Genomic DNA, 57671 nt, shown 5'->3' with positions numbered 1-57671 from the left:
CTCATAGTCCGGCGCAAGCAATACACGCCATCCCGGCGGTAGTGCCAAGTAAGGGACAATGTTCGGACAGCGCTCGAGCAAGTGGACGACATGAAGCGGCTGATAAAAGTCAGCGTCCGTTGAGTGCTCGCCGCCGTAAATATACCAACCGCACGTACCGTTTTCCGGGGATAGCCGAGCCGCATGAAGCGGCACATTTTCAAGGGATCCAAGCGCGATCCCCACCTTCTGGCTCACCTCGGGCGGCATGTATTCTGCACCGAATCGCTGGCAAACGTTTCTTTGGTCACTGGACATGGTCGCGCGGAATATGCTTGGCTCGACGTGATTGTCGCCGATCCTTCGGGGTTTGTTGGACGGTCTCATGTTGGCCGCCACCGGAAGTTCGCCACCGGCCGCAGGCTGGCGTTCCCTCGTTGCCTCGTTCAAGTCGCAGCCTTTAGCCGACGCCAGTCATGCTCTTCGGCTCTGGGCGGTTATCTGGCGCGTAGTGCCACAATTATTGTCGCAACGACGACAGATTTATTGCGAACTACGCGACGAGAGGCGCAGCGCGGAGGTTCAATGAAGTTGGGGCCGTGGCGAGATGGGTGAGACAGAATATTTTCAATTCTCCCTACAAATAGGGGCCTGTTGGCCGATATCTATAAAGGTACGGCTACCCGGCAGTGTCCGCCTGCATCAGGGCGGTTATTTCAACGCAAATCGGAAATATGGTCCAAGCAAAACTTTCGTCCCTCGTGAAATTCGTTGCGGGAACAATCTTCGGCGGAGTCGTCGCTACATTGGGCGCAATGTACACAGCGGCCGACACCGACAAGACGCAAAATCAGACACGCCAGATAGACGTCCAGCAAATCCCGCAGTTCTCCTGGGGATCGCAGTCGCCGGTGCCTAACGTCCAGTTCACCTATCTCAACACCCAGACGAATACGAAGATTGAGCAGATTGTCGGTACGGACGTTGAGCTCTACAACTACACAGATCGTGACGCGCCGGAGACGCAGATTGCGATCACGGTTCACAACGCGGATGGCTCGCTTCCTGTATTTGTCGGTGCGCGCGCGAGAGATGGCGGGATCGAGGACTTTCCTGTCGAGCAAAATATCAAACCTGTCGTACATGATCATACCCTCGCGTTCTCCTTCAAAGTGCCGACGGTACTTCGAACAGATACCGGCATGGGCAATCACTCCTTCCAGCTTTACTTTGCCGGAAAAGTAGCCCCTGTCCTTACCGTTTCGGCTGGTGCGCCCGGATTCGGATGGCGCGCCTGGGATGGGTCCCACTACCAGGAAATCCAGCTAGCGAAGCTCTCGCCATGGCAACGTTTCGGCCCGCAGTTCAGCGGCGCCGCACTGATTGTCGGGGCGCTGATCACGTTGACTTTCTTGCTCGTCCAGATACCAGCGGCGCGCAGCCGCGAAAAGAACCGGATGATCGGAATGACGGATGTGGTTGATGCAACTCTGGAAAGCGCGAACCTCAAAGACATTACTGACGTCGAGCGGCGCAAGCTGGCCGCAGACGTCGCGTTCAATTGTTGGACGTCGATCTACGAATCGATGAAAGGCTTGGACAAGACGGTTGCCGCAAAGCCGGAGCGCGTTGTCTAAATCTATTTAGTAAAGCGATCAGTACCTTGCGAACTGATCATGACGCCACGTTCCCTGCCAAGTGAGGGGTCACCGCTACTGTTGTCCCGCTCACACGTCTTCTAGTCGACTAAACAACTGTTTGTGCTCAGCGTAGGTGGCGGCAAATCGTGACATATGGTCATCTGCCTCATACTGCATCGTTCCGGCGGCAGGCTTGTGTACTGAACGCACCAGTGCCTGTCGCCCCTAAACGAGCTTTATCCGTACGCGTTCCCACGCGCGGTGGCTGGCGTGCCTCGCTCGTGGAAGATGCAATGAAAACCGTCGCGGCACCCTAGTCGCGCTCTTTATTGAAGAATATTGATAGTTTGAGAATATACGAGCGGGAACACATGGCAGTAGTCGCCGGGTATCAAAATACCACGCTAAACCAGATTGACGTCGCCCTTACCAGTGGGCATTGCGGTCCCTATCAAATTCCCGTTTGGCCACGTCGATAACCCGCTGAGCATCAAACTTGAATACATGAGCCGGGTTTTCTGCGTCAAGCCCCGGATGCGGCGAGTACATCCAGAACGCACGTCGCCAACCACTGCGGTCATCATCGCCGCCGGGCAATGCCTTCAGTAACTGCGCCACCTCCGGCAGCACTTTGCCATGCGCGTCAAACTGGAAATCGGGGTGCCGGAACGTGCGATGTGGGACATCCCATATGCCTAGCAGTGCGCCACTCGCACGGAGGCGCGCTGCATATCGAGCCGAATTCTTGTCAGGCGAGATGCCAGCCATCTCCGCTACGCGCTTGCCATCGGGCCAACCCATCGCCAGTAGTTCATTGCGAAATTTGATCGCTGCCTGGTGCGGATCGGACGCCGCAGGTAATGACGGCGTTGGATCACTGAAATCGCCTTGCATCACAACGCACGCGTGTTAAATACCAGTTCATCTTCCCACACCGACGTCTCATCCGCGTCGGGCGACCAGGAAAAGCACGCGTGCTGGCAGCCTTGCGCATCGACATAGACGTACCACTTCACCGGGCTGTCAGGTTGCCGGTGGCTTCTTAGCGCCTTGACTTCCGTTAGCGTAGGTTGCCCGTCTGGACGGCCATTAGCAAGCCCCAGATGAAACACGCGGCAGCGGCTGGAATCGACGTCCGTCACGATTTCGATGAGTTCTTCGGGCGATGATACCAGCGTGCTTCGAATGGCCTGATCCGGATGGTCGGTTCCCCAGAGAAGGTCGACGAAAAAAATCGGTGATTCTGCGGAAAGGCCAACGCACCGCCACGAGCGGTGGGGGGCGGAGAGTCTCTGTTTCGCCGGATTGGATTCGGCCCACTGGGCATGGGTCAACAGCATCTTAAGCTCACGTAAATTCAGTTTGTAGATTATATCCCGTGGACCAAGAGTCTCGACATAGTCACGCTTCGCTATATGAAGCAACGCGACTATGAGACGCTACGACAGCATCTCGCGACCAACATCAAGGCGTTCCGGCGTGAGCACGCGCTTTCCCAGGAGGGCTTGAGCTTTCAAGCTGACCTGGACCGCACCTACGTCAGCCAGATCGAGCGCTCGCTTGGCAACCCTTCACTGCTGGTCCTTTCCGCACTGGCCCATGCACTGGGCAAAGATGTCGGCGAGTTGCTCTCTCCTCCACCATCGCGACATCGCGGAAAATCCACGGTTTAACAAAACCACGTCCCTGGTTTTCACCGTGAAAGGCGGCCGGCCGTAACCTCATTCTCGTGAACGTGTGAACGGCGCGTCTGGGTGCGACGCCTCGTCTGGGGACGACCGCGTGAAGCTGCCCTGCATGATTTGACGCAGTTCGGAGAGGTCGGTCCGGGAATAGCCTGCGGTGGTCACCACGGACCCGTGGCCGAGCAGTGCGGCCGCCATCGGCAGCGGGACCCTTTTATCGATCACCAGTGTTTTGCCCACAAGATGCCTGAGCCAGTGAGGTGAGGCGCTTTCGAGTACCAGACGCGCAGCCGCGTCGGTCGCGGGCATCGCGGAGGCCGTCTCCCGGAATGCGGCCTTGACCTCCCGGTAGAGCCCCGATGCACCCAGACCGGCGCCGCGCTTTCCCCGGATCAGGGCCGCGACCTCGCCCGGCGACGGCGTTGGCGTGAGTCCGCATGCGACACGATACTGTTTCAGGAATATCGTGCAGATGTCGGGTAGTGGAATGGCGCGCTGCTTCCGCCCTTTACCCATGACCGTCAGCGTCCAGCCGCCAGGGTCCGCGCTCAGACGCGGATAGCCATCCCGACTCGCCAGTTCATCCAGCCGGACGCCGGTAAAGCGGTAGGTCGCCAGGATCGCAGCGCGACGCGCGATGTCGGGCCGGCGACCGGTGCCGCCTATCCGTTCACTTAACCAGCGGTCGATGGCGTCGACCGCAGCCGCCGGGAGGATACGTTCGGGGCGGAATCCTGCCCGGGCGGCAGCGGTATCGCCCAGCCTGGCGCACGGGTTCGACGTCAGATAGCCCGTGGACGACAGAAAACCATAAAGACTCCGCAGCACCGCCATCGCGCGTTGCTGGCCCGCTTCGCTGCGTTCGGTTCCCTCGTGTTCCGTTGGTGCTTCGCCCCGCTTGCGGCGTGCGTCCCGGTAATCGAGCAGGGTATGGCGCGCCAGCGCAGACAGCGGGCCGGCCACGCCATGCGCTTCGCACCAGCGGATCAGCGCACGTATTTCCGACGTGTAGGCACGGAGGGTGTGGGGCGAGCCACCGGCACGCTCCTGCAGGAATCGCTGGACCGCTGCGCCGTCGCCGGAAACGGCGAGCGTGTTGGTCGCCGGATCGCTGTTGTAAAACCGGCCGGTGCCCGAGAGCCAGGGTTCGTCGCCAACCGGTCGTCGCGGCGGATGCAGGTCGGGGCGGATGGTGGCCGCTCCAGCCTGCTTCGGGCCGGGCTCCCTGCGAGCTGGGGGATGCGCCGGACGAAAGCGGACCCTGAGTGTGCGCAGCAGCCGCCCGACGACAGCTTCGGCAGTGGGTGCATGCTCCGCGCCCAGCGTGCGGCTCTGACCCAGGTCCCAGAACCGGACCGCCATGCCGCCGGCCAGCAGCAGCGCGAAGACTTCTGGCTGGGCGACTTTGGCCGCCGGCATGGAGCCGTACTGCTGGAGAAGCCTTGCGGGCGTCCATGTCTCGTAGACGGGCAGTTTCAATACGGAGGACAGATACGCGATGGCGCCTTCAATGTCGCAAGGCAGCAGTTGCGGCGGGTCCACCGAAACGTCGAGGTAGTCCGAGGGGCGTAGCATGGCGCGTCATCCATCTGGCAGGCTGCCGGGTTAGCCGGCAGGAGGGTCCTGCGTGCCGACGGACGGGCTGCCGCCAGGGTTGAGCGTGGCGACCCCTGCGCCAGCGCGTGCCAGCTTCTCGTATTTCGCGGTGACCTGGGCCAGTTGTCGGCGTAACGATTCCAGTTCCGGCTGCACGGCAGCCTGTCTGTCGGCCAGCGACTGGCGAAGCTGGTCGGTCGCAATGAACAGCTGGCGGGAAAGACCCGCATATTCCCGTCTGACAGTGGCCAGTTCCTCGTCGTACTTTTGCCGGGCGGCCTCGCTGGCACGGAGCGATTCGGCGAGCCTGGCTTCGGCAAGGCGTGCCCTTTCTGACTCCTCGGAGATGCGTCCGCGCGTCTCAGCCAGTTCCGCCTCCCGTTGGCCGATCCGCACGTCGAGCTCGCGCGCCTGTTTTTGCCAGTCCTGGAGCTCGGCGCGCAGCATGGCCGTCAGGGCGTTGGCGTTATCGCGTTCGGTCGCTGCGCGGGCCACTGCTTCGGTTGCGCTCGCCTGTGCGTCGGCAAATTGGCCACGCGCGGCTTCCAGCGCCATCAACCACAGCCCGCGCATCGAGTCGGCAACCGGCGCGGGGAGGCCGCTCACCGTGTAGCGTGCCGTGGACTCGCTGATCACTTCGGCCTCGACCGCGCGGACCTGCCGCCCAATCCAGGCTGGATCCCCGCCCCCGAGTTCCTCGCGAATACGCCGGGTGGTCACGATCCGGCGGAAGAGTGCTGGCGTGACGGGCGCAGCCACCCCGGCCCCGTCCAGCATCTGCCGGACGACGGCGCGGACTGTCTCGAGGGTATTCAGTGGTGTGCGTCCCATTTTTTCATTATGGCGGGAAATCGCCGGGTTGACGGGATTTCCCGATTTCATGGCGCACTTTGCGGTATTCAAGGGAAAAACGTCAGGGAAAGAAAATCGTGCAATGGATAAGTTTTGTTATCGTGCGAATCGAGGCCTCGCAGTGCGCCTCCGCGCACGCGGCTTGCCGTCACACCTGCCTCCGGGTGGAGTGGCCTGCCGGCCACTGGTCGCTGTGCGGCCCGATAGATAAAGAAGTCATATAAGGAAATTTAAACCCCCACCGCCCGGAATGGTCTGAGCATTAGAGTAGTTGACTGATGACTCGCGCGATTCTGCCAGTATCGAAATGAGGATGATTAGGAATGCAGGGTATCGTCGTGGCACAACGTGCTGTGAGGGGATAAGCGTGCTGGGTGGTGACCGGCTCTCCTTGTTTGGTGCCGAGATTTGCCATAGAAAATTATAAGTCCCTGTTAGTCACCGTCTGATAGTTACCGTCCGATCGCGGTCGGCACAGGGAGGCGATTCCCTGACGGCCAGCTTTGACCCGGAAGCGGCATGAACTAAAGTTAGCTCAAAAAGCGGTCAGGTACTCCGCCCCAGGCACAACGTGCCTCGAGATATCCACGGCTGACAATATGGAGTACTTACGAGAATTCAGACGGGGATGCGGTGCGGGATGAGGATTACACCGCCTCCTTGGGGACCAGAGCCGGCGTGTGTCTGGCAGTTCCTTTTGACGGACGCCGATGCATCGCTGGTGTTTGCCAGCGCGCCCGCATCCGGCGTCGCATCTTTCACCAGACAGGAGGGCTCATGAAGCCAAACGGAGGTATTGCCAAAGCGAGCAAGCATCACGGACGGCACAAGAATGCCAGGCCCCGCAAGCATGACAAGCTTGACAAGCATGAAGGGAGGAACAAGCACGTGAACGACGCCTCGCTCGCGTTCGAGCAGATCCGGCGCAGTCTGGGTAGTTCGCAGACTAACGACGCCTTGCTGCCCTCACTGAGGTGGCCGGAGCAGAGGTTCCACGGTGTGGCGGCACCGCTGTCGGGTGTCGGGAAGCGGCGAACCAAACTGCTGGACGGTGGCCGGGATGTGTCCCGCGCTCCGCCCTCGTCGTCGCGAACCGGTCTGGTCGACAACCCGCTCATGCAGCCCATTCCGTGGCCACATCCTGACGACAGCGCGCGTCCCTTTGGGAGCCGCCGCTCGGTCTCGGCGGAGCAGGGGCTCTGGACGCGTCCTGACCATGAAACCTGGCAGATCAATGTCAGATGGACAACCGGACTATCTGCCGTTGTGAATACATGTCGCGTTACCGTACGGGATTGGCACACCCAGCGGTTTCTAACGTCCGCAGATCTGGATCCGGATAGGCAGCATAGTGCGGTAGCATGCCTTGAGCGCCTTTCCAGGCGGAAGGGAATGCCTCATGCACTGGTCATGGACTTTCAGCCGGACATGCTTGCCGTGGTCGAGCGGTGGGCCTTCGCCCACGGTGTGATGCTCGTCATTTGCCAGTGGCGCAGACCGTGGGGTGAGGGCAGCGTCCAGCTGTCTTAGCCGGAGAACAGGCCGCGTTCCATGACATTGGCGTGCCGCCGTTCCCGGCGGCGGTGTGGGGTCGAGCAATGCCCTGTGCTTTGTGAAACCTCGGCGCGGCTTGCCCCCATTGCACGGCATAACGACAGGCCCGATGCATCGTCATTGATTTGGAGTACGAACATCGTGATTGGTCTTTCGCGTTCCACGCGCCGTCGTCTGCTGACGCGACAGAATGAGGGGATGGTGCATGGCGATCGTTACCTGTCCCCCCTCAGGGGACTGGAGCTGCCACGCTCCGGGCTGATCCACCGTTTCGCATGCGCAAAGTTTGGCAACAGGACTGTTGAGCTGCGGTCCGACACCGAGCTCGCCGTGTTCATGGAGCAGTATTTCCGTCCTCATGTCATCGATATCCGTGAACACGTCCCGTCGGTCACGTCGCATACGAGGGCGATTGCTCTCCGTCATGGTTTGCATCATCCAGGTGGGACGAGCAACCCGGAAGTGCTGCTGACCGACCTGGTCGTGACCCTGCAGGAAGAGGGTGCAGTATGGGAAGAAGCCATTCTGACGCGTCATTCAGATGGCGCATCGACGCCAGCCCTCGAGAACGAGTGCAGGCTGCTTGAGCTTTACTGGAGGGAGTGCGGCACCGAATTTTCCGTATGTCGCCGTGATGGGGTCAACGCCCCCCTCGCAGCCAATCTTTGCTGGCTCTTTCCTTCGGCCGAGCAGATCACGCGATCGGGGCTGACCGATGTGCAGCAACAGGCTCAGCGGGTGCTGCTCGACGAACTGGTTCACCACGATCACGTGACCCTTCGCGAGGCGTGCCGCTCGGCCAGCCGACGGGGATCGCTGCCCGCGGGCGCAGCGATCTGTGCGCTCCGGCAACTGCTCGCCATGCAGGCACTGGTGGTGGACCTGTCCGCGCCCGACCTCTTTTGTCTGCCACCCGCTGCCTTCACGGTAACCGCGGCGCGCACGCTGGACTGATTCTTTCGCGGAGCGCGATGTGCCGGTGCGGATTCAATGCAGGATTCCATTTGCCGTACGCAGTCTCTGGCGCGCGGCGGACTCCGGGCTCGTTTACCGGGTGGTGTACTCCGACACCGAGCGCACCGAGCTTTGCCCCATCACGGGAAGGCACCTCCGATTTTCCGGATACAGGACAGCGGATCTGCGGGTCTTCACCCAAGATTGTTATCGCGGCGCAGAGCGGATGCTTCCGGTTCTGGAGGACCCGTTCGCTGACGAGAAGAGGACGCGCAGCGCGCTCGTCGGGCACGACAGCAAATCGTCGGAAGTCTGGAAGCGAATCCGTCCCCTCGTCCAGCCCGGAAGCACGTTCGATCCATCGGCGATCCGACCACTGCTTGACCGCGCGACGCGCGGCCGGCTTATCCGTGAGGCGGCGGAACGCGAGAGCGTCCAGGTAAAAACCATCCGTAGAGACCTGCTCAGATTCTTCCAGCGTGGCATGACGGAGCGGGCAGTGCGCAGCGATCTTCCCAACTGCGGACGACCACGAAACGGTGGCGCCTATCGTAGCGAGCCGGGCGGGAAGCACATCAGGCGTAACTACACATGCCGGCCAGGCCGCCGGTCAAAATCGCAGCGTCTGCACCCGGAGCGACAATACATGCTCCCTGGCAAGCAACTGACCTGTCTGCTGTGGCAGGCCGTGGATCTGCTGCTGACCGAAAGCGAAGCCCGGTGGCTTGAAGCGCTCGGCGCCCGAATGGGAACCGGGAAGAGTGAAGACGAGAAGGCCGACGCGATTGCGCGACGGGTGGCACATGAGCTGGCACAGACGAAACGTCACGGGCAGACAAGACGCTCAAGGCGCAGGAGGAGATCGCGCCCAACCTACGAGAATGTCTGCGATGCACTCAACGGGCTGACTCGTACAGAACACGAAGTGAGAGATGAGCAGGGCCACCTGAAAGAACTAGAACTGGGGGAGGTCGGCATCATTACGCCCAGACAGGTCGCGTACTTCTGTCAGTCAGAGCCGGATGCTCGCGCACTGATGGTCGCCCGCCGGCATGGATATCCAGGACCATTGCTGCTGCACGGGCGCGCTGACAGGCGGACGAAGGGGCCGGGCGACAGGTTTCTGCTCGACGCGACGGTAGCTGATATCTACCTGCTCTCACGCCTGGACCGGACCGTGGTGGTGGGGCGACCGACGATCTATTTCCTCATTGACTGGTTCAGCCAGATGATCGTCGCAGTACGCGTGAGCTTTGAGCGTCCAAGCTACGCCGCCGCCGCGTCGGTGATCGAAGCGGCGGTTATGTCGAAACACGATTTGTGTGCGCGTTACGGCTTTCTCATCACATTCGAGGACTGGCCATGCCATTTCCTGTCCGCGTCAATTGGTGCAGACCGCGGAAGTGAGTTCATGGCTGCGGAACCCCGGCAGCGCCTTGCGAGGCTGGGCATATCGATAAGTAATTGCCGTCCGTATACTCCGACGTGGCGCGCGGTTGCCGAGCGGCGCTGGGGAAGTGTGCCGCTGATCTGGCAACGTCAGCTCGTCGGAGTGGTCGAGTGCGACTGGCATGAGCATGGACGACCGCGGCGCTATCCGTGGGACGCGATCTACACATTGAGCGAGTTCATGACGCACGTCCTGCGCGCCATTCATGTCTATCACAGGACTCCGCTCTCCGGTGACTTTGCCCACCCTGAACTGGTGTTCGCGCGAGAGGCGAACACGCCGCTGAACCGTTGGCGATGGGGAATCGAGAACCTTTCCGGGGCGCTCCATGAGCATTCCGTCAGGGACATTCAGCTGGCAACCTGGCACGGAGATACAGGGCTGCTTACCGAACGTGGCGTCAAGGTCCATGGCCGCTTCTATGCGTCGAAGGAAACGGAAGACGCCTATCTGGGCCGTCTTGGCGGCAAGGACAGGCATGTGCCTGTCCAGAGCGACCCCGATGAGGTCGGCGGGATATGGGTCGAACTGAATGGCTTCCCCATCTTCTGCCCGGCGGTGGATACCGGGGTCTCGCTGCACGGCGTCTCATGGGCAGAGCACCAACAGTATGCGGATCAGCTGCACGAGAACAACCGCGAGGAACGCTTCATGCAGCAGGCAGGGCGGATCAGGCAGATGAACGACGCCCGCGTCGACACGGAAATCGCAAAAAAACGGACGCGCGCCGCGCTCAAGGACGCGGGCAAGCCGCATCCGACCTCAACGGGCATGAGCGACGCGCGGAATCAGGAAAACGCGCTGAACCGGATGGTGGACGCGCGTACGCCATCGCAAAGTGGTCCTTCGAGGGCTCATAACTCCACCCCCACTGACAGTCCCGCTTCCGCCCAGCCGCAGCAGGAACGAAGCGGCTCACTCAGGGCAAAGCGGGAAACCGCGGCCCTCAAACTTTTGGGCGCGCGGCGTGGAGTCCTGCAGGACACCGACGCAAATGACGAAGGAGTTTCCAATGAAACGTCACAATGACCACCGCTCGCCGGAAGCGGGACGTACCGTTGCCGCGCGTGGCCGGAGACATGCATCTCAGGAGATTTTCAACGACCCCATTTTTGCGCTCACTCGGCGGTATGTAGATGCAGAGTATCACGACGGCGCCCTCGAATTACCCGAGTACGCCGAAAACCCCCTTATCCTTGCGCTGCCGCCTTTCACGAACCTTGATGCAACGCTTGATGGCCTTGAGCGGCACTTCGCTCTTTCCTGCCCCGAGACATGCGGTACCTGGTCTAAAGAGCGTCGCCTCATGTCTATCAGCCGCATCGATCGTTTGCTGATCACCCTTCCTGTGCACATCACCCTGCTCGAATGGCTGCACACCGCTTTGCGAAATCACTATGAGCGGTACAACCCGAGAATTGACTATCACAAAAGCATGGAAGATGCCTACAGAAAGGTTCAAGCTGGAGAACCAGGAGTCATTGCCGATCTGGTGGAGGGGCACGCCGCTTGCCGTGCGCTGATCGGGATGTCGGGGACTGGCAAGTCCACTGCGATGAAGCTGGTGCTGAGCCTATTCCCACCTGTCATCCGTCACAAGGATGTGCGGAACCCGGAGTGCTGGTTCAGGCAACTGGTCTGGATCTACGTCACGTGCCCAGCGAATGGCAGTGTCAAGACATTTCTCAAAGATATACTGGGATGGGTTGATGATCATCTCGACACTCACTATCTGAAGGAGATGAAAGCGAACGCGAACACTGGCGACTACACCGCGAAAGTTGTTTACGTCTTGATGAAGCACTTCACCGGCGTGCTCGTCATTGACGAATTCCAGAATCTCCTGAGAGCGGCAGCCAACACCGAGTTGCTGGATACGGTGGTGAATCTGCTGAATAGCCGATGCTGCTGCATGATGGTCATGGGCACACCGGAAATCGAGATGATCATCGAAACCCGGTTGCGTCTGGCCAGACGCGTGTCAAATGACGGCTACGAGATACTGGAACCGTTCAGCAACGGAGAGATCTATGAGAGGTTCGTCGACAGAGTCCTGGTGCTGAATTTCCTGAAAAAGCCAGTCCGAGATCTCAGGCGCGTAAGAGCCGTCATTCTCGGCCTCAGTGCCGGATTGCCGGCCCTGATCAAACTGCTACCCAGGCTCGCGCAGTACATGGCGATTGAGACGGGTGACGAACAGATCACGCCAAAGCTGCTGGCGCAGGTACAGGACGAGTTGCTTGCACCGCTATCCGGGATCGTCAAGGCTTTGCGCAAGCAGGACTCCACTGAGCTGGGCCGTTATGTCGACGTGCTAAGCGGTGAGGCTGCCCAAGCGCATCGGCGTGCGGTGAGCCGGTCGAGCAGCACCGGTGAGAAGGACTTCCATGACCGGGTCCACCAGCAGACCTTTGCATCTGCGGTTTCTGCTCTTCTCGCGCTCGCCTTCACCCAGAGCGACGCCGATCTGTGGGTCAACCAGGTTCTTCACGATATGCCGGCGCTGACGTCGTATGGGGTGGTACTTGAGGTGCTCCAGAGGGTCGAGAAGTCCCGCTCTTCGTCCGCACCTCCGAAGGCGGCCTGACCCCTTTGGTCTACGCGTCGTGCTCGTATTTAGGTTAGTGCTGGCGGATTGAGAATCGGAAAACTGGAGTAAGCGTGCAGGAAATCCTGCGATGAACCATGGCTACCGATCTTTTTCCTCCCGAGTCCGATGAGCCACTGTTCGGGATGGTGTCGCGCTATGCGGCCGAACTTGGCGTGCGTAACTGGCCGTGCTTTCTTGCGCATCTGTTCGGATATCGGGCGCATTTTTCGCCGGCTCTTGCCTACAACCTTTCTCGTGTAGCCGAGAATACAGCCCTGACATGGGGCATTTCGCCCGAACACATCGCAGAGCGGCACACACTATTCCCCTTTTACGCCGCGTTTGTCACGCATGCCCAGTCGAAGACGATGCTTGACAAGCTCATCCTACGGCAGTCGCGTGTATTGGCCACGTTCATGCCCAAGCTGATCCACCAGCCGCGAGTCGTCCGGATCTGCGATGCCTGTGTTGACGAGGACAGGAGCGACGGTATCCCATTACATTTCAGGCGCGCCCATCAATTGCCGGGTGTCATTGTGTGCCCGAGACATGGCGCGTGGCTCCGCAGTCTGGAATATGCTTCCAGTTCACAGACGCCTTGGCCTTCCGTTCAGGAAGCACTGGCGCATGGTCAGATCACTTCGCCCACAGCGACGCGAGGGCAAATAGGCAATCTCAGCCAGGTTGCGCTGGCTGCACAGTATTTGCTGGAGTCCAGGGTCATGGTCGACGGTGAGCAGTTGCGCCAGTCATGTTGGAAAGTACTCCACAATGCCGGGTTTGCCCATGGACGGGATGCGCTTTCAATCGGGAAGATTCTCGAGGCATTCATTGCGTTTTACGGTAATCGCTATCTGGAGATGGTCGATCTCTGCCCAGCCACCAGGCAGAACTGGGTGGTCGCGCGACTCGCCGGGCGACAGCGTGCTTGCTGTGCGTTGCCCAATGTCCTGCTGGCAGTTTTCTGCGGGAGCCTGGCGAGCCAGATGTCTGCTGACGGCTGGCCATTCTGTCCGAACGCTCTCGCGGCCCATGGCTCATGCCATAAGGTCGAGGCTCGTGAAGCGCACAACGGCAGGTACTATGCACATTGCCGGTGCGGCCACTCGTTTGCGTATCGCGCGGTGGACGGCGGAGATCCCGTCGGTGCGGAGGTCACGGTCTATGGACAAGGTTATGCTGAACGCGCGAACGCCCTGTTCCGCGCGGGGCGATCTGTTGCCCATATCGCGCGCGACCTTCAGCTGTCGGAAACCACAGCCCGAAGGATGGTCAGGCGCCAGGTGAGCGATGCGTTGCCGTACCGGACAGATTCGGCCGCGCAGCTTCGCGCGCGATGGTGTCGGGTCGTGAAGAAATACGGCGCCGTCAGGCTGGCGGCGGTCGCCGAGCCTGGGCTATGGAAGGCAGTGCGACGTTATTCTCCCGAGGTACTGAAGGAGCATCGGCTCACGCGAGCTGCGAGCGTAAAGCGCTGATACGCAGAGCGGCGCAGATCAATGGCCGGAAAATACCCGGGCACGCATCTGTCGAATACGTCATCTGCTTGACGGAGAGGGCATGGCAGTTGATCTTGATCCTCCGTACGAAGACGAGGCGCTGTACAGCGTTATTGCCCGCTACTTCCGGAGCGTGCGGGTCAGCCATTATTCCGCGGCCTTACGATCGATTTTTGGCTCTGCCAGCCATTTATCTCCGGGGGGCCCGCACAACCTCGATTACCTTGCAGCGCAATGCAGGCACGTGTGGCCGTGGAGCGCCGCCGAGATAGCTGACCGTCTGACTGTCTATCCTTACTTCGCGGCGTTGCTGACCAATGAAATCGCCGAAAGGCTTCTCAAACAGATGCGCGAGGGCACAGGAGACAATCGGGTCGGACAGGCGCTCATGGTCGGGGTACGGTTGCGCTATTGTCCGGAATGTCTGGCGGATGACTGTCAGGCGGGACGCCCTGGTTACTGGAGACGCCAGCATTTGCTGCCCGGTGTTCTGATGTGCAGCAAGCATAAACAGTGGCTTGTCGAGGTAAGTCCAGATCGGTCGCGGCATCATTACTTGGTTATTCCTAATTCAAACGGCAGCTTGGCCCAACCGGTCGAGTTGAGCCTGACATCTGGTCAAGCCGATGCATGTATGCGCGTCTCGCAAATGTCACAATACCTGCTTCACAACGCGGTCTCGGTTCTCCCTGAGCGTCTGGCGAGTCACTTCAGGGAAAGCGCGCGCGCAGCGGGATTCGCACATGGACCGGATCGAATTCGTACAGCTGACCTGACCCATGCTTTGGTAAAACATTTCGGGAAATCCTTCCTGATACACATCGATGCATTCCCTAAATGCTCTTCGAACTGGGTTGCATCCGCCCTTCGCGGCACACTGCCGATGGGGCATGCGCACAAAACCGTTCTACTTGCGGAGTTCCTGTCAAGTCTGCAGAGGAGCACTTGCCACGAGGCATGGCCGGTCTGCCCGCATGCACGCCCCGGATCTGAGCACTCGGTCAATCTGAGAACGCGCGTTGAGGAAGGTTACATTGCCAAATGCAGTTGCGGCCTTTCATTCAAGTATTCCGGCGTTCTTGAAGGTATTCCCCAGCACGTGAAGCCGACACGGTTCGCTTTTCTAACGGATGACGTTGCGCGACTACGTAGTGATGGATGGACGTATAAGGCTATAGCCACACGCTTTCACATCGCTCAGGGGACGGCAAGAAAGCTTTGCACAGGGCCGGCTAGCGACGACGGACCGTCGCCGTCACCCGAGACCAGAGCAAACCGGATTGCGCAATGGGGTTATGCCGTTCGGGAATTTGGCTCGGTGAGGGCTGCGGGACGTGTCAGGGAGGCGCTGTACCTATGGATGCGCCGGTATGCGCGAGAGTTTCTATGAGGTTCGGCCAGTGCTGTAGGCGCGTCTGGTCGCTTGACGTGATGTCCCATTTGACAACGGCAATCCCAACACACGATGGTCACCATGCAGAGTCGCTCAATAACGCAAGCTCATCTCCACGCCCATACAAGAGGCACGCGGCAGTGGCAAGGTCGCCGCCAATGGTATTTGCGGTCAATTGGTCGTTCCGAGCTGGCAAACAGTGTATTTGATTATTTGCAATTTATTGACGGAATTCAAAAATTCGGACTGTAGGTTTGATCGCCTGACGCCGCATTGTCTTCGCACAAAACCCATACCTTATCTGACGTGGTACTCGTAGCGATCGCACATGCTGTCGCTAGCAAACCGTACTATGAAAGTGCCACTACCGTCGGGCGTGTTGCTGGTGGCGAACTGGCCGACGGCGCGAAGTCCGATAGCGGATGTTTGCGCTCCAAATTTTTGTTGACGTTTTCGAAAATTTGCACAAAAATCCGGTTGACGTTATTTCCGATTTGCACATTCACGAAACGGCGCCTACATGTCCCTTCCTCTTCCCGAAGTGTTTCATCCGGCGCTGAGCGCCGATCGTTTGTCCGTCATTGCATCCATTCTCATCGCGGAGCACTTCTCGACTGCCACGGCGCTGCAAAGCGATTTCGACGACGGTTACACGCGGGGCTGCACGCGCTTCGGTCGCCAGCGCAACCGGCTCAAATCGGTGGCGTTGTCGGGCGAACACGACTGGCTGGAGCTGCGTCACGGCGGGAACGACCTGGTCTTCACGATCGGCGGCATTCCTTGCCGTTTCGCTGCAGATGATCCGGCCAATCCCACCAAGCCGGCGGTTCTCGACGCCACGCCGTTCCAGCAAGATTTTTTCGGGGCGGTCGAGAGTGGCGTTCCCTGCAAGTTCTGCTTTGTGCTCGATGGCGGCTACGCGGAGGCGGACGACCCGCGCGTCGTGTTCCTGGGCGAAGACTCTGCTCGTGTCGTCAAATGCAAGTGGGTGTCCGACACCGCCCGCGCATTGCATGCCGTCGCCGCCGACACTCCGCCGCCGAGGGAGATGGGCAAGCCGCGCGTCGCGCCCAAACGCCCCGACGCGGGCGACGAAGGCGCAGCTGTCACGTCATGATGTTCATTGGGTCCAACCTGCGCACGGCGCGTCTATTCCACGGCTTGTCCCTGCAAGAGCTGGGCGAGCGGATTGACCGCTCGAAGCAGTTTCTTAGCCGCATCGAGGCGGGCGTTGATGCGCCGACGCCTGCGCTCGTTGAAGCCGTCTGCTCCGAGCTGAAAGTCCTCCCCGAGTTTTTCACGGAGCCGGACCCGATGCCCATCGCCGACGAGCAATGCCATTTTCGCAAGCAGCTCACGACGAAAGTCGCGCTGCGGCAAGTGGCCCGAGCGAAGGGAGAACTTTTGAAGCGGATGGTCAATGCGCTTGAAGAGTATCTTGATTTGCCGCAATACAACTTTGACGAGGGTGACGGTTCGTCGGCTGAGACGATTGAGCGCGCGGCTGAACAGGCTCGCGCTCATTGGGAGCTCGGGCTGGGTCCGATCCAGAATATGACCCGCGTGGCGGAAAATGCGGGAGCGGTCGTGGTTCCGCTAAACGGATTGGCGTCCGAGATTGATGCGATCTCGTTCGCCACCCGCAGGCCGGTTATTGGCGTGAATCCTGAGGGCCGTTCGGCTTGTCGAACGCGTTTTGGCATAGCGCATGAAGTGGGACACTTCTTCTTGCATAGCGGTGTGCAGACGGGCGACAAAATGACGGAATCCCAGGCAAACCGTTTTGCGAGTGCTTTTCTCATGCCCAGTCGGTATTTTGCGCCCGAGTGCCGCGCTGCGCTGCGAGGAAGCCGCTTGAGTTGGGCAGCCTTGTCCGAGATCAAAAAGAGGTGGGGAGTCTCGAAGGCCGCCACGCTTTACCGGGGGAGGCAATTGGGAGTCTTCTCCGACGAGCAATACAAGAGCGGAGTGATCGGCTTGACCCGTCACGGCGAAGCGAGAGTTGAGGTGGAGGACGCGCAGATCGAGCCCGAGCAGCCCGAGCTGGTTGTGGATAGCGTTCAGGTTTTGCAAGAGTCATTCGGCATCTCACAGGCAGACATCGCGCATCAAATGCGCGTCCAACCCTCGCTTCTCAGAGAACTGCTTTCGAACCAAGCGGAAGACGTTGAAATTTCGGCCGGGAACGTTGTGCGGTTTCCTCGCAGCAATAACCAACGTCCGGGGCGGGTCACGGATCATTGAGCGGTCGCTCGGTCGGAGGCGAGACGCGGAACGTTTTGACGGAAGCGAGAAAGCAAGGGCCCGTCGCATTGATATACCTGTGAGCCGCAGTTCGATGCGGCTAGAAATGGCGTTAAGCCGTCGAAAATAAATTCAAGATCGGATTGATAACATGAAACGCATCAGTGCGGCGGGGGAGATCGAGATAGATATTGCGTCAGTGGGAAAGGGGAAGTTACCGCTTACCATTACACCTTGCATAATAGATAAAACGAGCGTCGGTGAGAGATGGATAGCAAACGACGAAGGAACTCTTGCAGCCATGGTGGGTATCGTGGCGATGGGGCAGGCGTCGCACGCTGCGGAAATTCTTGCCGAGCTAGTGCAACCCACACCGGCGTTCACACAGGCAGATCTGGTGGCCGAAGCGAAAATAACGCTCACCGTCCAAGAAAAAAAGCAGGAGCCCAGAATCGGGTATCCCAGATGGCAGCGAGATGGTTTCATATTTGAAGTCATTTCATGGATTGCTGCGCGCCAGTCTCATGGGGAACACGCGTTCCTCAAGGATCCTCACGTTAGTTCGACCTCGCAAGGGGTCGATGGCTTGATGTTGGAACTCTCTATTGACAGGTCCAAAATCGAGCGGTCGACAGTCTTTGAGGACAAGTGCAGTGACAATCCAAACCACATATTCGACTACAAGGTCATTCCCGCATTCAAGGACAGACACGAAAACAGAAGGAACGCCGAAATCATATCTACCGCGTCGGTTCTGCTGCGTACCGCTGGAATCGGCAATAGCAATGCGGCGCGCATGTCTGCTGCTGTTACAGAGCGGTCTATCAGGCGCTATCGTGCCGCACTTGCTGTCACTGACACACACGATACCGATAAAGAGAGAAGAGAACTATTTGCGAAATACGTTGAACTCGAAGGGCTGACAAAGGACCAGCGACTCGGCGCGTGTTTCGTGGTTCCCCCCAAGCTTCGGGACTGGTTTGACAAGCTTGCCCTTATGGCAGTCAACTACCTCGACGGACTTACTGAGGACGATGATGTTTGATGCGGTGACCGCAGAGCTTTTGCGTAGTGCCCCGGAAGTACCCGGACTTGATTCCGACGATCTGCCCGCGTTGCTAACAAAACACTACACCGAACTAGCCGCCGCGAGACTGCGCGGTGCCGGGGAGTCCGACACCGACGATATAACTGGTCAATGGAGTCTTGATCGAATCGCAGATACCTACGAGCTGATTGCTTCTCTGGATGAGCGTCGAGAGGCCCGTTTGCCATCAGCTTTCGTGGCGGCGACGGCCCAACAGATCGTTGCCCGTAAAGAGCTCGCTGTCTCCCCGCAGGACGAGGGGCGTGCGAATATTGATCGCGATCATGTTGATCCCGCTGTCGCGGCGACAGTCCTCTTTCTTATAGCTGAGCAATATGCAGACGCCAACGAAGCTGCCATGGCGGTCCGTATTGAAAGCGATGCGCAGCTATACGAAGCGACGATTTTAACGGAGAACATTGTTGATCTTTCTAAGGGTCAGCTTGCGTCGATCATGGGGAGAGCAGAACGATGGCGCAAGGCAAACGCTCAGCAACTGACTATCGAAGAACGGGCTTTGGCCGCCCTTCTTGAGACCCTCGTAGCCGGGATAGAACTGCTCGCGGCTCAGCTTCTCCAGATGGAGGCGCCTGGCGTAGCGGGCCGCTTTGGCGGTTCGCAGGATGCGTTCAGACGGGTTCTTGTTCTTGCGACTGCCGGACACGGCAGGGGGACTCTCGCGAATCGAAAAGCGGTGCCGGCTTATTCCGGTCCTCACCATCTCGCGTCGCTGCTGCTCGCGGCATCCGATAGCTTGCTTAAGTCCAGTCTCCTTCTTGTTCCACCTCCAACTGGCGCTGATCCGGTGATATGGATGAACTGGCTCCGTTTCCGGGCGGAAAAATTCCCGTATCTCTGGCCCAACCATCGGACAGCAATTGAAAAGGGCTTCCACGAAACTGGGGTGTCGTCTGTAGTCGTACTGCCGACCGGAGCAGGAAAGACCACTGTATCTTCACTGAAGATTGCAGGCGTTTTGGCTCAAAAGAAGAAAGTCGTCTTTCTCGCGCCAACACACGCGCTGGTTGATCAACTGACAGAAGACCTGCAGGAAATGTTCCCGAGCGAACTCTTCGGCTCGAACGTGTCCAGTGATTTCGATCTCTTGTTCATGGAGGAAGCGATATTTCAGGACATCGAGGTGATGACACCTGAACGGTGCCTCACCATGTTGTCCTTTGCCCCTGAGGCTTTTGAAGAGGTCGGACTTCTCGTGTTCGACGAGTGCCACCTTCTTAATGCGCAAGGGAAATTGCGGCGGGCGCTCGATGGGATGTTGTGTATCCTCGGCTTCTGCCATATTGTGCCCAGCGCTGACCTCCTGTTGTTGTCCGCCATGCTGAACAACGGTGAAGAACTCGCCCGCTGGCTCAGGCAACTCACGGGAAGAACGAGCGTTGCGGTCGATCTGGTGTGGAAGCCAAGCCGTCAGGCCAGAGGCGTTATCATCTACAACGAAAGTGAACTGGCCGAGTCAATTGCCAACGCGGAACAGGTGCAGAGGCGGGAGAATCGCGAAAAAAAAGTCGTGCAAAGAGCATTCGGGTTACAGCGGCCAGCGAACTGGTCGCCGTTCCTTCGGCGATATGGGGCCTACAGCATAACTGGCTGACGGAGGGCGCGGCGCTGTGTTCAATTACTCCGTTGCTCAAAAACTCGGTACGGCTTGCCGGGACGTTAAGGAGTTCCGGTTCGATACGCCTGACACCCAATGCCAACGCCGTAGCTACACGGCTGGCTGCCGCGGCAGCGGGCAACGGACTGAAGACAATTGTGTTCGTCAATGCGAAGCTGGACGCGGTGAGAGTGGCCCAGGAGATATCAGCATCGCTTGACCTGTCGGTCGAATTCACGGAAGTTGAAAGGAGTCGTTGGGAAGCGCTTGAAGTCGAACTGGGTGGGCAACGGCATTCATTTTTGTCAGGCCCCTCTGCGGCGGTCCCGCACAACTCCGCGATGTTGAGACTTGAGCGAGATGTCGCAGAACGAATGTTCAAACGGCCCAATGGAGCGAGGGTGATCGTTGCGACGCCGACGCTCGCGCAGGGTTTAAATCTTCCGGCTCAACTCGCAGTACTTGCTGGGGACAAAAGAGCTGATTTGGTGAACGGAGGTCGGGAAGATCTCAAGGCTCATGAAATTCTCAATGCTGCGGCACGTGCGGGGCGGGCGGGCCATTTGGCAAACGGTTTGGTTTTGATGATCCCCGAGCCTATCATCAGCTTCACTCCCAATGAACCTCTTGACGCAGACGTAATCGAAAAGCTCAAAGCGGTGCTTCCCGAGGATGATCATTGTGTAACGGTTACGGACCCGCTGGAGTTTGTGCTCGACCGACTTACGGTAGGTGCCGTCAATGATCCGGACGTGCGGTACGTGATCAATCGGATGTCTGCACTTCGTGACGCTGACGGTGCGGAAGAGCCTTCGCAACTGTTTGATTTGCGGAAATCGTTCGGCGCATATAGTGCATCGAATCGTTCGGCGGAAAAGGATTTTGACCATAAGGTCGCTGCCCTTAAGAAGGCCGTTGCCGATCAGTCAGTTGGCGAAGTCGAAGAAACTATCGCGATCCTTGCCACGCGGAGTGGGCTGTCCGTTCCGGTGTTGGTCTCGCTGCGAGACAGGATTAGCAATGAAATCGGCACGCTACCTGAAAGCATTGAGGACTGGCTCACTTGGGTTATCGGCTGGCTGATTGAGGATGACGATGCACGAGCTACCCTGCTTCAAGACATCGCCGGAAGCATACTTTCGGCGTGCGGAAAAAAGAAGGATGCCGAAGTAGGCAAGGTGGAGTTGCAGCACATTCTCTTGGGGTTGCTAGCTTGGGTGAAGGGGGAGCCATTCAATATGATTGAAGAGGTTCTGGGTGGTGAACCAAACGCTGCTGCATTCACCAAGCGGACTTGCCCTCGTGCGCGCGAGCTGGCCAGCAGCATTGTTCCCAGAGGCATTTCGTTCATAACCGGTCTTGTCGCGCAAATCGTGATTGAGATAGCTCCTTTTGAAGCGCAACCGAGCCTGGATAAGCAAGTCATCGAGTGCCTTGGCAGTGCTGTTCGCAAAGGCTTCGATACGGTCGGCAAGTTATTCTTTGCAGCTGAGAACCCGACCATATTGAGTCGTGTGCAGGTGCACCGTGTGTGGAGGGAGCAGCGCACACCAAATCTGGAATGAAACCGAACTGATCCATCGCCGGCAAGATCTGGGCCGCTCTCGCTACTCACGGAAGAGGCGTGTACCGAAAACGGACTGACGTTATATTTTGGTACGGGTGCAGCGGGAGCCATTTCGAATCGCATGACAACGAACACTGACGCCGAGCCTCAAGTGTGAAGAGACGTGCAGACAATAGTTGCTGTGCGTCGGAACTACCCCGATGCGTCGCCGCCGCAGCCGCGATGCGGCCCTAATATGAACCACGCCGCTTTGCGCCGCCAGGTAACTAAAGTCGATACTTTGCGTGCGTTCCTTTGCCTCATTGGCCGGGAAAACTTGCAAAAGTCGGCACTCGAGTTCCCAGAGATCGGGCCCACGAGGCGGCGAGAGCCCCGAGAAATATGGCGGTTAAAGTCGCATCTAATTTGTGCGTCCATACCACCGCGCACGCACTATCGCTTTTCCGGATAGGCCCTATCCGGGCTTTCCCGTTGCTCCAGACCGCGGCCGATGCGAGACTTTGACGCTGATCAAATCCGCGCAACGCGGAGCTTGATGCGAAGTCACAAAAAGGACGCGGCAGCCCCGCCGCGCCGACTATAGCGGGAGACACGCGATGAATCGCACCTCGGTCGTCAACGTACAGACCTTCATCAACGAGCAGCCGTTCGGCCGGTTTCAGTGGCTCATCTTCCTCATGTGTTTCGTGATCGTCCTGCTGGACGGTTTCGACACCGCGGCCATCGGCTTTATTGCACCCGCGCTGCTCACCGAGTGGCACCTGACCAAACCGGACCTCGCGCCCGTGCTGAGCGCCGCGCTGTTCGGCCTCGCGTGCGGCGCGCTCGTTTCGGGTCCGCTGTCGGACCGCCTGGGGCGCCGGGCGCTGCTGCTCGGTTCGGTTTGCGTATTCGGCCTCGTCTGTCTTGCCTCGGCGTTTTCGTCCGGCATCGGACAACTCACGGTGCTGCGCTTCATCACCGGCGTCGGCCTGGGGGCGGCCATGCCGAATGCGGTCACGATGATGGGCGAGTTTTGTCCCGATCGTCGGCGTGCCACCGTCATCAACCTGATGTTTTGCGGCTTCCCGCTTGGCGCCGCGCTGGGCGGCTTTCTCGCCGCATGGATGATTCCGCAATTCGGCTGGCGCAGTGTGCTTGTGCTGGGCGGCGTAGCGCCGCTGCTGCTCGCGGTTGCGCTCATGCTCAAGATGCCGGAGTCGGTGCGCTTCATGGTGGCGAACCGGCGTCCTGCCGAACGCATTCGGGCAGCGCTGGCCCGCATTTCGCCGGATGCGCTGCACGCCTCGTCGTTCGTGATGACCGAAGCGGCGCCACAAACGGGCGGCAAGGGTCTGGGCGTCGTGCTCTCGCGCTCGTACCTGCTTGGGTCCGTGATGCTGTGGCTCGCCTACTTCATGGGCCTCGTCATCTTCTACGCGTCGATCAACTGGATGCCGATCCTGCTCAAGGACGCCGGCCTCACGCCCAGGAGCGCGACGCTCATTTCCGCGCTATTCCCGCTGGGCGGGGTGGGCGCGGTGCTGCTCGGCGTGTTGATGGACCGCTTCAATCCGAACCGGATGGTTGCCGCCTGTTACGCGCTCACGGCTGTGAGCGTGTATTGCATCGGCCAGGCCGTGGGCAATATCGGGCTGCTCGTGCTGGTCGTGTTCGTAGCCGGCGTGCTGATGAACACGGCGCAATCGTCTATGCCCGCGCTCGCCGCCGCCTTCTATCCCACCGAAGGACGCGGCACCGGCGTGGCCTGGATGCTGGGCGTGGGCCGCTTCGGCGGCATTGCGGGCTCGTTCCTCGTGGCCGAACTCACGCGCCGGCACTTCACGTTCGCCGGGGTGTTCGCCACCATCGCAGCGGCCGGCCTGCTGGCATGTGCAGCATTGCTGATCAAACAGATGGCGCGGCCGCATGCCATCGAAGCGGCTCCGCGCGAAGTGGAGTCGTTGGGGCATTGAGGCCGACAACGGCGCGTGTCCTGCGCCGGTTCGGCAAGAGGTGAGAGTTTTCGGGAGCGTGCGGTGCGCGCCCTGAAATGCGTTCACCTCAACGGCATGCCGCAATGAAAACCCCTGGAAATTCAGGGGTTAACGTACTCTCTCCCATACCATTCACGCGCGCCTGCACGTCCTGAATCCCATTGAATGGTGAGGCTTTTCGGGACCCGCGAATCGGGCCTCATTGCGATGTGCGCGCGAGCCTGAGTGCAGTTCTGAACGCGCACCACCGCGCCACTCCATCCACCCGCGCCGGCATCCCGGTGCACAATGCGCGTCATCGTCCGAACCGAAGCGCGTTGCGCATCCGTACCGCCATGACGCCCAAGAACCTGTTGAAGCGGCTCGACCTCACCACGCTGCAACTCTTCATTGCCGTGTATGAGGAAGGCACCCTCACACGTGCAGCGGACCGCGAAGCCATCGCGGTCTCCGCCGCCAGCAAGCGGCTGCTCGAACTGGAACAGGCGGTCGGCTCGACGCTGTTCCAGCGCACCGCGCGCGGCATGACGCTCACGCCCGCCGGCGAGACGCTGCTGCACCACGCGCGTCTCGTCATGAGAGGCATCGAGAACATCGGCATCGAACTGGCCGGCTATGCGAGCGGCGTGCGCGGCTACGTGCGGATGATGGCCAACCTCTCCGCCATCGTCGAATTCCTTCCCGAAGATCTGCGCGCCTTTCTGGCGCTCAACGAGCAGGTCAAGATCGATCTGGAGGAGCGCCCCAGTGCCGGCGTTGTAGAAGCAGTGGCCGACAGTCTGGTCGATCTCGGCATTTGCGCGGGCGAGACCGATGCGCGCGGACTTCACACCACGCACTACCGCCACGACGAACTTTGCGTGGTGATGCGGCAAGACCATCCGCTTGCGGGACTGGAACGCATTGCATTCGCCGATACGCTCGACAGCGACCACGTCGGCCTGCATTCCGCGAGTTCCATCAACGCGCGCACGCATGCCGCGGCGCGTGCGTGCGGCAAGCCGCTGAAGCTGCGCATTCACGTGCCGGGCTTCGATGCAGTCTGCCGGATGGTGCAGGCCGGCATGGGCGTGGGCGTGTTGCCGGCGAACGTGTACGGCATCATGGGCCGGCCGCTGGGTCTCGCGGCCGTCATGCTCAGCGACGAATGGGCAAAGCGCGAACTCGTTCTCGTGGTGCGCGACGAAGCGGGGCTTTCGCCCGTGGCCCGCGCGCTGTACGACCATCTGCGCACCGTGGAGGCCAACGCAGGTCCGAACGCCCACTGAGCGTTCACTGAGCGTTCGTCAAACGCGAAAGCCCGTTGCCGAATTGCGGTTGGACACACCCGCGCCGCGCTTCTAGTCTCTCTCCCAACATCGATGAAACACGGGAGACAGCAACATGGCCGGTCCGTTGCACGGCATACGCGTGGTCGAAATCGGCACGCTCATCGCGGCACCGTTCGCCGCGCGCCTCTTCGCCGAATTCGGCGCGGAGGTCGTCAAGATAGAAGCCCCGGATGGCGGCGACCCGCTGCGCAAGTGGCGCAAGCTGCACGAGGGCACCTCGCTCTGGTGGTACCTGCAGTCACGCAACAAGAAGTCGATCTGCGTGAACCTGAAGTCCGACGACGGCGTCGAGGTGGTCAAGCGCCTGCTTGCCGAAGCGGACATCCTTGTGGAAAACCTGCGTCCTGGCGCGCTCGAAAAGCTCGGGCTCGGCTGGGACGTGCTGCACGCGCTCAACCCGCGGCTCACCATGGTGCGCATCTCGGGCTACGGTCAGACAGGCCCCTACCGCGACCGTCCTGGATTCGGCGCCATCGGCGAGGCGATGGGCGGCATCCGCTACACCACCGGCGACGCGGACGGCGCACCGGCCCGCGCGGGCGTGAGCCTGGGCGATTCGCTCGCGTCGTTGCATGGCGTGATCGGCGCCCTGATGTCGGTGCTGCGCGTGAAGACAGGGCAGGGCGACGGTCAGGTGGTGGACGTGTCGCTTGTGGAAAGCGTGTTCAATCTGATGGAAAGCCTCGTGCCCGAATACGATCTGCTCGGGCACGTGCGCGAGCGCAGCGGCGGCGCACTGCCCGGCATCGCACCGTCGAACACGTATCGCACCGAAGACGGCGCATTCGTCGTGATCGCCGGCAACAGCGATCCCATCTTCAAGCGGCTGATGAGCGCCATCGGTCGACCCGATCTCGCCGACGACCCCGCACTCGCCCGCAACGACGGACGCGTGGCACGCAGCGCCGAACTGGATGCCGCGATCGTCGCGTGGACTTCGCATCACTCGATTGCCGACGTGCTCGCCGTGCTGGAACGCGCCGAGGTACCGGCGGGCCGCATCTATTCCGTGGCCGATATTGTTAGCGATCCGCACTATCAGGCGCGCGGCATGTTGCTGGACACGACGCTGCCGGGCGGCGCCACGGTGAGAATGCCCGGCATCGTGCCGAAGCTCTCCGACACGCCGGGCGAAGTGCGCTGGAGCGGACCGTCGCTTGGCGAGCACACCCAGAGCGTGCTGGCGGGCCTCGGTTTCGCGCAGGAAGACATCGAGCGGCTGCGCCGCGAAGGAGCCGTGCAATGAACGCCCACGAAAGCGCGCAATACGACACGCTGATCGTGCAGGAAGTCGCACCGCGCGACGGTCTGCAGATCGAGCCCACATGGGTTGAAACAGCCGACAAGATTGCGCTCATCGACGCGCTTTCCACCGCAGGCTTCACGCGCATCGAGGCGGGCTCGTTCGTATCGCCCAAGGCCGTGCCGACACTGCGTGACGGCGAGGCCGTGTTTCAGGGCATCCGGCGGCATAGCGGCGTGATTTTCGTGGCGCTGGTGCCGAACCTCAAGGGCGCCGAACGTGCGCTGGCATCAGGCGCCGACGAACTCAATCTCGTCATGTCCGCAAGCCAGACGCACAACCGCGCCAACATGCGCATGAGCTGCGAAGCGTCGCTCGAAGCATTCGGCGACATCGTGGCGCTCGCAAAGCGCTCCGGCGTGCGTCTGAACGCGACCGTGGCCACGGCTTTCGGCTGTCCGTTCGAGGGTTCGATAGACGAAGCGCGCGTGTTCGCGATTGTCGATGCGTATCGCGAGATGGGCATCGAAGGCGTGACGCTGGCCGACACCACCGGCATGGCGAACCCGCGCCAGGTCGCGCGCATGGTGCGACGCGCGCTCGACCGGTTGCCTCCCCACGCGCTGACGCTGCACTTCCACAACACGCGCGGGTTGGGTCTCGCCAATGTGCTCGCGGCCTACGAGGCGGGCGCGCGCCGCTTCGATGCCGCGCTCGGCGGCCTGGGCGGTTGTCCGTTTGCACCGGGTGCGTCGGGCAACATCTGCACCGAAGACCTCGTGAACATGTGCGAGCAGATGGGCATTCCAACCGGCATCGATCTTCCGAAGCTGATCGCCCTGTCTCGCACCTTGCCTGCGCTGCTCGGGCATGACGTGCCGGGCCAGGTCGCAAAGGCCGGCCGCAACTGCGACCTGCATCCCGTTCCACACGCCGTGCCCGCTTGAAGAAGGCCGCAGCGGGAGACCACGACGCATCACACGCTTTCCGATAACGACACGCATAGCCGCCCCGCATCGCGGGGTACGGCAAGGAGACACCATGAATCATTCCAGCCCGGTTGCCGCGCACAGCGTCGACCACCACGCAAAAGCCATAGCAGACATCGTCAGAAAGGCGGCATGGCGGCTGATGCCGCTCATCATGCTCTGCTACCTGTTCGCATTCTTCGACCGCATCAACATCAGCTTTGCGAAGTTCCAGCTGCAGACGGACCTCGCTTTGTCCGACACCGCGTATGGGCTCGGCGCAAGTCTCTTCGTGATCGGCTACGTGCTCTTCGAGGTGCCGAGCAACATGCTGCTCTACAAGGTGGGCGCGCGCCGATGGATTGCCCGCATCATGATTTCGTGGGGGCTTGCGACGGCGGCCATGGTGTTCGTGAGCAACGAGTGGCAGTTCTACGGTTTGCGGTTCGTTATCGGCGCCATGGAAGCGGGCTTCGCGCCCGGCGTGCTGTATTACCTGACGCTGTGGTTTCCGGCAAGCCATCGCGGGCGCATCACCTCGCTGCTGTTTCTCGCTTCCGCGTTTTCGGGACTGGTGGGCGCGCCGCTATCGGGGCTCGTGCTGGGTCACATGGACGGTGTGCTCAACGTACGCGGCTGGCATTGGCTCTTTCTGCTGGGTGGCTTGCCTTGCATCGCGCTGGGCCTTCTCGTGCTGCGCGTGCTGAAGGATCGTATCGATGATGCAAGCTGGCTCTCGCCCGCCGAAAAGACACAACTCGCCGAGGCCATTGCGCAGCAGCGGCAGCCCGGCAGCGGCGGTCATTCGCTGCTGGGGGCTATCCGCACGCCGGGCTTTCTCACGCTGGCCGTCGTCTATTTCCTGATTCAGGTGGCGTCGTATGGGCTCAACTTCTGGGCGCCGCATCTGATTCGCAGCGCGGGCACGCACAACCCCACGCTCATCGGTCTGCTGACGGCGGTGCCGTACATTTGCGGCGCGGCGTGCATGGTGATCGTGGGGCGTCTTTCGGACGTGAGCGGCGAACGCCACAAGTTCGTGGCGGCGTTGCTTGCCATGTCGGCGGTGGGATTTTTCGCGGCGGGCTTCTTCGATCACCAGACTGCGTTGCTCGTCGCGGCGCTTGCTGTGCTGGGCGCGGGTGTGATCGCTTCCATTCCCGCGTTCTGGGCCTTGCCGCCCAGGCTCGTGACGGGCGCGGGCGCCGCAGGCGGCATTGCGCTCATCAACACGCTGGGGCAGTTGGGCGGCATCGTGAGTCCGGTGATGGTGGGCCGCGTGCGCGATCTCACCGGCAGCACCACACCGGCGCTCTATGTGATCGGCGCAATGAGCCTTGTCTGCGCGGGCATCGTGCTGTACGGCCTGCCGCACACGCTGCGTCGCACGGACCACGCTGACCGTACCGACCGCGCCCTGAACGAAGGAACCGAAGAGCACGCACACACCGCCATGGCGTCACCCAGCACGGCGAGAAGAACCTGAGAGAGAACCAAAGGTGAGCGTTTTCGGGAGGCGCGCTGTGTGTGCCGCGCTTCCTGGCTTCGCCCTGTGCGAATTGCGTCGATCAGCGTGCGCCACAGGCGGCGGCATGCAGACGCGTGCGCTTCCGAAGCGCGTCATCGTTCAGGGCGTCGTGACGCCGGAGCGAACGCGATGGCGTCCTGAAGCGTGATCGAAACGGGTGTGGCCGTTCGGCCGGCACCCGTTCTCTTTGTGCGTCGACAGCCAGGTCAATGGCAACCGATGGCGCACACCATGGCCGAAACCGCGGCGACTGCCCCAATGCCCGCGCCCAGCGCGAGGTTGCCCACGGTGCTCGCACAGGCTTGCAGCTGCGTGAGGCCCGCGAACGTCAGAACAATGACGAGTCGGCGCATGACATCTCCATGAGGCGTGTTGCGAAAGCGCGTGGATGCCCGCATTGCGGGTGAACGGGCAAAGCCGCGCTTCAGCAGAGTAGGCCCGCCGCGCGGCGCACCGTCAGCCGAAAAGAGCGGCGAATCGGTACAGCCTTACGCGTTCTTTCCCCCGTAAATTTCGTGGGTGACGCCGAAGCCCTGTTGGCGGCAAAGGTGAAGGTTTTCGGGACCGGTGAGCCGTTCCAGGAGGTGAGCGCCGCACAGCCTTGCGCGGCGGGCCTGAGCCGTGTTCAAACCGGGTCGCCCGGACGCTAGAGGTGAGAGTTTTCGGGATTCCGGATTTTCGGACCTGGATGCCTTGCGCCGGACACGCGTGCAAACCGTATGTAGCGCACCGAAGGCGCCCCCTTCATCGGCCGCCCTTGCCCTGGTACTTCGCCTGTGCCGCCAGCTTGCCCGCCTTCGCCAGCGCTTCCACGATGTCGTCGAATGCGCGCTTGCGAGTCGCCGGGTCTGGCGCGCGCAGGGCATACGACGGGTGCCACGTCGCGATCACGAGCTTCCCGTCGTGTTCCATCACGCGGCCGAACGCATCCTGCAGCCGCATGTGTGCGTTCTGCATCAGCGCGGAGAGGGCCGTTGCGCCAAGCGCCACCAGCACGGCCGGCTTCACGTCGGCGAGTTCTCTTTCCAGCCAGTAGTGACACGCCTCCACTTCGCGCTGCGCCGGCGTCTTGTGCATGCGCCGCTTGCCGCGCAGTTCCCATTTGAAATGCTTCACTGCGTTGGTGACATAGACGGCGTCGCGCGCCACGCCGGCCGCCTGTAGCGCGTCGTCCAGCAGCGCGCCGGCCGGGCCCACGAAGGGCATGCCCTGCTGGTCTTCCTTGTCGCCGGGCTGCTCGCCCACCAGCATGATGGGCGCGTGAGCGGGCCCGGCGCCCGGCACGGGCTGCGTGGCGTCGTGCCAGAGCGCGCAGCGGCGGCATGCGTCGAGCGTATCGGGCTGCTGCTCGCGATCCACTTGCACGCCGCTGCGCGCAGCACGTTGCGCGGGCTTGGGTCCATCGTTGCCGGAGGCCATGTTTCAGGGCCTGGCCAGGCGGCCCAAGCCGCTCGTACCGCTCGCGAGGTTGCCCCCGCCGCCGCGACCTATGAGCGCATCCACGGCACAAACGCCCCTCGTTCGCGAACCGGCCTGCGGCCGTTTGCGGCTCATTGTGCCGACGCCGTCGAAACGCCCAGCTTCTGCGCGAGATCCTGCGCCATCTTGTAGTGTCGCTCGATGGTCGGCAGCGCCTTTTGTGCCGCGCGCTTCAGGTCCGCGTTCTGGCCGTTCGCGATTTCGTCCTTGAAGGCCGCAATGGTTTGCTTGTGTCCTTCCAGGCCCACCTTCTCCACGTATGCCTTGTCGAACTCCGCGCCCTTCAGCGGTTTCAGGCTGTCGAGAATGGACGTATCGCTGTTGTCCTTCGGAACCTGCACGCCATGCGGTGCCGCCATCTTCAGCTGCACGGTGAGCTTCGTATGGTCGAGGCGCATGTGGCGTGCGAACGACTTCACGTCCTTGTTCTGGCTTTGGTCCGAAGCGAGCTTGGCTGCGTCGATTTCAGTCGAACTGGACAGGGTGGCCGCCTGCACGAAGCGCTGGTCTGGTTCGGGCAGCGGATTGGCGGCCGTGGTGGATGCCGCCTGGGTGGTCTGCGACCAGGCCGGCGTGGCGTCGAGCAGCACGGGGGCAGCGCATATAGCGGCGACGGCGGCGAGAGCGAGGTGACGCTTCATGAGTCCTCCTGCGGTAAGCGTTAAGAGTCGAGAGAGGTGATCGGACGGCCGGCACGGCAGCGTGTCGAAAACGGCAGGCGAGCCGCAGACACGCAGCCGCCGCGCGGCGCTTCGATATGAGCAACAGCAAGCGTCGTACCGCACGGGCCCTCTCTTCGCGCGGGCGCGCCGCTTGCGCAACCAGGCCGACGCGATCGGAGCGGCGCGCGGTGCCGCCTGCCGCACAAGCAACCGGACGCCGTCCGGCAGGAGACCCAAGGTGAACGACCCCGGGGCAAGAGAGGCAAGAGAGGCAGGAGACACGAGGGATACCCGGCAGCCAGGGCACGCCAGAGCCGCAGGCGAGGACGTCGTTCTGTGGCGGGCGTTTCGTCCGGCCATGGCGAGCCATCGCCGCGTGCTCGTCGTGGACGACTACCGCGAGGCGGCAGACGCGCTGCAAATGCTGCTCGATGCGGACGGCTTCGAATGCCGCGCCGTGACGGACCCCTTGAGCGTCTGCGATATCGCAGCGAACTGGCAGCCGTTCGCCGTCGTGCTGGACATCGCGATGCCGGGCCTCGACGGCCTGGAACTCGCGCGCCGGCTGCGGGCGCACCCTGAAACGGGGCACATGCTGCTGATCGCCTTCAGTGCGTTCGCATCGAGCGAAGATCGCTTCCGCGCCCGCGCTGCCGGCTTCGACGCGCATTGCGCGAAGCCCCTTACGCCGGGCCTTCTGCTGCGCGTGCTGGAATGCGCCACAGCACCGCCCGGTGACGGCAACGGCATGCAGGATGGCGTGCCTGCGCCATGACGTGCGTCCCGGTCCTGAGAATCTTTGCAGCGCCTTTGAAAAAGTGACGCAAGCGCCCGCCACGCGCCATTCAGGCGCTTGCGGGCACGTCAACGCGACGCATGCCGCAACCGTCGATACCAGTTCATCAACGGCGTCGCCGATATGCCGTGCACGATCACCGAAGCCACGATGGTGGCGATCACGAACGGCACGAGCGGCAGAATGGTTTTGACCGGCCCTTGCTCCAGCGAATACGCAAGGTAATAGAACGACCCCACGCCGCGTATGCCGAACCAGCCCATCAAGCGGCGTTGCGCGGGCGTGGCCTTGGCGCCTGCGAGCGAGAGCGTGACCGCGAGCGGTCGCACCACGAAAAACAGCGCCGCCACCACGGCGAGGCACGGCCACGTGAAGAGCGGCTCGCGCAGGTTGGCCACCACGTTGCCCACCACCGTCATCACGAAGACTTCCGCGATGCGCTCCATTTCGATCGTGAAGCCCAGCACCGATTCGGCCATGTACGCATGCGCTTTCTGCGGGTCCGATGCCGTGGCATCCACGTCGTCCGAATCCACTGCGCCGATCACTTCGCGCGGCGGCCGCTCGCCGCTGGCACGGTGCTCGACGCGCCGCATGGTCACGCCTGCCGCGAACACGGCGATGAAGCCATACGTATGCGCAAGCTGCGCGGCGCCGTAAGCGAGTTCGATCAGCCCCAGCGCGAAGAAGCCTTCCAGGCCCAGCGCTTTGGCGTAGCGCGTGCGCAGCCACGCCACCGTATGCATGGTCGCCCACGCCAGCACACCGCCTATCAGTACCGCGCCGGCCACGCCCCACAACGCTTCGCCCACCAGCAACGGCATGGAAGGCAGCGCATGCCGCTGCACGCCGCCGGCTTCGCACAGCGCGAGAGCGGCCAGTGCAAACGGCAGCGCGACGCCGTCGTTCACGCCGCCTTCGCCCGAGAGCGAGAAGCGCACGCGGTCCAGGTCGCCTGGGTTGTGCACTTGCACGTCGTGCGCGAGCACGGGGTCGGTGGGGGCCAGCATGGCGCCCAGCAGCAGCGCCGGTCCCCATGCCAGGTTCAGCACCTGTACGCCGAACCACGCGAGCAGCGGCACCGTGACGATCATCGCGATCAGCCCGAGCCGCAACGGCAGGACCCACATGGCGCTGTTGAACGGCACGCGCAATCTCAGGCCGATAGCGAACAGCGACACGAGCAACGCGATCTCCGTGAGCACGCGCAGCACATGCGCGTCGCGCACGATATCGAGTTGCAGCAGATTGATGCCGGGTGGGCCGAGCAGAAAGCCGATCAGCAGGTAGACCATCGCCGCGCTGACAGGCAGACGTTTGAGCGTGGACGTCGCGATGCCCATGAACACGAGCACGCCGCCCACAATCAGAAACCAGACTGTTTCGTGCATATGCGGGGTAAGCGCGCGGCGCGGGCCGCACGCACGTAAAAAAGCGCCGGTCGGCTGCACACGACCCCACGTGCGCAGCCCGGCCGGCGCCCGCCACCGGTTACAGCTTCACCCCGCCTGCTTCCGGTGCGTCCGACGAACCCGGTCCGAGATCGCCCGTGCCGAGGGCGTCCGAGCCTACACCTCCGTAGCCGCCATAACCGCTCCAGTACGGTTCGCGACCGTAGAACTGATGTACCGAGCTCGCCCAGCTGCGGTCAGCCATGGAAGGCCAGTGGTCCTTGTCGAAGCCAGGCGCGTTCTTCACGCGCTCTGCGGGCATGGCGAGCTGGAAGCACTTGCTGTCCGTGTCGAGCGTCAACGCGTTCCACGGAATGGCGAGCAGCTTGTCGCCGATGCCGAGAAAACCCCCACTCGACATCACCGCATAGGCAATGCGCCCGTTGCGCACGTCCAGCATGATGTCCTTCACCTTGCCCACATCTTCGCCATCCGAACTAATGACCTTGTTGCCTTCCAGCGTGTCGGCGGCCATGACTTCCGGGCCCGGGCCTTCCGCCGTTTCGCTGCCCTTGCCGACAATGCGTGCGCCCGGTCCGTCGTGGGTTCCGCGTGGATTGAGTGTGCTCATGATGTCCTCCTTACGTTGCGGGTCCGTGCCTGTGCTGCTGCCATGCCGCACCGCACTGGACCTCGTGCCTTCGTACTCGCTGGGCGGCGGCTTCAATGCAGCCGCGCAATCTCTTTCGATACCGACGCCGGGCTGTCGTAGTTGCGATCCGGCAGACGGCTGATCAGGTCCATCACGTCCTGCCCTGCGCCGTGGTGCCGGGCCGTCTCGACGAGCTTCTCGCGCGTGGTGGGGTAGTCGACGCCGCCAAGCGCTTTCTGTACCGCGATCGGGCTGGGCCGTCCGGGATGGCGATGATCCTGCGATTGAGCCGGGTGTTGGGACATGCTTGCCTCCTTGTGTCGAGTTGACGGACTCACCCGTTATCCAGCAACGGGCGTGCCTTGCACGAGGACCTCGCGCGCACCGAGGCCGCCATTGAAGGGGCCACCGAAGAGACGACTGATGCGGCCACAGAAGCGCACCCATGCCGGTACAAAACCGCCTTCCCATTGCAATGCTTTCAGGAGCCGCGCTTGCTCGCCTCACCACGAAACCTGCACCCGAAACATGAACCACCCCGCACTCACGAGGAGGAACGATCATGAAAGCAGTGGTATTTCACGGCATAGGCGACATCCGGCTGGATACCGTGCCGGACCCCGGCATGCAGCAGCCCACGGACGCCATCGTGCGGCTCACGTCGAGCGCCATCTGCGGCACGGACTTGCACATGGTGCGCGGCACTTTCAGCGGCATGCAGCCGGGCACGATCCTCGGCCACGAGGGCGTAGGCATCGTGGAGGAAGTGGGCAGCGGCGCGCGCAACCTGCGCAGGGGTGACCGCGTGCTGATTCCGTCCACCATCTCGTGCGGCTATTGCTCGTACTGCCGCTCGGGCTACACGGCGCAGTGCGACAACGCGAATCCGAACGGACGCCTCGCGGGCACCGCGTTTTTCGGCGGCCCGAAAACCACGGGTCCGTTCCAGGGGCTGCAGGCGCAATACGCGCGCACGCCGCTCGCGCACGCGAGCCTGATCCGCCTGCCCGACGACATCGACGACGACCGCGCCATTCTCATGTCCGACATCTTCCCCACCGGCTACTTCGGCGCGGAACTGGCGGGCGTGCGTCCCGGCGATACGGTCGCGGTATTCGGCGCGGGCCCTGTAGGCCAGTTCGCGATTGCGAGCGCGAGGCTGATGGGCGCGGGCCGCGTGATCGCGGTGGACCGCATCGAATCGCGGCTCGACATGGCGCGGGCGCAAGGCGCGGAAGTGATCAACTTCGACAACGAGAACCCCGTGGAGATGATTCGCGAACTGACGGGCGGCATCGGCGTGGACCGCGTGATCGACGCGGTAGGCGTGGATGCCGAACGCGCGCAGAAGGGGCCCGCGGCCGAAGCGCAACGCGACCGTGCGCTGGAGTTCGACGAGGAAGTGCACGAGATCGCGCCGCAGCGTGCGTCCGCCCGGCGTGAGAACGGTGAGGAAGGCGAGAAGCGCCAATGGCAGCCGGGCAGCGGACCGTCGCAGGTGCTGGTGTGGGCGGTGTCGTCTGTGGCGAAGGCGGGTACGGTGGCCATCATCGGCGTGTATCCGCCTTCGGACCGCTTCTTTCCTGTCGGCGAGGCGATGAACCGCAATCTCACGGTGCGCATGGGCAACTGCAACCATCGTACGGTGACGCCGCATCTCGTGGAACTGGTGCGCAACGGCAGCATCGATCCCGTGAGCGTGCTCACGCAGCGCGAGCCGATACTGAAGGCCATCGACGCCTATCGCGCCTTCGACGTGCGCGAGCCCGGCTGGATCAAGGTGAAGCTGGAGCCGTGACAGCCCGGGCAAGCGCAGGCGGGCAGGCCGCGTAACGCGTACTGCCCGTTTGCAAATCCTTCCGTGCGCCTCGCCGGGCAAGTGCGAGAAAAAGTGCGAGAAAAATCGACCGGTTGGCGCGGCAAGCCACAGGGAATTCTGGAGTCGCGCGGAACTTCGGTTCGTCTTCGCGCCGCACAACAACCGTGGGCCGAATCTTGCTCCGCCATCGGGAATTGCTGCAATGAAGAGGCGGCACGCGGCGGCACGCCGCGATGCGCGCTGCCCCGTCGAGCCGAACGCAGCAAGCGAGGTGCAAGCTTGAGGGCGCTGCGGCATGAAGGAGCGAGTGAAGCAAACGGGCAACACGGCAGGGGCATGCGACGGCGGTGCGCAGCGGCTGCGCTGCATCGCTTTCGTGCGTGGCTTCGCAGCGGTGCGCCTCGTGCGTCGCAAGCCACGCAGACTGCCGGCGACGCTCGCAACGGCTGCGGCGGCCACAACGCCCGCTGCTGCCGCCGCAATCAGCGCACTGTGCATGACGGCCGCACGCGATGCGCGAGCGGCCCCGCTCAACTATTTTCTGCACGCGGCAGGCCCGGCGGCGCGACCGACGATGTACCTCGGCTGGGCGCTGGCGGCGCTCGTCACCGCGGTGATGGTCATTGTGGCCGCGCTGCTCGTCGTCGGCGTTGCAAAACGCCGCGCGCCCGCCGCGAACAACCGCTTGCCACCCGACGCGGGCGGCATGCAATGGATCTACATCGGCACCGGCATCTCGGCTGTGGCGCTGTTCGGCGCGCTCGTCTACATGCTCGTGACGCTCGATTCCGTGGCCGCGCCGTCGCGCCCGCCCGCGCTCACCGTCTCGGTCACCGCCTACGACTGGTGGTGGAAGGTCGACTACCGCGATCCCGCCCACCCGGCGCGCGACTTCGCGACGGCGAACGAAATCCACATACCGGTGGGCGAGCCCGTGAAGATCGAGCTACGCAGCGCCGACGTGATCCACGCGTTCTGGGTGCCGCAACTCGCAGGCAAGACCCAAACGATTCCGGGCCGTCTCAACGAGCAGTGGATCGAAGCCGATGCGCCCGGCGTTTATCGCGGCCAGTGCTCGCAGTTCTGCGGCGCGCAGCACGCGCACATGGCGTTCGAAGTGGTGGCCGAAGATCGCGCGGCGTTCGACGCCTGGTGGTCCGCACAAGCCGCGCCGCACGCCGCGGCAACGAGCACGGCGGCCCGCGCGGGCGCGCGCCTCTTCGAGGCTCGCTGTGCCGGCTGCCATACGGTGCGCGGTACGCCCTCAGCGGGCGCGCAGGCGCCGGACCTGACGCACCTCGGGTCGCGGCGGCTCATCGCCGCGGGTGCGTTGAGCAACACGCCCGAGCATCAACTGGACTGGATACGCCACGCGCAGCGCATCAAGCCGGATGGGCTCATGCCTTCCATCGCGCTCAATGCGCAGGAGGCCGAGGCGCTCTCGGCGTATCTCGCCACGCTGCAATGACGAACGACGCAGGTAACCCGGCACCCAACTGACGCAAAACCGAAGCAACACGAAACACAAACCGAAGCACAAACCGAAGCACCCCGAAGGAGCCGCAACACGATGCCCAACCCGCCCGATCACGCGTCTCGCGCCACGGTGTTCGCCGCCACGTCGGCGCCCGTGCTCGAGCGTCCGCTGCTGCGCGGACGCATCGAGGCGGGCAGCGCAGGCGAGAAGCGTCTGCTTGAACTCTGGGAAACGCGGCCCGGCTGGCGCGGCTGGCTTTCCACCGTCGATCACAAGACCATCGGTCTGCGTTACATCGTGACGGCGTTCGTGTTCCTGCTGCTGGGCGGCGTGGAGGCGCTCGTCATGCGCGTTCAACTGGCGCAGCCCAACATGCACGTGCTCACGCCGGAGCAATACAACCAGCTTTTCACGATGCATGGCGTGACGATGATCTTTCTCTACGCGTCGCCCGTGCTCTCCGGTTTCTCCAACTACCTGTGGCCGCTCGTACTGGGCGCGCGCGACATGGCGTTTCCGCGGCTCAACGCGCTCTCCTACTGGCTGTATCTCTTCGCGGGCCTCTTCCTCTATTCGAGCTTCCCGTTGGGCCAGGCTCCGGACGCCGGCTGGTTCAACTACGTGCCGCTCTCCGGGCTCGAATACGCAAGCGGCCCGAACATCGACGTCTACGCGCTTGGCATGGTGCTGCTCGGCATCTCCACGACGGTGGGCGCCGCGAACTTCGTGGTCACGCTCATGCGAATGCGCGCGCACGGCATGTCGCTCAACCGCATACCGGTGCTCGTGTGGGGCACGTTGACGGCGTCGGCGGGCAATCTGCTCGCGGTGCCGTCGGTGAGCCTCGCGTTCTTCATGCTCTGGATGGACCGCCGCATCGGCACGCACTTCTTCGACGTGTTGAACGGCGGCCACGCGCTCTTGTGGCAACACCTGTTCTGGGTGTTCGCGCATCCCTGGGTTTATGTGGTGGTGCTGCCCGCCATGGGCATCGTCTCGGACGCGCTGCCCGTGTTCTGTCGCCGCCCGCTCGTGGGCTACACGCCGGTCGCGCTTTCCACCGTCATCACGATGGTGATCGGCTTCGTCGTGTGGATTCACCACATGTTCGCCACGGGCATCGCGCCGCTCGCGCTGTCGTTCTTCGGCACGGCGAGCATGGTGATCTCCATTCCGAGCGCGGTGGCGACCTTCGCATGGATCGCGACCCTCTGGACCGGCCGCCCGGTGTTTCGCGTGCCGTTCCTGTATTTCGCGGGCTTCGTGTTCCTGTTCGTGGTGGGCGGCGTATCGGGCGTGCTCACCGCGGCCGTGCCGCTCGACTGGCAACTCACGGACACCTACTTCGTGGTTGCGCATCTGCACTACGTGCTGCTGGGCATCAACGTGTTTCCGGTGATCGGCGGCCTCTATTTCTGGTTTCCGAAATTCACGGGCCGCATGATGAGCGAGCGGCTGGGGCGCTGGGGTTTCTGGACGCTCTTCGCGGGCTTCAACATCGCGTTCTTCCCGATGCATCTGGCGGGGCTGCTTGGCATGCCCCGGCGCATCTATACCTACGCGCCGGACATGGGCTGGAACACCGTGAACCTCATCACGTCGCTGGGCGCGTTCCTGTTCGCAGCGGGCGTGCTGCTTTTTCTCATCGACGTATTCGTGAGCCTGCGTCACGGCCAGCGCGCGGGCAACAACCCCTGGGACGCGCCCACGCTCGAATGGAGCGTGACCTCGCCGCCGCCGCCGTACAACTTCGCGGTGCTGCCCTTCGTGGCGAGCCGGCATCCGCTGTGGGAAAGCCGCATGGACGAACCGGACACGCGTCACGCACGCTCGCAACTCGAAACCGGCTACGTGCTCTCCGAGGGACGCGAGGCGCTGGGCACGACAGCGCTCGACGCCCAGCCCGACGTGATCCTTAAGATGCCCGAAGACTCGTACGCGCCGTTTGCGTTAGGCGTGTTCGTCGCGCTCGTATTCGCGGGCATGGGGTTCCGCGCGTGGGTGTTCACGGGGCTGATGGCGCTGGGCTGTGCGGTCTCCATCGTCGTGTGGCTGTGGCCGCGCCGGCAACTCGTGCAGCGCGAGCCGTATCGCGTCATGGGCGCAGGCAGCGGCGGGAGCGCGATATGAGCGACACGCTGCAAGACGCGCACACGCACGCGCCCGAGCCTCCCGTGCCGCTCACGTTGCCCGTGGGCAGTGCCGGCACGCGCGCGAGCGGCTGGTGGGGCTGCCTCACGATGATCGTGACCGAGGCGTCGCTCTTCGGCTATCTGATCTTTTCGTATCTCTATCTCGCGGTGCTGGACAAAGGACCGTGGCCGCCCGAGGGGTTGCCGAAGCTCGGCCTCGGCAGCCTGAACACGGTCATCCTGCTCGCGAGCAGCGGCGTGGTGTGGTTCGCCGAGCGCTGCGTGCGGCGCCGACGTCCGCGAACGGGCAGCGTGCTGCTCGGCGTGGCGGTGGTGCTGGGTCTCGTCTTCACGGGCATTCAGTTGAAGGAGTGGCACGACCATCCGTACGGACTCACCACGCACCTTTACGGCTCGCTCTATTTCACGCTCACGGGCTTTCATATGGCACACGTGGTGGTGGGCATCGTGGTGCTGGCATTCCTGCTGCTGTGGACCGCGCGCGGCTATTTCGACGACGCGCGTTGCGCGCCGCTCACTATCGGTTCGCTGTATTGGCACTTCGTGGATGCCGTGTGGCTCTTCATCTTCAGCACGATCTATCTCACGCCATATCTGTTCAGGGGGGCGACATGAACGGTCCACAAGCATTTCATTTACGCATTGACGCGCCGCACGCGGCGGCCGGTGCATCCACGGAGGAGGGACGGTGATGTCGGACAAGACCGGTTCTTACGGCTCCAGCCTGTTTCCGCCGCGGCAGAACGGCAAGGCGAGACCTGGGGCTGCGCAGACGCAGGCGCAGGGCAGCGGCATGACAGGCGGCGAACGGCACGAGCCTCGCCGCGGCGCACCGCGTGAACAGCGCGGCACCGGCCTGCTCGCGTGGCTGGTCGGCATCTTCGCAGCGCCACTGGCGTGGGTGGGACAGACCTGCATTTCCGAGGCGCTCGCGGCGCAGGGCTGCGATCCCTACACGGGCGGGCTGGGCGTGGCGTCGTCGATGCGGTGGGCGTCGGCCGCGGTCGTGGTGCTGAGCGTGGTGTGTTTCGTCCTCGGCGCAGTGGGCACCTTCGTGGCGTGGCGAAACTGGCGGCGCAACAACGACGCCGTGCGATATGCGACAGCGCCGTCGACACCGACGAGCGGCAGCGACGCGGGCCGCGTCATGCCGCCGCGTTGGGCCGAGCGCGACTGGTTCCTTGCACGCGTGGGCGCGCTGTCGAGCACGCTGTTCCTGTTCGCGCTGATAGCGACAGACGTTGCCGTTGTGGTGGTTGCGCCATGCAGGACGTGGTAGAGCGAGCGCGTAATCACAACCCCGGCAACCCCGGCGAGGGCACGCGGCGCCGTGCGGGCGTGGACGGCACATGCGGCGTGCGGCAGCGTTCGCGCGGTGGGTGCTCGTCGAAGGGTGCCGGATTGCCGTGCGTGACCGTGGATGCACTGCGCCACAGCGGCAGTGCGATGGCGCGGGCGGCTGCGGTTGTGGCGATCGGATTCACGACGACCGTAGCGCCCCATGCCGATGCCGCGCAGAACACTTCAACTCATGCATCCGCAGTCCCGACAGCCATTTCAACCGCTTCAGCCGCTTCAACCGCTGCACCCGCCACCGCATCTCTCCCAGCGTCCACGCCAGCCGACGACGCCAACACCAGACTGATCGCCCGCGGTGCCTATCTCGCCAAAGCCGCGGACTGCGCCGGCTGCCACACCGCGCCGCCGGGCAAAGCGCCCGCACAGCACGGCCACGCGCCCGCGCAGCCCATCCCGTTCGCAGGCGGCCTCGGCATGGCCTCGCCGTTCGGCACGATCTACTCGTCCAACATCACGCCGGACCCGAACGCGGGCATTGGCCGCTACACCTACGACGACTTCGCCCGCGCCGTGCGCGAAGGCGTGGCGCCGCGCGGCAAGCGGCTCTATCCCGCCATGCCGTTCCCCTCGTTCTCGGGCATCAACGATGAGGACATGCACGCGCTCTACGCCTACTTCATGCACGGCGTGCAGCCCGTTTCCCTACCCGCGCCCGCAACGCGCCTGCCGTTTCCGTTCAATCAACGCTGGGCGCTCGGTTTGTGGTCGTGGGCCTTTGCGCCGCGTTCGCGCTTCGCGCCGCAACCGCAACGCGATGCGCTCGTGAACCGTGGCGCGTATCTCGTGCAGACGCTCGGTCACTGCGGCGCGTGCCACACGCCGCGCGGACCGGCTTACGAGGAACGCGGCTACAACGAAGGCGATCCGCTGTACCTCACGGGTGGCACCAACGACCACTGGTTCGCGCCGAACCTCACGGGCGACCCGGGCTCCGGGCTGGGCCGCGTGAGCCGCGGGCAGATCGCGGCGTTTCTGAAAGCAGGCCACGGCGGTGGGCTATCGCCCTTCGGCAGCATGGTGCAGGTGGTGGAAGACAGCACGCAGTACCTCGACGACGAAGACCTCGACGCGATTGCCGCGTATCTGAAGAGCCTGCCCGCACGGCAGTCTTATGGCCGCTACAGCCCGCAGTCGATCGCCGCGCAGCAGTCGGTGCGCGCACTGAAGACGGGCGAGATCGAGCGGCCCGGCGCAGGCCTCTATCAGTCGTACTGCGCGCGCTGCCACCAGGCGGACGGCATGGGCGTGGCGAACAAGTATCCGCGGCTTGCGGGCAACCCGGTCGTGTTGTCGCCGCAGGTGACGTCGCTCGTGCGGCTGCTCGTGGAAGGCGGACGCAGCCCGGACACGCAAGAGGGTCCGCAGCCGCACCGCATGCCGTCGTTCGCCGGACACCTCACGAGCACGGAGATGGCCCGCGTGCTCACGTTCGTGCGCACCGCGTGGGGTAACGACGCACCGCCCGTAACGCCGCACGACGTACGTTCCGTGCGGGCGGCGATTCATAAGTAACGTCCAGCCCCATCGCTTAAACCACGTGCGACCCCATCTCCCGTGCCGCTTCGATGCACGCCCGGAAATAGCGCGCCGTCGCACCCAGGCCGTCTTCGAGCGACGTCGATGGCTGCCAGCCGAGCTTCGCAGCAGCAAGCGAGATGTCGGGTTGCCGATGCCACGGGTCGTCGGCCGGCAGCGGACGGTAGACGATCTTCGACGTGGACCCTGTCGCCGCGATCACGCGTCTGGCCAGCAGCAGCATCGTGATCTCTTCGGGATTACCGAGGTTCACCGGGCCGCACAGGTCGTCGGGTGCATTCATGAACCGGATGAACGCGTCCACCATGTCGTCCACGTAGCAGAGCGAGCGCGTCTGCGATCCGTCGCCGTACACCGTGAGCGGAACGCCGGCCAGCGCCTGCATCATGAAGTTCGAGACCACGCGGCCATCCGCGGGATGCATGCGCGGCCCGTACGTGTTGAAGATGCGCGCCACGCGAATGGAGAGCCCGTGCTGGCGGTGATAGTCGAAAAAGAGCGTCTCCGCGCAGCGCTTGCCTTCGTCGTAGCACGAGCGCGGTCCGATGGGATTCACGTGGCCCCAGTAGTCTTCCGTCTGCGGATGCACGCGTGCGTCGCCGTACACCTCGCTCGTGGAGGCCTGAAAAATCTTCGCCTTCACGCGCTTGGCGAGCCCCAGCATGTTGATGGAGCCGTGCACGCTGGTCTTGGTGGTCTGCACCGGGTCGTGCTGGTAATGCACCGGCGAGGCCGGGCACGCCAGGTTGTAGATCTCGTCCACCTCCACGTAGAGCGGGAACGTGATGTCGTGGCGCATCAATTCGAAATTCGGGCAGTCCAGCAGATGCGCCACGTTTTCGCGCGTGCCCGTGTAGAAGTTGTCGACGCAGAGCACGTCGTGGCCTTGCGTCACAAGCTTTTCGCACAAATGCGAGCCGAGAAACCCGGCCCCGCCCGTGACCAGAATGCGTTTGCGCAGCGGATCTTTCATCGACATGCTCCTTGCTCGCGGCATGCGCCGCGTGTGTGCCTTCTCTCGCTAAAGCGAGCCGCTTCTACGCCGCCACGGCGCGCAGCGCCTCGTCCCAGTCGCGCGCGAAGCGTTCAATGGAAAAGCGCTCCAGCGCCGTGTGACGCGCGCCGTCGCCCAGCCGCTTCGCTTCGGCCGGGTCGTGCAGCAGCACGCGCATGGCCTGCACGAGCTGCGCGGGGTCGGTGTGCACGAAGCCGTTCTCCCCGTTGCGAATCACGCTCGCAAGTTCCGTGGTGGCAAGGCCGATCACGGGCATGCCGATCGTCATGGCCTCCACGACGGAAAGGCCCAGGCTCGTCCATCGAATGGGGTTGAAGAAGAAGCGATAGGGCGCAATGGTGGCCGCCAGATCGAGGTTGCCGATCTCGCCCAGGCCGCCCAGTTCGTCGGACTGCATGCCCACCAGGTCGAGCGGCACCTCCTCGCGCAACGCGGCGTACACGTCTGCGCCGAGGCGCCGCCCGCGCTTCGCGAGGTGGTTCACCACCACGATGCCGCGCGCCCGCTCGCCGCTGTAGCGCACGTGCGGCGGCACCACAACGCCGTGCTCGATCACGCGCGCGGGCGTTCTGCCGCTGTCCCACATGAGCCGGTTGAAGTGCGTGACGTGCACGAGCAGCGTGCCCGGATCGTCCACCCAATGCGGCTGCTGGAACGGATTCGTCTGCGGCGGATCGTGTTCCAGATAGATGCGCGGCAGCGCCTGCTGCTCGCCCGAAAGCAGCGCGTGCCGATCGTTTTGCCAGTGCAGCCGATGCTGGTAGAGCACCACGTCGAAGCGATGGGCCGCCACTTCGCCGGCCGGCACCTCGTGCACGTTCGGCCCCCAGGGCAGCACGCCCACGCGGCCCGCGTAGCCGGGCGGGTTGCCCGGCTTCGTCACGAGATAGAAGTCGTGCGGCGCCTGCGTGAGGTAGTAGAGGTAGTTGCCGTGCACGTGCCAAGTCAGCACGCGCAGCCTTCTTTCGGCGCGGTGAACGCTGTTATCGGACATGGCGGGCTTCCTTCGTGGGGGCGGGCGACGCCGCTGAAACGAGCGCGGTGGACGTTGCGCGCAGCGAGCCCGCGTGCAGCCGCTCGGTCGCCGGCGTGGATGCATCGCATGCCGGGGCGCAGGTGGCGGGAGTCGCTGCGTTCGCTGCATCGTCGCCCGCATCCTGCGCGTCAGCGGCGTCGGGCCATGCGTCGCCCGCCAGCGCCAGCGCCTGTGCCGCTCGCGCAAGCTGCTCGCGCGCCGCATCCACCACGTTCTCCACCGAAACATTGAGCGCACACGGATGACCGTACGGGCAGTCGCGATACATGCAGGGCCGGCAGGCAGGCCAGTCCGCGAGCACGCGATGGCGTTCGCTGTCGAGCGGCGCCCAGCGCCGCGTATCGCTGCCCGACGCCACGACCACGCTCGCGGTCTTCATCGCCGCGGCCACGTGCGAGATGCCCGTGTCGTTGCACACCACGAGTCGCGCGCGCGACACCAGCACAGCGAGACCACCGAGCGACGTTTTGCCCGCCAGATGCAGCGCGGGTGCCGTCATCGCGCCGAGCACGGCGCCCGTGAGCGGCAATTCGGCTTCGCTGCCCGTGATGGCCACCTGGCAGCCGGCGTCGGCCAGCGCATCGGCCACCGCGGCGAAGCGTACGGCGGGCCAGCGCCGTGACGGCAACTGTGCGCCGGGATGAATCAGCACGAGCCGCTCGGGCTCGATGTGGCAGCTTGCGGCCAGCGCCGCGTATTCGTCGCGGTCGGCGTGCGTCACGGGAATGGAGAGCGCGGCGTCGTCGGCGGGCAGGCCGAGCGCGTGCATGAGCGCGAGATAACGCAGCGGCTCCGGCAACTGCTCGGGCCACGGAATGAAGCAGCCGGCCAGCTGATGCGTTTCTTCGGGCGGCACGAAGCCCGCGCACACGGCAGCGCCCAGATTGAACACGACGCCGTTCGAGCGGCTGCCGCTGCCGTGCAACTGGATGGCCAGATCGAAGTGGCGCGCGCGCATCTGCGCGTAGAAGACGGGCAGCGCGGTGCTGGTCTGCTCCTGTTCGACGAACCCGGGCGCGCCCGGAAACGGCACGAATTCATCGACGAGTTCCGCGTAGCGCGAGGCAAACGCGCGCGCCCACGGCAGGCCGATCAGCGTGATCTGCGCAGAAGGCCACGCGCGCCGCATGGCGCGCAGCGCGGGCACGGCGCACAGCATGTCGCCCAGTTGCAGCGCGCGAAACACCACCACGCGGCGCGGTGCAACAGCACGCAGCGCGAGCGTTCTGGAGGCTTGCGCGCTGGAGCGATGAGAGCCAGGCGGAGTCAGAGAAACCATACGCGGTACCTGAACGCGCCATACAAGCGCCAATAGAGGGAGAGGAACGGAATGAGCACGGACGTCCACGCCATTTCAACGATGTGGCGCCAGCGGTGGCTCGTGCCGTTCATCCGACGCACGAAGAACGCGAGCGTGAACGCGAACCACACGGCGGCGCCGCAAGCCGCCAATTCCACGACGCCTGCCAGCGCGCCCGCCAGGGCGAGCCATGCGCCCGCGGCAATCGCGTAGTAATGCAGCGGCGGCCAGCGGCGAATGCGCTGCCGGTATAGCTGCGGATGCTTGCTGTACAGCAGCGCTTCGAACTGCGCCTTGCGCTGCTGCGCGATGCTCACGCCCCAGGGCGCGGGCCGCACGGGATGCACGACCACGGCGCCGCGCGCATGCTCCACGCGACCGCCCGCGCGCATGATCGAAAACTGCAGGTCCGAGTCTTCGCGCCAGGCCTGCGTGAAACGTTCGTCGAAGCCGCCGGCTTGATGAAGGAACGCACGCGTAACGAACGCGTTGGCCGTGGCGAACTCGGCCACGGTGAGGCCGGCTGCGTCCGCTTCGTAGTCGGTGGGGCGCGTGGGCAGCGGCACCACGATGTCGCCGCAGGCAGCCGCCGCGCCGCTCGCCGACATGGCTTCGCGGCCCGCCGAAAGCCAGTGCGGGTCGGGCACGGTGTCGTCGTCGGTGAAGGCGATGAGCGGGGCGTGCGCCGCGCGCCAGCCCGCGTTGCGGGCGCCCGCCGGGCCCTGGGTTCGCGTGACCGGCACGTAGCGCACCACGAGGCCGCGTGCACGTGCCGCGTCGGCGGTGCGTTCGACGAGCGCGCGCGTGTCGTCGTCCGGCCCATCGTCGCAGACGATGACCTCGTAGCGCGTGGGATCGTAGTCTTGCGCCACGAGCGCGTGGAGGCAGTTTTCGAGCAACGCCGCGCGCCTGTAGGTGGGCACGACCACCGAGAGGTCGGGCCGCGCGGGCATGGCCTGCTCGGCGGGGCGCAGGGGTTCTGCGGTGGCGGCGGGCGTTGGGGCTGCAAGCATCTCGGCTGCAAGCGTCCCGGCCGCGTCATGCGACGTTGCCGTGGGCGCCGTCTCGGCTGTGGCTCCAGCTTTGGCACGAACGCCGGGCTGAACCTCGGGCTGAACCTCGGCCTCCACCGCTCGCAACTGAACCGGCGCGACGCCGCCGCGTGCGGGCGGCGTCATCGTTGGCCTCCGTTCTTGGTAACAAGGAACGGACCGATCACAAGCGCATCCAGCGGCGACGTCCAGAACGATTCGACCGCATCGCGCGGCGAATTCACCATCGGCTCGCCGCGCGTGTTGAACGACGTGTTGACGAGCACCGGCACGCCGGTGCGCTGACGGAACGCGTCGAGCAGGTCGTAGTAGAGCGGATGCTGGCGGTGGTTGATGGTCTGCACGCGGGCCGTGCCGTCCACGTGGCGCACGGCGGGAATGCGGTCGGCGCGGTCGGGCCGGATGTCGAACACGAACAGCATGAACGGCGCCACGCGCGCGCCCACGAACCAGTCCGCCGCGTGCTCTTCCATCACGACGGGCGCCACGGGGCGGAAATCTTCGCGGTCTTTGATCTCGTTGAGTTTGGCCTGCATGCCGGGGTCGAGCGGCGAAGCCAGAATGGAGCGTGCGCCCAGCGCACGCGGCCCGAATTCCGTGCGGCCCTGATACCAGCCGATCACGTTGCCGTCCGCGAGTAGTGCGGCGGTTTCACCCGCGATGTCATCGAGGCGGCGAAACGGCAGCTTGCTCCAGCGCAGAAACTGTTCGATCTCGTCGTCGGGCCAGGCCGGCCCCAGGTACGCGTGATCCATGCGCCAGTGGCGGCGTTCGCTGCCCGCGTTGCCCACGCTCGCCTGTGCCCCACGCTCGCGCCAGTCGGTCCAGAGCGCCGCACCTAGCGCCGTGCCGGCGTCGCCCGCCGCGGGCTGCACCCAGACTTCCTTGAACGGACCCTGGTCGCGCACCTTCGAATTCATCACGCAGTTGAGCGCCACGCCGCCCGCCATGCAGAGATTCGGCAAACCGGTCTGCTGATGCAGCCAGTTCGCAAGCTGCAACACGGTCTCTTCGAGCACGCGCTGCAACGAGCACGCAATGTCGAAGTGGCGTTGCTCGAGCGGGCCGCCGCGCTCGCGCGCTGGGCCGAAGCGGTCGACGAGGCGCGGCGCGTCCACGGTGTACGTGCCGTCGCTGCGGTAACGCACCATGCCGCGGAAATAGGCCACATAGGCGGGCTTTCCGTAAGCGGCGAGCGCCATCACCTTGTACTCGTCCGACGAGTGCAGGAAGCCGAGCCAACTCGTGACCGCTTCATAGAGCAGCCCCAGCGAGTGAGGCAACTCCACCTGCCGCAGACGCGTGTATTCGCCGTCCACGAATTTGCCGAGACTCGTGGTGACGCCTTCGCCGCGGCCGTCCATGGTGAGCACGGCGGAGTCTTCGAACGGCGCGGCGAGGAATGCGCTTGCCTCGTGCGCGAGGTGGTGCTCTACGAAGTGCCACTGGAAGCCGTTCTCGCGGTCCACGCCCTTGAAGCGCTTCATGAGGTGATGCGGCGCGCCGTCGAGCAATTGCGCCTTCGCGTTCACGATGTAGCTCAGAAACAGCGGGTCCCACGGGGACTCCGACGGGTTCGTGAGCTTGCGCTTCGTGGGGTGAAACGGCAGCTCGATGGTGAGCGCCTCTTGCTTCGGCATGCCGGGAAAGAGCGACGGGTCGTACGAGTACGCCACGTGATCGACGTCGGCGAGCGTGATGCCGGCTTCCTTGAGGCAGAAGTCGATGGCGTCGTAGGGCAATTGCCACGTCGAGAAAGGCACCGGGCGCTTGGCATGCTTCACGTGGGTGAAGCGCTCGTCCTCGGCGGCGGCGAGCACGACGCCGTCGCGCAGCAACGCAGCGGCGCTGTCGTGATAGACGGCATTGATTCCGAGTGTGTACATGGCGCGAGTCCGGACGTTCAGGAGGTTTTCGGGAACCGGGCCAGCACGGCGGCTTCGCCGGGCCAGCGGGTGGCTTTGACGGGCAGCGGCCCGGTGGTGTCGCGCGGCGCGGGGCGCGAAGCCGAAGCCAGCGACGGAGGGGACGGCGGCGACGGAGGGGAGAGACGCGGCGCCGCGAGCTGCAACGCCGCTTCGGCCACTTCGGCGGCGGGCACGCCGAGCAGGCACGCATGGTGTCCCTCGGGGCAGACGCTGCGATAACACCAGCGGCACGCCACGTCATGGAACAGCACGCGGCTCGGCGTTTGCCATGGCGTGTGCTGCGGATTCGTGAGCGCGTAGAGATCCACCACCGGCGTGCCGAGTGCCGCGGCGATATGCACAGGCCCCGTGTTGTTCGAGACCAGCACGGCGGCGCGTTCCAGCAGCGCCGCAAGCTGGCCGAGCGTGAGCAGGCCCGAGAGATCGCAGAGATAGCGGCGCACGCTTGCGCGCGTGGCGCTCGCCACGCGCTGCACCGTCTCGCGTTCTTCCACGCCGCCCGTGAGCAGAACAGGGCAGCGCAGTTGCGCCGCGATGTGCGAGGCCACTTCGCCGAAACGCTCCGGGGGATACCGACGCGAGGCGCTGCTCGCGCCCGCATGCAGCACGACGCACGGCGTGCCGGCACGCACGCCGTGCGTGGCGAGCAGGGCGTCGAGCGCGTGACGGTCTTCGTCCGCTACGGCGAAGCGCATGCGCGTGTCGGTGGCGGTGGTGGCGGCCGTTGCGCCCACGTGCTCGACCAGCGCGAGTTGCCGCTCCACTTCGTGGCGCACGTGCTGCTGGGGCTCTTTCTCCAGGGCCCAATCCGTAAGCAGGTGGTAGGGGTTTTCACGGCACCAGGCGAGCCGCCGCGGAATGCCCGCGAGGTAGCACATCAGCGCGGCCGGCAACGGGTTCTGGCTATAGACGGTGAAGATCACGGCGGCGTCGAAGCGGCCGGCTTCCAGCGCGCGGCGCATCTGCAGGTCCGTCTGCACGGCGGGCTCGGCCTGGCCGCTCACCCAGGGCGCGTCGTAGCGGATCACTTCGTCCACGTCGGGCAGATACGGCGCCATCTGCGCGCCTGCCGACGACGCCAGCAGCGTGAGCTGCCGCCCCGGCTCGGCCTCGCGCAACGCGCGCATGGCCGGGGTGGTCATGAGCACGTCGCCCAGGTTGTCGAGCCGCACACACAGAATGCGCCGCACCTCCGGCCCCCAGACGGCAGCCGGCCGTGTTGCGGGCGCGAAGGCGTGCGGCGCGGTGGGCAGCACGGAAAACGTGAACGTCTTCGCGCGGTTCATCCCACGCTCCCCAGGCTCAGCCCGCGGTCCGCTACGTCTGCAAGCGGCGCCACGCGTTCCTGGCGGGCGCGTGCTTCCACGATGGTGAGTGCGGCGCCGTAGAGGTCGCGGGTGCGGGCATGCGGCACGCGATGAGGGCCGGGCCGCCACTCGGTTTCGTGGCCGTTGTCGAGCAGGATGGAACGGCACCCCGCGCGATTGCCGGCCTCCACGTCGTCCAGGATGTCGCCCACGAACCAGCTCGAGGCAAGGTCGATGGCGTGCTCGCGCGCGGCACGCAGCAGCATGCCCGGCGCGGGCTTGCGGCAACGGCAGTGGCGCGTGTAGCGCGCGACGATGCCGTCGGGATGATGCGGGCACCAGTACGCGGCCGTGAGTTCGGCGCCGCAGGTGCCGAACATGCGGGCCAGCTGCATCTGCACGCCGCGCAGCGCCGTGAGGGCAAACATGCCGTGCGCCACGCCGGGCTGGTTGCTGACGACGATCAGCTTGAAGCCGTGCGCGGCGAGCAGCGCGAGTGCTTCGCGCGTGCCGCTGGTAAAGCGCATGTGCGACGGATCGACGTTGTACGGCACGTCTTCCAGCAGCGTGCCGTCCTTGTCGAGAAACACCGCCGCGTGGCGCGTATCGAGTCCGTTCACGCGAATGAGCCTCCGCTGGCAGCCTGGGTCATAGCCTGGGCCATCGCCCGAGTGGCCGTTTTGCGCGACGCCCCGACGTGCTCGGCTTCGCCGGGCAGTTCGGCCACGCGGCGGTACACGCGCAGCAGCGCGTCGCTCACGCCGCGCCAGGTGAATTGCGCCTTGGCGCGCGCCATGCCGGCTTCGCCCATGCGCCGCGCGAGCGCCGGGTTGCGCACGAGCGTATGGATACGTGCCGCGAGCGCGTCGGGGTCGCGTGGCGGTACGAGGAAGCCGGTTTCGCCGTCGAGCACGGTGGAGCGGATGCCGCCCACGTCCGCACCGATCACCGGCGTGCCGCAGGCCATCGCCTCCACGGGCGTAATGCCGAACGGCTCGTACCACGGCGTGGTGACGAAGACATCCGCGGCGCTATAGAAGTAGCGCAGTTGCGCGCGTCCGCGCCGGCCCACAAAGGTCGTGCAGTCTTCCACGCCGCATTGGTGCGCAATGCCGCGCAGCCGCGCGATTTCCGGCGTCGCGATTTCGTTGGGCGCATCCGCGTTGCCGCCCACTACGTAGAGGTGCGCGTCCGATTCATAACGCTGGCGCAGCACGCCCATGCCGCGCACCACGTTTTCGATGCCCTTGCGCGGCACGAGCCGTCCCAGTTGCAGCACCGTGAAGCGGTCCTGCGGCCAGCCCAGCGCTTCGCGCGCGGCACGGCGCGATACGGGCCGCAGTTCCGCGGTGTCGAAGCCGCACGGAATCACGTCGATGCGTTGCGGGTCCGCGCCGTAGAGGTCGATCAGGTCGGCCTCGTCCTGCGGGCATTCGGCGATGATCGTGTCCGCCTCGCGCACGAGTTCGTCTTCAATGGCGAAGCGCTCGTCGGGAAAGCCGTCGTCCGCGCCTTGATGCAGGCGGCGCACGCGGCCCAGCGCATGGAACGTCATGACGAGCGGTATGCCGAGCGCGGCCTTTGTCTTCAGCGCGGCGAGGCCTGACATGAAGAAATTCGCGTGCAGCACGTCGTAAGGCCGGCTCTCGCCGCGGCAGAAACCTGTGAGGAAATCGGCGAATTCGCCCATCCACGGCAGCAGTTCTTCCTTCGGCAACTGCATGGGCGGCCCGGCCGGCACGTGTACGACGCGCACGCCGTCCATATTCGAGACGAGCGGCAGCAGGGCACGGTCGCGGCGCGTGAACACGTCGACCTGGTGGCCGGCCTTGTGAAGCTGGCGGGCCACGTGCGCGACGTAGATGTTCTGACCGCCGCTATCGACACCGCCGGCTACGGCGAGCGGAGAAGCGTGTTCACTGATGAGGGCGACTTTCATCGAATCTCCTTCGCGGATGGCTCTCTTGTGTTCGAACGGGACCGGCTTTGAGCGCGCGGGCCGGGCCTTATCGAACCCTTGGACGTTGGGACGTTTGGCTCGGCGCCGCGCGTTTGGAAATCGACGGCCGTGTATGGATAGGGATTCAGCACGGCGTGTGCCCATCGCTGCATGGAGGAAGGCGTGAACGCGGTACGCCTGCATGTCACTGCGAAGTACTACGCAGGCCATCGCCGGTTTGCACCGTGTCTCTCCACCGCGCGAGTTGCGCCGCTGAGCTTCTTACACGCCGCGTGTAAATAAGGAGCGGGCGGTGTACCGGTTTTGTCCGACCGCGAAAACACGCGCGTCCGCCGTGCGCCCGCCATGCCGCGCGAGGACCGGGAGCGCTTCTTGCCCCGCCGCTTGGGTCAGGCAAAGGAGGCGTTTCATGGCTGCTACTGTGGGTGACTTCATCGTCGACCGGCTTTATCACTGGGGCGTGCGCCGCATCTACGGGTATCCCGGCGACGGCATCAACGGCGTGTTCGGCGCGTTGAATCGCGCGGGCGGGAAGATCGAATTCATTCAGGCGCGACACGAAGAAATGGCCGCATTCATGGCCTGCGCGCACGCGAAATTTACCGGCGAACTGGGCGTATGCATCGCCACGTCTGGGCCGGGCGCCGCGCACCTCATCACCGGTCTCTACGACGCGCGCATGGACCACATGCCCGTGCTCGCCCTTACCGGGCAACAGGCGCGCGCCTCGCTGGGCGGGCACTATCAGCAGGAGCTGGATCTGGTGTCGATGTTCAAGGACGTGGCGGGCTCCTACGTGCAACTCGCCACGGTGCCGGGCCAGGTGCGACACCTCGTGGACCGCGCGGTGCGCATCGCGGTGGCCGAGCGGCGCGTGACCGCGCTCGTGCTGCCGAACGATCTGCAGGAATTGCCGTACGAGCCGCCGGGCCGCAAGCACGGAACGGTACATTCGGGCGTGGGCTATTCGCGGCCCAAGGTCGTGCCGCAACAAGACGACCTGCAACGTGCGGCGGATGTGCTCAATGCCGGTAAGAAAGTCGCGATGCTGGTGGGCGCAGGCGCATTGGGCGCCACGGACGAAGTGATCGCCGTGGCGGACCGCCTGGGCGCGGGCGTGGCGAAGGCGCTGCTGGGCAAGGCCGTGTTGCCGGACGAGTTGCCGTGGGTGACGGGCCCCATCGGCCTGCTCGGCACGTTGCCGAGCTACGACATGATGACCGACTGCGACACGCTGCTGATGGTGGGTTCGGGCTTCCCGTACTCCGAGTTCTTGCCGAAAGAAGGTCAGGCGCGCGGCGTGCAGATCGACATCAAGGCCGACATGCTGAGCCTGCGTTACCCGATGGAGGTCAACCTGGTGGGCGACACGGCCGAAACGCTGCGCGCGCTGCTGCCGCTCTTGCACGAGCGCGAAGACACGACGTGGCGCAAGCGCATCGAACGCTGGACCGACTCGTGGTGGAAGACGCTGCACAAGCGCGCGCTGGAACCCGCGAAGTCGGGCCGCGGCGTGAACCCGCAGCGCGCCTTCACCGAGCTTTCGCCGCGCCTGCCCGATCAGGCCATCATCACGAGCGATTCGGGTTCCTGTGCAAACTGGTACGCGCGCGACCTCAAGATTCGCCGCGGCATGATGTGCTCGCTTTCGGGCGGCCTCGCGTCGATGGGCGCCGCCGTGCCCTACGCGATTGCGGCGAAGTTCGCGCATCCGTCGCGGCCCGTCATCGCGCTGGTGGGCGACGGCGCCATGCAGATGAACAACATGGCCGAACTCATCACGGTGGCGAAGTACTGGCAGCAGTGGGCCGACCCGCGCTGGATCTGCATGGTGCTCAACAACGAAGACCTCAACCAGGTCACGTGGGAGCAGCGCGTGATGGAAGGTGACCCGAAGTTCGACGCTTCGCAGCAGGTGCCGAACGTGCCGTATCACCGCTTCGCGGAGCTGATCGGGCTGAAAGGCATTTACGTTTCGGAGCCCGACCAGATCGCGCCCGCATGGGAAGAGGCGCTCGCGTCGAACCGGCCCGTGGTGCTCGAAGTGAAGAGCGACCCCGAGGTGCCGCCGCTGCCGCCGCACGTCACGCTGGAACAGGCGCGCCACTTCGCGCACACGCTGCTGAAGGGCGACCCGCGCGAGGCCAGCGTGATTGCAGGCACGGCGAAGCAGGTGCTGGCCTCGGTGCTGCCGGGGCACAAGGATAACGGCGACAGCTGACGCCGGCGCGGGACGACGGCATGGCGAGCGACAGTACGCGCACCCCTCCTCAGCCGGGCCCCACCCCGGGGCTCGCCGCGGCGGCACAGCGCACGCCCTCGCAGGAGCGCGACCTGCGCCGCCGCATCTTCGTGGACCTGGGGCGCGCCATCTGGCAGTACCGCAACGTCACGCTGGTTTCCGTCGCGCTCATGGTCGCGGCGAAGCTCGCCGCGGTGGGCGTGCCGCTCGTGCTCAAGCGCATCGTGGACGAGGTCAGTCACCCGTCGCCGCTTGCGCTTTTTCCCGTCTTTCTCGTGCTGGCGTACGCGATTTTGCGTTTCGTGAGCGGCGCGCTGAACGAAGTGCGCGACGTGGTGTTCAGCGTGGTGACGCAGCGCACGGTGGCGTCGTTCACGGAGCGCACCTTCGCGCATCTGCATCGGTTGGGCGCACGCTTTCATGCCACGCGCGAGACGGGCGCCGTGGTGCGCGACGTGCAGAAGGGCACGGACGGCATCGGCTATCTGCTCGGCATCGCCATCTTCACGATCGTGCCCACGCTGATCGAAATCGGCTCTGTGATCGCGATCATGATGGCGAGCTATGCCGCGACGTTCACGGCCATCATCGGTATGACGTTCGTGGTCTACGCGATCTATACGGTGATTTTCACGCGGCGGCGGCTCGTGCATCAGCGTGCCGTCAACCGGCTGGAGGCGCAGACAGACAGCCGTTTCGTGGACAGCATGCTCAACTACGACACGGTCAAATACTTCGCTACGGAAGCGCTGGAGACGCGGCGGCTCTCGGGCATTCTGGGCCACTGGATTACGGCGCGCATGGCGAACCAGCGCGCGCTTTCCACGCTGCACATCGGGCAGAGTGCGGTGATTGCGTTCGGCGTGGCTTCTGTGATGCTGCTCGCCGTGCAGTACGTGATGGTGGGGCGCATGAGCGTGGGCGACCTCGTGCTCGTGAACGCGTACATCATCCAGGTGTGTCTGCCGCTCAATTCGCTGGGCTTCGTGTTTCGCGAGACCAACGACGCGATGGTCAACGTGGAGCGCATGTTCGGCATTCTCGCGGCGCAAGGGCGCGTGGGCGAAGACCTGGACGAACCGGGCGCGCAGCCGCTTGCCATACACGCGGGCGAGATCGCCTACGACCACGTGGACTTCGGCTACGACGCGCAGCGCCAGGTGCTGCACGGCATCGATCTCCGCGTGCGGGCCGGAACGTCGATGGCGGTGGTGGGCGGCAGCGGCTCGGGCAAGTCCACGCTCGTGAAGCTGCTGTTCCGGCTGTATCAGCCTACGTCGGGCACGGTGCGTATTGACGGCCAGGATCTGCGCTACGTCACGCAGACCAGCCTGCGTGAAGCGATTGGCATCGTGCCGCAGGACACGGTGCTCTTCAACGACACGATTGCCTACAACATCGCCTACGGCCGGCCCGGCGCCACGCGCGCGGACGTGGTGCGCGCCGCGCGTGCCGCGCAGCTGGACGGCTTCATCGAACGGCTGCCCGATCACTACGACACCCAGGTGGGCGAGCGCGGCGTGCGGCTTTCGGGCGGCGAGCGCCAGCGCATTGCCATTGCGCGCGCCATTCTGAAAGACCCGCGCATCATCGTGTTCGACGAGGCCACCTCGGCGCTCGACACGCGCTCCGAACGCGCCATCCAGCTGGAATTGCAGCGCCTCGCGCAGGGGCGCACGTCCATCACGATTGCGCACCGCCTTTCCACCGTGGTGGATGCGGACACCATTCTCGTGATGGAGCACGGTCATATCGTGGAGCAGGGCACGCACGAGGCACTGCTCGCGCGCGAAGGCGTGTACATGAAGATGTGGTCGCTGCAACAGCAACAGGATGAACTGGAGCGCGCGCAACGCAGGCTCGTGGCGCAGCCCGTGGAACTGGACGAACTGGTGGCCCACGTGGCGGCGATGGTGCGCACCGACGCCGCACGCCAGCGCGCCGACTTCACGACGCTCGTGGCGGAGCCGGGCCTTTTCATTACCGGCGAGCGCGACAAGCTGGCGGGCGTGGTGGCCGAACTGTGCCGCAACGAGCTGACTCACGCGCCGCGCGGCGGCCGGGTGCAACTGCGCGCGGACCACTTCGGCAACGAGGCGTGGCTTACGGTGGTGGGTGCGGGCGATCGGCCCGCGGAGCTTTCGCAGGAGCGCGCGCGGAAGCTGGAAGCCACCATCGTCTCGGCGGGCGGCGGGTTTACGGTGATGCCGGTGCAGACGCGGCTGGCCTACGTGGTCACGTTGCCGTTGCGGCCGGTGGTGGATGTGCCAGTGGTTTCGTCGGTGTCGGCTACCTCGGTTGGTTCGGCGGCTTCGGTCGCTTCGGTTGTGCAGGGCGGTGTGCCGGCTTCGTCTGCTTCATCGGCTTCGTCAGTTTCGACAGCCGTGCCGGGCGTTCCGAGCACGGCGGCGGCACCATCCGTGCCTTCGGGATCGGCCCGGCATTTCGACGCCCAGCCCCTGGAGGGTATTGCGGTACTCGCCATCGACGACCAGGAAGAGACGCGCGACGCACTGGAGGCCATGCTTTCCTCGATGGGCGCGCGCGTGCAGACCGCGCAGGGCGGCGACGATACGCTCGCGATGCTCGAAGGCGAGGACATGGACGCATGGCCCGACGTGCTGGTCTGCGACATCGTGCTCGAACGGGAAGACGGCTTCGACGTGCTGCGCCGCGTGCGCGAACTCGAAGCGCGGCGCGGACTGCGCGCCGGTGCTCGCCTGCCAGCCATCGCGCTAACGGGCTATACGCTCACCGAAGACGGCGCGGTGGAGCCGACCGTGCCGCTTCCCGGTGCCGGGATGGCGGCGCGTACGCAGGGTACGGCGGGGCATGGCGCGGCATCGAATGGCATGGGGTCGAGTGGCATGGTGTCGAACGGCACACGGAATGGCGCATCGAATGGCACGCAGAACGGCACGCCGAATGGCTCGCAGAATGCGCCGCCGAATGGCACGCCGAACGACAACGCCGTCGCTGCCGGCTTCGCGGCGCACCTCACCAAGCCCGTGCCAGCGGATCAGCTCATCGAGGCGATACGGCGCGTCGCACACACCGCACGCCCTGTATCGCATCCCGCGTAGCGTGTCGGCTCAGCACGCATGCAACCCCATTCGAATGAGGCAAAGGGAGGCGGCATATGAATACGCTCGTGGCGTTGTTCGGCGAGGGCCGGAATCTCGACGCGTTGCAGATGGGCATGCGCTCGCTCGTCGTGTTCGTGCTGGCGCTCGTGCTCGTGCGCATTTCGGGCCGTCGCTCGTTCGGCCAGCGCTCGCCGTTCGATTACGTGGTGGGCATTCTGCTGGGCGCCATTCTGAGCCGCGCCGTGGTGGGCGCGTCGCCGTTCGTGCCCACCGCGGTGGCGTCGCTCGTGATCGTGGTGCTGCATCGCGTGCTGGCCTGGCTGTGCGTGCATTCGCGTGCGTTGGAGCGGTTGGTGGTAGGCATCGAGCGCGAGGTGTTCCACCAGGGGCGCTTCGACGAGAAGCAGATGGGCGCGGCGCTCATCACGGAAACCGATATCTACGAGAGCGTGCGGCAGTCGCTCGGCGCACGCGACCTCGCGCGCGTGGAGGCCGCGATCCTGGAACGTAACGGCCAGCTCAGCGTGATTCGAAAGGGCGAAGAGGCGTCGTAGCGCAGACCACGTGCGGCGTCAGGCGCGCCGGTGCTGGGCGGTCGAAGTGCCCGAATGGCTCGGAGCGCCCGGAGTGCCCGAAGCGCCCGAAGCACCCGAAGCGCCCGAAGCACCCG

The 57671-nt window shown here is 64.0% G+C and carries 46 protein-coding genes (1 of these 46 running past the window's edge); 27 read left to right on the top strand and 19 right to left on the bottom strand.

Annotated features, from left to right (window positions below):
- Positions 1–366, bottom strand: partial view of an immunity protein Imm33 domain-containing protein gene (locus PXJ20_RS30220; protein WP_421057466.1) — the 5' portion only. The gene continues 48 nt to the left of window position 1, outside the view; the window shows 366 of its 414 coding nt (coding positions 1–366); its start codon is at positions 364–366; its stop codon lies off the left edge, out of view.
- Positions 367–740: 374 nt separating this feature from the next.
- Between PXJ20_RS30220 and PXJ20_RS30215 the strand changes: the two genes are divergently transcribed.
- Entirely contained in the window at positions 741–1616 is an 876-nt protein-coding gene (locus PXJ20_RS30215; protein ID WP_421057465.1) for a hypothetical protein, read from the top strand.
- A gap of 429 nt (positions 1617–2045) precedes the next feature.
- Here PXJ20_RS30215 and PXJ20_RS30210 read toward each other — a convergent pair whose 3' ends face one another.
- Positions 2046–2513, bottom strand: a complete 468-nt coding sequence (locus PXJ20_RS30210) for a hypothetical protein (RefSeq protein ID WP_421031539.1) — start codon at positions 2511–2513, stop codon at positions 2046–2048.
- On the bottom strand, positions 2513–2959 hold the full coding sequence (locus PXJ20_RS30205) for a hypothetical protein (protein WP_421031538.1): 447 nt from the start codon (positions 2957–2959) through the stop codon (positions 2513–2515). Before PXJ20_RS30205 ends, PXJ20_RS30210 begins: the two co-directional genes overlap by 1 nt.
- Before the next feature lie 75 nt (positions 2960–3034).
- On the opposite strand from PXJ20_RS30205, the gene PXJ20_RS30200 reads away from it, so the two are divergent.
- Positions 3035–3292 (top strand): helix-turn-helix domain-containing protein, encoded by a 258-nt coding sequence (locus PXJ20_RS30200; protein WP_421031537.1) that lies wholly within the window; start codon positions 3035–3037, stop codon positions 3290–3292.
- A 48-nt stretch (positions 3293–3340) separates the two neighbouring features.
- Here PXJ20_RS30200 and PXJ20_RS30195 read toward each other — a convergent pair whose 3' ends face one another.
- Both PXJ20_RS30195 and PXJ20_RS30190 read right to left on the bottom strand, forming a co-directional pair.
- Positions 3341–4879: a tyrosine-type recombinase/integrase gene (locus tag PXJ20_RS30195; RefSeq protein WP_421031536.1), complete on the bottom strand. Its 1539-nt coding sequence runs from the start codon at positions 4877–4879 to the stop codon at positions 3341–3343.
- Positions 4880–4909: 30 nt separating this feature from the next.
- Positions 4910–5782, bottom strand: a complete 873-nt coding sequence (locus tag PXJ20_RS30190) for a DNA-binding protein (protein ID WP_421031535.1) — start codon at positions 5780–5782, stop codon at positions 4910–4912.
- A 1665-nt stretch (positions 5783–7447) separates the two neighbouring features.
- Here PXJ20_RS30190 and PXJ20_RS30185 point away from each other — a divergent pair.
- The 15 genes from PXJ20_RS30185 (at position 7448) to PXJ20_RS30115 (ending at position 28709) form a co-directional block, all read left to right on the top strand.
- Positions 7448–8260 (top strand): TnsA endonuclease C-terminal domain-containing protein, encoded by an 813-nt coding sequence (locus tag PXJ20_RS30185; RefSeq protein ID WP_421031534.1) that lies wholly within the window; start codon positions 7448–7450, stop codon positions 8258–8260.
- 19 nt (positions 8261–8279) lie between these two features.
- On the top strand, positions 8280–10739 hold the full coding sequence (locus PXJ20_RS30180; protein WP_421031533.1) for an integrase catalytic domain-containing protein: 2460 nt from the start codon (positions 8280–8282) through the stop codon (positions 10737–10739).
- Positions 10723–12297: an ATP-binding protein gene (locus PXJ20_RS30175; protein WP_421031532.1), complete on the top strand. Its 1575-nt coding sequence runs from the start codon at positions 10723–10725 to the stop codon at positions 12295–12297. The genes PXJ20_RS30180 and PXJ20_RS30175 overlap by 17 nt, the downstream gene beginning before the upstream one ends.
- Positions 12298–12395: 98 nt before the next feature.
- A complete protein-coding gene (locus tag PXJ20_RS30170; protein ID WP_421031531.1) occupies positions 12396–13778 on the top strand; it encodes a TnsD family Tn7-like transposition protein in 1383 nt (460 codons plus the stop codon).
- Between the two features lie 82 nt (positions 13779–13860).
- On the top strand, positions 13861–15189 hold the full coding sequence (locus tag PXJ20_RS30165) for a TniQ family protein (RefSeq protein WP_421031530.1): 1329 nt from the start codon (positions 13861–13863) through the stop codon (positions 15187–15189).
- A gap of 523 nt (positions 15190–15712) precedes the next feature.
- Positions 15713–16309: a hypothetical protein gene (locus tag PXJ20_RS30160; RefSeq protein ID WP_421031529.1), complete on the top strand. Its 597-nt coding sequence runs from the start codon at positions 15713–15715 to the stop codon at positions 16307–16309.
- Positions 16306–17436 carry a helix-turn-helix domain-containing protein gene (locus tag PXJ20_RS30155; RefSeq protein ID WP_421031528.1) on the top strand — a complete coding sequence of 377 codons (1131 nt, stop codon included), beginning with the start codon at positions 16306–16308 and terminating at the stop codon, positions 17434–17436. The genes PXJ20_RS30160 and PXJ20_RS30155 overlap by 4 nt, the downstream gene beginning before the upstream one ends.
- Before the next feature lie 151 nt (positions 17437–17587).
- The gene (locus tag PXJ20_RS30150) at positions 17588–18481 is read left to right on the top strand and encodes a hypothetical protein (RefSeq protein WP_421031527.1); all 894 of its coding nucleotides are present in this window, start codon (positions 17588–17590) and stop codon (positions 18479–18481) included.
- Positions 18471–20135, top strand: coding sequence for a DEAD/DEAH box helicase (locus PXJ20_RS30145; protein ID WP_421031526.1), 1665 nt, complete (start codon positions 18471–18473; stop codon positions 20133–20135). Before PXJ20_RS30150 ends, PXJ20_RS30145 begins: the two co-directional genes overlap by 11 nt.
- Before the next feature lie 32 nt (positions 20136–20167).
- A complete protein-coding gene (locus PXJ20_RS30140) occupies positions 20168–21703 on the top strand; it encodes a hypothetical protein (RefSeq protein ID WP_421031525.1) in 1536 nt (511 codons plus the stop codon).
- 598 nt (positions 21704–22301) lie between these two features.
- On the top strand, positions 22302–23660 hold the full coding sequence (locus PXJ20_RS30135; protein WP_126875527.1) for an MFS transporter: 1359 nt from the start codon (positions 22302–22304) through the stop codon (positions 23658–23660).
- Positions 23661–24016: 356 nt separating this feature from the next.
- Positions 24017–24949 (top strand): LysR family transcriptional regulator, encoded by a 933-nt coding sequence (locus PXJ20_RS30130; RefSeq protein ID WP_421031524.1) that lies wholly within the window; start codon positions 24017–24019, stop codon positions 24947–24949.
- A gap of 115 nt (positions 24950–25064) precedes the next feature.
- Positions 25065–26258, top strand: coding sequence for a CaiB/BaiF CoA transferase family protein (locus PXJ20_RS30125; RefSeq protein ID WP_421031523.1), 1194 nt, complete (start codon positions 25065–25067; stop codon positions 26256–26258).
- Positions 26255–27202, top strand: a complete 948-nt coding sequence (locus tag PXJ20_RS30120) for a hydroxymethylglutaryl-CoA lyase (RefSeq protein WP_421031522.1) — start codon at positions 26255–26257, stop codon at positions 27200–27202. Before PXJ20_RS30125 ends, PXJ20_RS30120 begins: the two co-directional genes overlap by 4 nt.
- Positions 27203–27296: 94 nt before the next feature.
- The gene (locus PXJ20_RS30115; RefSeq protein ID WP_421031521.1) at positions 27297–28709 is read left to right on the top strand and encodes an MFS transporter; all 1413 of its coding nucleotides are present in this window, start codon (positions 27297–27299) and stop codon (positions 28707–28709) included.
- 248 nt (positions 28710–28957) lie between these two features.
- Here PXJ20_RS30115 and PXJ20_RS30110 read toward each other — a convergent pair whose 3' ends face one another.
- From PXJ20_RS30110 to PXJ20_RS30100, 3 genes are all read right to left on the bottom strand, one after another.
- Positions 28958–29104, bottom strand: a complete 147-nt coding sequence (locus PXJ20_RS30110; protein WP_017774154.1) for a hypothetical protein — start codon at positions 29102–29104, stop codon at positions 28958–28960.
- Between the two features lie 391 nt (positions 29105–29495).
- The gene (locus PXJ20_RS30105; RefSeq protein WP_421031520.1) at positions 29496–30170 is read right to left on the bottom strand and encodes a UdgX family uracil-DNA binding protein; all 675 of its coding nucleotides are present in this window, start codon (positions 30168–30170) and stop codon (positions 29496–29498) included.
- A gap of 131 nt (positions 30171–30301) precedes the next feature.
- Complete coding sequence (locus PXJ20_RS30100; RefSeq protein ID WP_017774156.1) at positions 30302–30871, bottom strand: DUF4142 domain-containing protein; 570 nt, start codon at positions 30869–30871, stop codon at positions 30302–30304.
- A gap of 379 nt (positions 30872–31250) precedes the next feature.
- Here PXJ20_RS30100 and PXJ20_RS30095 point away from each other — a divergent pair, with 379 nt between their 5' ends.
- Complete coding sequence (locus tag PXJ20_RS30095; RefSeq protein ID WP_017774157.1) at positions 31251–31667, top strand: response regulator; 417 nt, start codon at positions 31251–31253, stop codon at positions 31665–31667.
- Positions 31668–31756: 89 nt separating this feature from the next.
- Here the strand turns inward: PXJ20_RS30095 and PXJ20_RS30090 are convergent, their stop codons facing one another.
- The 3 genes from PXJ20_RS30090 to PXJ20_RS30080 form a co-directional block, all read right to left on the bottom strand.
- Positions 31757–33079: a cation:proton antiporter gene (locus tag PXJ20_RS30090; protein WP_421031519.1), complete on the bottom strand. Its 1323-nt coding sequence runs from the start codon at positions 33077–33079 to the stop codon at positions 31757–31759.
- Between the two features lie 100 nt (positions 33080–33179).
- Positions 33180–33710 carry a PRC-barrel domain-containing protein gene (locus PXJ20_RS30085; protein WP_421031518.1) on the bottom strand — a complete coding sequence of 177 codons (531 nt, stop codon included), beginning with the start codon at positions 33708–33710 and terminating at the stop codon, positions 33180–33182.
- A 92-nt stretch (positions 33711–33802) separates the two neighbouring features.
- Complete coding sequence (locus tag PXJ20_RS30080) at positions 33803–34036, bottom strand: DUF2795 domain-containing protein (protein ID WP_017774160.1); 234 nt, start codon at positions 34034–34036, stop codon at positions 33803–33805.
- 257 nt (positions 34037–34293) lie between these two features.
- Between PXJ20_RS30080 and PXJ20_RS30075 the strand changes: the two genes are divergently transcribed.
- From PXJ20_RS30075 to PXJ20_RS30050, 6 genes are all read left to right on the top strand, one after another.
- Positions 34294–35529: a zinc-dependent alcohol dehydrogenase gene (locus PXJ20_RS30075; RefSeq protein ID WP_421031517.1), complete on the top strand. Its 1236-nt coding sequence runs from the start codon at positions 34294–34296 to the stop codon at positions 35527–35529.
- Between the two features lie 316 nt (positions 35530–35845).
- Positions 35846–37018 (top strand): cytochrome c oxidase subunit II, encoded by a 1173-nt coding sequence (coxB, locus tag PXJ20_RS30070; protein ID WP_421031516.1) that lies wholly within the window; start codon positions 35846–35848, stop codon positions 37016–37018.
- A gap of 102 nt (positions 37019–37120) precedes the next feature.
- A complete protein-coding gene (gene ctaD, locus PXJ20_RS30065) occupies positions 37121–39157 on the top strand; it encodes a cytochrome c oxidase subunit I (protein WP_421031515.1) in 2037 nt (678 codons plus the stop codon).
- Entirely contained in the window at positions 39154–39795 is a 642-nt protein-coding gene (locus tag PXJ20_RS30060) for a cytochrome c oxidase subunit 3 (RefSeq protein WP_126875538.1), read from the top strand. Before ctaD ends, PXJ20_RS30060 begins: the two co-directional genes overlap by 4 nt.
- Positions 39796–39871: 76 nt before the next feature.
- On the top strand, positions 39872–40459 hold the full coding sequence (locus tag PXJ20_RS30055; RefSeq protein ID WP_421031514.1) for a hypothetical protein: 588 nt from the start codon (positions 39872–39874) through the stop codon (positions 40457–40459).
- A gap of 167 nt (positions 40460–40626) precedes the next feature.
- Positions 40627–42051: a c-type cytochrome gene (locus PXJ20_RS30050; RefSeq protein WP_421032619.1), complete on the top strand. Its 1425-nt coding sequence runs from the start codon at positions 40627–40629 to the stop codon at positions 42049–42051.
- Between the two features lie 16 nt (positions 42052–42067).
- Here PXJ20_RS30050 and PXJ20_RS30045 read toward each other — a convergent pair whose 3' ends face one another.
- The 8 genes from PXJ20_RS30045 to PXJ20_RS30010 all read right to left on the bottom strand — a co-directional run bounded on the left by PXJ20_RS30045 (position 42068) and on the right by PXJ20_RS30010 (position 51652).
- On the bottom strand, positions 42068–43048 hold the full coding sequence (locus PXJ20_RS30045; RefSeq protein WP_017774167.1) for a UDP-glucuronic acid decarboxylase family protein: 981 nt from the start codon (positions 43046–43048) through the stop codon (positions 42068–42070).
- A gap of 64 nt (positions 43049–43112) precedes the next feature.
- Positions 43113–44084, bottom strand: a complete 972-nt coding sequence (locus PXJ20_RS30040; protein WP_421031513.1) for a glycosyltransferase family 4 protein — start codon at positions 44082–44084, stop codon at positions 43113–43115.
- Positions 44074–45285 (bottom strand): glycosyltransferase family 9 protein, encoded by a 1212-nt coding sequence (locus PXJ20_RS30035; RefSeq protein WP_421032618.1) that lies wholly within the window; start codon positions 45283–45285, stop codon positions 44074–44076. Before PXJ20_RS30035 ends, PXJ20_RS30040 begins: the two co-directional genes overlap by 11 nt.
- A 107-nt stretch (positions 45286–45392) precedes the next feature.
- Positions 45393–46379 (bottom strand): glycosyltransferase family 2 protein, encoded by a 987-nt coding sequence (locus PXJ20_RS30030; RefSeq protein ID WP_421032617.1) that lies wholly within the window; start codon positions 46377–46379, stop codon positions 45393–45395.
- Positions 46380–46600: 221 nt separating this feature from the next.
- Complete coding sequence (locus PXJ20_RS30025; RefSeq protein ID WP_421031512.1) at positions 46601–48364, bottom strand: carbamoyltransferase; 1764 nt, start codon at positions 48362–48364, stop codon at positions 46601–46603.
- A 17-nt stretch (positions 48365–48381) separates the two neighbouring features.
- Positions 48382–49692, bottom strand: a complete 1311-nt coding sequence (gene waaF / locus PXJ20_RS30020; RefSeq protein ID WP_421031511.1) for a lipopolysaccharide heptosyltransferase II — start codon at positions 49690–49692, stop codon at positions 48382–48384.
- Positions 49689–50333, bottom strand: a complete 645-nt coding sequence (locus PXJ20_RS30015) for a D-glycero-alpha-D-manno-heptose-1,7-bisphosphate 7-phosphatase (protein ID WP_413215770.1) — start codon at positions 50331–50333, stop codon at positions 49689–49691. Before PXJ20_RS30015 ends, waaF begins: the two co-directional genes overlap by 4 nt.
- Positions 50330–51652, bottom strand: a complete 1323-nt coding sequence (locus PXJ20_RS30010; RefSeq protein ID WP_421031510.1) for a glycosyltransferase family 4 protein — start codon at positions 51650–51652, stop codon at positions 50330–50332. Before PXJ20_RS30010 ends, PXJ20_RS30015 begins: the two co-directional genes overlap by 4 nt.
- A gap of 430 nt (positions 51653–52082) precedes the next feature.
- Here PXJ20_RS30010 and PXJ20_RS30005 point away from each other — a divergent pair, with 430 nt between their 5' ends.
- From PXJ20_RS30005 to PXJ20_RS29995, 3 genes are read left to right on the top strand one after another with little or no spacing between them, the layout of a single operon-like run.
- Positions 52083–53894 carry a thiamine pyrophosphate-requiring protein gene (locus PXJ20_RS30005; protein WP_421031509.1) on the top strand — a complete coding sequence of 604 codons (1812 nt, stop codon included), beginning with the start codon at positions 52083–52085 and terminating at the stop codon, positions 53892–53894.
- A gap of 20 nt (positions 53895–53914) precedes the next feature.
- Positions 53915–56998, top strand: coding sequence for an ATP-binding cassette domain-containing protein (locus tag PXJ20_RS30000; RefSeq protein ID WP_421031508.1), 3084 nt, complete (start codon positions 53915–53917; stop codon positions 56996–56998).
- A 56-nt stretch (positions 56999–57054) separates the two neighbouring features.
- Positions 57055–57555, top strand: a complete 501-nt coding sequence (locus PXJ20_RS29995) for a DUF421 domain-containing protein (RefSeq protein WP_126875548.1) — start codon at positions 57055–57057, stop codon at positions 57553–57555.
- Positions 57556–57671 lie beyond the last annotated feature (116 nt).

Origin of the sequence: Paraburkholderia sp. A1RI_3L, assembly GCF_048957895.1 — a bacterium.
GTDB classification, from domain to species: Bacteria; Pseudomonadota; Gammaproteobacteria; order Burkholderiales; family Burkholderiaceae; genus Paraburkholderia; species Paraburkholderia kururiensis.
This window is presented reverse-complemented; position numbering and strand designations above follow the sequence as displayed.

Excerpts from the sequence above, each read along its gene's own strand:
- PXJ20_RS30155 (WP_421031528.1), top strand. The coding sequence starts at position 16,306 with ATGATGTTCATTGGGTCCAACCTGCGCACGGCGCGTCTATTCCACGGC.
- PXJ20_RS30115 (WP_421031521.1), top strand. The coding sequence starts at position 27,297 with ATGAATCATTCCAGCCCGGTTGCCGCGCACAGCGTCGACCACCACGCA.
- PXJ20_RS30095 (WP_017774157.1), top strand. The coding sequence starts at position 31,251 with ATGGCGAGCCATCGCCGCGTGCTCGTCGTGGACGACTACCGCGAGGCG.
- ctaD (WP_421031515.1), top strand. The coding sequence starts at position 37,121 with ATGCCCAACCCGCCCGATCACGCGTCTCGCGCCACGGTGTTCGCCGCC.
- PXJ20_RS30005 (WP_421031509.1), top strand. The coding sequence starts at position 52,083 with ATGGCTGCTACTGTGGGTGACTTCATCGTCGACCGGCTTTATCACTGG.
- PXJ20_RS30150 (WP_421031527.1), top strand. The coding sequence starts at position 17,588 with ATGAAACGCATCAGTGCGGCGGGGGAGATCGAGATAGATATTGCGTCA.
- waaF (WP_421031511.1), bottom strand. The coding sequence starts at position 49,692 with ATGAACCGCGCGAAGACGTTCACGTTTTCCGTGCTGCCCACCGCGCCG.
- PXJ20_RS30040 (WP_421031513.1), bottom strand. The coding sequence starts at position 44,084 with ATGTCCGATAACAGCGTTCACCGCGCCGAAAGAAGGCTGCGCGTGCTG.
- PXJ20_RS30045 (WP_017774167.1), bottom strand. The coding sequence starts at position 43,048 with ATGAAAGATCCGCTGCGCAAACGCATTCTGGTCACGGGCGGGGCCGGG.
- PXJ20_RS30175 (WP_421031532.1), top strand. The coding sequence starts at position 10,723 with ATGAAACGTCACAATGACCACCGCTCGCCGGAAGCGGGACGTACCGTT.
- PXJ20_RS30060 (WP_126875538.1), top strand. The coding sequence starts at position 39,154 with ATGAGCGACACGCTGCAAGACGCGCACACGCACGCGCCCGAGCCTCCC.
- PXJ20_RS30075 (WP_421031517.1), top strand. The coding sequence starts at position 34,294 with ATGAAAGCAGTGGTATTTCACGGCATAGGCGACATCCGGCTGGATACC.
- PXJ20_RS30085 (WP_421031518.1), bottom strand. The coding sequence starts at position 33,710 with ATGAGCACACTCAATCCACGCGGAACCCACGACGGACCGGGCGCACGC.
- PXJ20_RS30160 (WP_421031529.1), top strand. The coding sequence starts at position 15,713 with ATGTCCCTTCCTCTTCCCGAAGTGTTTCATCCGGCGCTGAGCGCCGAT.
- PXJ20_RS30120 (WP_421031522.1), top strand. The coding sequence starts at position 26,255 with ATGAACGCCCACGAAAGCGCGCAATACGACACGCTGATCGTGCAGGAA.
- PXJ20_RS30130 (WP_421031524.1), top strand. The coding sequence starts at position 24,017 with ATGACGCCCAAGAACCTGTTGAAGCGGCTCGACCTCACCACGCTGCAA.
- PXJ20_RS30030 (WP_421032617.1), bottom strand. The coding sequence starts at position 46,379 with ATGCCCGCGCGGCCCGACCTCTCGGTGGTCGTGCCCACCTACAGGCGC.
- PXJ20_RS30110 (WP_017774154.1), bottom strand. The coding sequence starts at position 29,104 with ATGCGCCGACTCGTCATTGTTCTGACGTTCGCGGGCCTCACGCAGCTG.
- PXJ20_RS30080 (WP_017774160.1), bottom strand. The coding sequence starts at position 34,036 with ATGTCCCAACACCCGGCTCAATCGCAGGATCATCGCCATCCCGGACGG.
- PXJ20_RS30025 (WP_421031512.1), bottom strand. The coding sequence starts at position 48,364 with ATGTACACACTCGGAATCAATGCCGTCTATCACGACAGCGCCGCTGCG.
- PXJ20_RS30170 (WP_421031531.1), top strand. The coding sequence starts at position 12,396 with ATGGCTACCGATCTTTTTCCTCCCGAGTCCGATGAGCCACTGTTCGGG.
- PXJ20_RS30200 (WP_421031537.1), top strand. The coding sequence starts at position 3,035 with ATGAAGCAACGCGACTATGAGACGCTACGACAGCATCTCGCGACCAAC.
- PXJ20_RS30010 (WP_421031510.1), bottom strand. The coding sequence starts at position 51,652 with ATGAAAGTCGCCCTCATCAGTGAACACGCTTCTCCGCTCGCCGTAGCC.
- PXJ20_RS30000 (WP_421031508.1), top strand. The coding sequence starts at position 53,915 with ATGGCGAGCGACAGTACGCGCACCCCTCCTCAGCCGGGCCCCACCCCG.
- PXJ20_RS30035 (WP_421032618.1), bottom strand. The coding sequence starts at position 45,285 with ATGCTGTGCGCCGTGCCCGCGCTGCGCGCCATGCGGCGCGCGTGGCCT.
- PXJ20_RS29995 (WP_126875548.1), top strand. The coding sequence starts at position 57,055 with ATGAATACGCTCGTGGCGTTGTTCGGCGAGGGCCGGAATCTCGACGCG.
- PXJ20_RS30055 (WP_421031514.1), top strand. The coding sequence starts at position 39,872 with ATGTCGGACAAGACCGGTTCTTACGGCTCCAGCCTGTTTCCGCCGCGG.
- PXJ20_RS30135 (WP_126875527.1), top strand. The coding sequence starts at position 22,302 with ATGAATCGCACCTCGGTCGTCAACGTACAGACCTTCATCAACGAGCAG.
- PXJ20_RS30195 (WP_421031536.1), bottom strand. The coding sequence starts at position 4,879 with ATGCTACGCCCCTCGGACTACCTCGACGTTTCGGTGGACCCGCCGCAA.
- PXJ20_RS30205 (WP_421031538.1), bottom strand. The coding sequence starts at position 2,959 with ATGCTGTTGACCCATGCCCAGTGGGCCGAATCCAATCCGGCGAAACAG.
- PXJ20_RS30125 (WP_421031523.1), top strand. The coding sequence starts at position 25,065 with ATGGCCGGTCCGTTGCACGGCATACGCGTGGTCGAAATCGGCACGCTC.
- PXJ20_RS30100 (WP_017774156.1), bottom strand. The coding sequence starts at position 30,871 with ATGAAGCGTCACCTCGCTCTCGCCGCCGTCGCCGCTATATGCGCTGCC.
- PXJ20_RS30050 (WP_421032619.1), top strand. The coding sequence starts at position 40,627 with ATGGCGCGGGCGGCTGCGGTTGTGGCGATCGGATTCACGACGACCGTA.
- PXJ20_RS30105 (WP_421031520.1), bottom strand. The coding sequence starts at position 30,170 with ATGGCCTCCGGCAACGATGGACCCAAGCCCGCGCAACGTGCTGCGCGC.
- PXJ20_RS30145 (WP_421031526.1), top strand. The coding sequence starts at position 18,471 with ATGATGTTTGATGCGGTGACCGCAGAGCTTTTGCGTAGTGCCCCGGAA.
- PXJ20_RS30165 (WP_421031530.1), top strand. The coding sequence starts at position 13,861 with ATGGCAGTTGATCTTGATCCTCCGTACGAAGACGAGGCGCTGTACAGC.
- PXJ20_RS30190 (WP_421031535.1), bottom strand. The coding sequence starts at position 5,782 with ATGAAATCGGGAAATCCCGTCAACCCGGCGATTTCCCGCCATAATGAA.
- PXJ20_RS30090 (WP_421031519.1), bottom strand. The coding sequence starts at position 33,079 with ATGCACGAAACAGTCTGGTTTCTGATTGTGGGCGGCGTGCTCGTGTTC.
- PXJ20_RS30210 (WP_421031539.1), bottom strand. The coding sequence starts at position 2,513 with ATGCAAGGCGATTTCAGTGATCCAACGCCGTCATTACCTGCGGCGTCC.
- coxB (WP_421031516.1), top strand. The coding sequence starts at position 35,846 with ATGAAGGAGCGAGTGAAGCAAACGGGCAACACGGCAGGGGCATGCGAC.